Source organism: Eilatimonas milleporae, from assembly GCF_003688555.1.
GTDB lineage: Bacteria > Pseudomonadota > Alphaproteobacteria > Sphingomonadales > Kordiimonadaceae > Eilatimonas > Eilatimonas milleporae.
Map to the genome: position 1 here is coordinate 634387 of NZ_REFR01000009.1, position 57671 is coordinate 692057.

A 57671-nucleotide genomic window follows, 5' to 3' on the forward strand; every position below is an offset into this window, starting at 1 on the left:
CCCATGCTGAAACGGGTGCAGGAAATCATCATGACGGTCTTCTGCCTGATCTTCGCCGTGGTGGCGACCGGGGTGGTCCGGGAAACCTACGCCCTGCAAGAAATGGCGCGGACCCTGCGCGTGCCCGTGTGGCCCATGCAGACGGTCATCCCGCTGGCCTTCTATCTCGCCGCCATCCGCCACGGGCTGTATGCCTGTTTTCTGGACCTGAAACCGCTGCCGGCCTCGCAGCTCATCGGCGAGGAATAGCGGCTTTATGACCTGGCTTGTTTTTATCGCCGTTATCGTCGCGCTGATCCTGCTGCGCCAGCGCCTTGTCGTCATCCTCGGCGTGGCCGCGGCCATGCTGTATCTGCTGTGGGGCGACGGACGGCTGGACTATGTGGTGCTGGACATCTGGGCGGCCGCCGACAAGGAAGTGCTGCTGTCCATTCCGCTGTTCATCCTGGCCGGCAACATCATGGCCAAGGGCTCGATCGCCTCGCGCCTGATCGATGTGGTGCGCATCGGCACCTCCCGTATTCCCGGCGGCCTCGGCATCGCCACGGTGCTGAGCTGCGCGGTCTTTTCCGCCATTTCGGGCTCCTCCACCGTCACGCTGATCGCTGTCGGCGCCATCATGTATCCCGCCCTGCTCAACGCCGGCTACAGCCGGTCCTTCGCTCTGGGCCTGATCTGCGCCGGCGGGACGCTCGGCATCATCATTCCGCCGTCCATTCCGCTGATCCTGTACGGCGTCATCACGGAAACCTCCATCGCCGATCTGTTCATCGCCGGCGTCGGACCGGCGCTGCTGCTGGTACTGATCCTCAGCGTCTACACATTGGGCGTCAACTGGAAGGCCGAAACCAGCCCGGTGGACTGGCCCGCCCTGTGGGATGCGGGCCGGAAAAGCATTTTCGCCGCCTTCATGCCGGTCCTGATTCTGGGCGGGATTTACTCCGGCTATTTCACACCGACGGAATCCGCCGCAGTAGCGGTTTTTTACGCCGCCCTGGTCGAGGTTTTCATCCACCGGGAAATGCGCCTGCGCGACCTTGAGGCCGTGACATATGAGACCGCGAAAACCCTCGGCTCGCTGGTACCGGTCCTGATGCTGGCCCTGTCCATCAACACCTTCATGGCGTTTGAACAGGTCCCGCAGAACATGGTCGAGGCCATGAGCGCCCTGGTTACCAGCAAAACCGGCTTTCTGTTGCTCAGCCTCGGTATCCTGCTGCTGTTCGGCTGTTTCATGGACATCAGTTCCGCCATTCTGATCCTTGGTCCCCTGCTGACGCCGATCGCCGAATCCTACGGTATCGACCCGGTCCATTTCGGCATCATCATGATCGTCAATCTGGAAATCGGCTATCTGACACCGCCGCTCGGGCTCAATCTCATCATCGCCATGGGCGCCTTCCGCGAACCGTTCTGGACCATCGCCAAGGCCGCCCTGCCTTTCATTCTGCTTCTGCTTCTGGGGCTGGTCATCACCACCTTCTGGCCCGATTTGTCCCTGTTTCTATTGAGGTAACGCCATGTCCGCCGACACTGCCCCCGCGACCCCGTCACCCCTCACCGTCCCGCAGGCCGGGCTGGTAGAGGATCTGCGCGCCCTCCTCGGGGAGGACCGCGTTTTCTGCGACGACGACGCCCGCCGGTTTTACACGCAGGATGTCTTCACCAACGGGCCGGCGGCGCTGGCCGTCATCCGCCCGGCGGACACACAGCAACTGTCCGGCGCGCTGAAGCGGATCACCGCCGCCGGCATGGCCGCGGTGCCGCGCGGCGGCGGGATGAGCTATACGTCCGGCTATATCCCGCCGACCGGCGACAGCGTCGTCGTCGACATGTCCGGCATGGACCGCATTGTCGACATTGACGAAACCAACATGACCGTCACGGTGGAAGCCGGCTGCACCTGGAAAGCCCTGCACGAGACCCTGTCTCCGAAAGGGCTGCGCCCTCCCTTCTGGGGAACGCTCAGCGGTATCAAGGCAACCGTCGGCGGCGGCCTGTCACAGAACAGCGTCTTCTGGGGCTGCGGGCAGGCGGGCACGGCTGCTGAAAGCGTGCTGGCGCTGGAAGTGGTCCTGGCGGACGGCACGGTGGTCAAAACCGGGTCGTGGGCGCACGCCTCGGGCAATACCGAAACGCAGCCTTTCTTCCGCCAGTACGGACCGGACCTGACCGGCCTGTTTACCAGCGACGCCGGGGCGCTGGCCTTCAAGACACGGATCGTCCTGCGGCTGGTCCGGGTGGCCCGGGCCAAGGCTTATGCCTCCTTCTCTTTTGAGGACTGGCCGGCCCTGTTCCGCGCCATGCACGATATCGGGCGCGACGGACTGGCCAGCGAATGTTTTGCCTTCGACCCCTTTCTGCAGGGCCAGCGCATGAAACGCGAAAGCCTCGCCAAGGATGTCAAGGCGCTTGCCGGTGTGGTCAAGGGTCAGGGCACCCTGCTCAAGGGCCTGAAGGAGGGCCTGAAGGTGGCGGTCGCCGGCCGGCGCTATATGGACGATGTCCCCTATTCCCTGCATGTGATCTGCGAAGGTCGCTCCGAAGCGGCGGCGGACGCGGACTGCGCTGCGGTCAAGGCCATCTGCACCCGCGAGGGCGGAGCCGAGATTGAAAATTCAATCCCGAAAATTCTGGCCGCCAACCCGTTCGGACCGGTCAACAGCATGGTCGGCCCCGAAGGCGAACGCTGGGTCCCGATCCACGGCCTGTTTTCCCACGGGCGCGCGGATGAAGCCATGGAGCGCCTGAAAGCGCTTGAAACCACCCACGCCGACCTGATCGAACGGCACGATATCGGCATCGGCTATCTGTGTCTGACGGTGTCGACGACCATTTTCCTGATCGAACCTGTTTTCTTCTGGCCCGACGCCCTGAACGACCTGCACCGCGCCAGCCTGGAGCCGGACGCCCTTGCCCGCATCAATGAATTCGACGCCAATCCGGACGCCCGCGCCGCCGTCGAACAGCTGCGCACGGCCATGCTGGACATTTTTCAGGATTGCGGCGCCGCGCATCTGCAAATCGGCAGAACGTACCGCTACGGCAAGACCATGTCCCCGACAACGCGAACCCTGCTGGAGGCGATCAAGACCGCGGTGGATCCGGACGGACGTGTCAATCCCGGCGCCCTCGGCCTACACTAGACGTCAGCTATCATAAGGATAATGGGCCTTCGTCATCACGGCGAAGGCCATGGTTGGGCGGGTTGCCCAGCATCTTGCATGGCCGGGGCCACCCCGGCCTGCCCGATCTTACCAGGCCTTGCCGCCCACCAGGTCGCCGCCGGCCCCCCGGAACAGGTGCAGGTCGACCTTTTCCCAGATATCGGCGTGGTAATAGGGGTCTGCTTCCAGAAGGGCGCGGGCCTCCGCCTTGTCGGCGGTTTTATACACCAGAATGGAGCCGATCGGCGGTTCGCCGTCCTTGCCGAAAATCGGCCCGGCAACGGCAACCTTGTCCAGAATACTTTCGAAATAGTCCAGATGGCCCTGCATATGGTCCAGACGGGCCTGCTGCGCCGCCTCGCCCTGTTTGTCCACGCATACCGCCGCTACAAGCAGGACACGGTTATCCATCCTGATATCGCTCACATCGCCCCCCTAACCGGCTCTGAACTGGCACCAACTCAAATGTTATATTCACATAACATTTAAAAATCGCAAAGCCAAGACCGGCGGCTCACGGGTCGGCATTGCGCCAGGCATGTGCGGACAGGTCCGTCAGATCGACCAGCGTATCCATATCGCGTATCCGCATGACATTGAGCGAAACACTGTCAATCAGGCCGTCGCGCTTCATCGCGCTCAGCGTGCGGATTGCCGTCTCGATCCTCAAACCCAGAAAATCGGCGATATCGGCCCGTGTCATGGCCAGGGTGATTTCGGGACTGTCCCCTGTGCATTTCTGCCGGTCGGCCATATGCAGAAAGAAAAAAGCCATGCGCTGGCGCGCCGTCATGCGGCCCAGAACACAGACCTGATCCAGCATGAACCCCAGGATACCGTGCGTCACCCGTTTCAGCGCCGTATCTATGGCGGGATGGCGGCGCGCCAGATCATTCAGGTCGCTCAGGCGGACCTGCGACAAACGGCAGGGCTCAATGGCGACGGCGCTGACCATATGTTTGCCCGCCATGTCGATCCCCATGAAATCGCCGGGATAGACAAAGGCCAGCACCTGCCGCCGGCCATCGCTGGCCAGACGTTCCAGCATCAGCAGGCCGTCTTCCATGATATAGGCATGACGGCAGGGGTCGCCCTCATGATACAGGGTTTGCGGCGGCACCACGCGCACCGGCTTCGCCAGCGCTCTCAGCGACGCGGTCTCCGTCTCGGTCAGCAGACTGGTCAGCGGCTGCGACCGATACGCCTCCTTCCCCTTCATGTCCACAATCCTATCATTGATCCGGCAACCGATATCGCCCACCAAATATATTAATATTGTTAGAAAATAAGATTAAATTACTGACCCTGAATAGAATAAAATAAAACCCACAACGCAATACAAAAATCCAAAACTGACTAGTCAGTCAAAATATTTTTCCGGGCGTTGCAAACCGTCAATTTTTGCAAGGCGCAATATTAAACAGGGCAAGTGTCTTTATACAACCAACGTTCACATACACTTGATGTATTCTTGCAACATTCTGCCATTTTGTCGCCACTTCACATACCGGAGGATACGAATAAAAGCATTGCAGCAAGTTGTGATAATGATATGTGTTTATGATTTGGGGACAAGAGGTCCACGCATCGCCACACAAACTCAGGCTGACAAAGTCAGGCGTGCGGGACATCGCCATTCACAGGGAAGACCACAGGGGAAAAGTAATGAACATGCAAAGACGCTTACTAACTTCGGCGCTTGCACTGGCAACCGCAGGGGCCGTTTCAGCCGGCGCCAGCGCCCAGGACGGGCAGTCATCGCAGGAATCGAACGTCGATTTCTCGCTGGAAGAGGTTGTCGTGACCGCGCAACGGCGGATTGAAACGGTACAGGACGTGCCGATTGCCGTCTCCGCCTTCTCGGCGAACGATCTCAGCAACAGACAGGTGTTTGACACCAAGGACCTGCTGCAATTCGTGCCCAATGTCTTTGTCGACAACAACACCGGGCTCGGTACCGCCAACACCTTTTTCATCCGCGGCCTCGGCAACACGGAATCCGTTGCCACCTTCGATCCGCCCGTCGGCACCTATGTGGATGATGTTTTCATCGCCCGGCAGAACGCCAATAACTTCGCACTTTTCGATGTGGAACGGGTTGAAGTGCTGCGCGGCCCGCAAGGGACCCTGTTCGGCCGCAACACCACCGGCGGCGCGGTCAATGTGGTGCTGGCCAAACCGCGCGAGGAATTCGGCGGCTTTGCCGAAATCGGCTATGGCCGGTTTGACCGGGTCATGGCGCGCGCCAGCGTGGATGTGCCGATCAATGACCGGATTCTCACCAAGTTTTCCGGGTATTACATGACCGATGACGGTTTTGTCACCAACACCACCACCGGCGAACGCCTGAACGATCAGGAAGCCTTCGGTCTGCGCGCGGCCGCCCAGATCAAGCTGAACGAGACGGCGACCTGGGACATTTCGGTTGATTATTCCGAGGATGACTTCGCCAATATCCTCAACACGGAAGACCCCGAGACCGGGCGTCGGGTCAGCAGTTCCGGCTTTTCCAAAAACGAGCCGAGCCCGCTGTCCGGTCTGCTGACGGGCTTCAAGGGCACGCTGCCCCACGGAAACAGGATCGAAGCCGCCAATGTCACCTCGCGCTTCACCCTCGATCTGGAAGACAGCACGCTGGAAATCATCACCGGCTACCGGGATCTGAACCAGGATTTCGCGATTGACTTCTTCAACGGACCGGCGGAATTCGGCGGTTTCACCATCGCCAATCAGGGCAAGCACAACCAGTTCACCCAGGAAATCAAGCTGGACGGCTCGTTGGCGGACGGCAAGCTCGACTATGTCGCCGGCTTCTTCTATTTCAAGGATGACAACTTCACCGACTTCGGGGACGTGTTCGCCCTCAATCTGCCGACGGGGACAATTCCCCTGGTCCTGGCCGACCGTATCATTGAAAACGATACCGAAGCCCTCGCCCTGTATGCGCAGGTCGACTACAACATCACCGAAGAATTCACCTTCACCGCCGGCATCCGCTATACGGACGAAACCAAGGATTTCAGCATCGATGACAACCGCCCCGGCGGCAATCTGAACGACGTGTCGCTGGAGCAGGAGGGCATTCCCCTCGAACAGGTGGCCAAGAAATGGACGCCCCGCTTCGCCCTGCAATACACGCCGAACGACGACATGATGTTTTTCGCATCCGCCACACGGGGCTTCAAATCCGGCGGCTGGAACGCCCGTGGAACCACACCGGACGAATTGCTGCCCTTCGGCCCCGAAACCGTGTGGTCCTATGAAGGCGGCCTGCGCTCGGAGTGGTTCGACAACCGGCTGCGCTTCAACGCCACCGCCTTCTATACCGATGTCACCGATTTCCAGACACCGGCGGCTTTCCCCCGGGATAACGGGGCGCTTGCCTTCCTGACGCGGAACTTCGCCGATCTGGAAGTCAAGGGGATCGAGCTTGAGTTGACCGCCGTTCCGACGGACGGACTGACCATCTTCACCACCCTCGGCCTGCAGGATGCGGAACAGACGCCGGATGCCGACGCACCGCCGTTTGACGAGTTTGGCGTCCGCTCGGTTCTACAGCAGCAGGCCGACTGTCTGGCGGGCGATCAAAGCGCCTGCGGACAGGGGATCGTCCTGGCCGACGGCAGCATCGCCGACCCGACACGCGCGCCCGATGTCACCCTGGCCGCCGGTTTCACGTATGAGCATCCCATCGGCCCGGACGGCGGCCGGCTGATCACCAATGCCAGCGGCATCTATGTAACGGAACACTGTATTACGACGGACTGTGACGAGGTCAATCTGCCCTTCACCTTCGCCGATGACCGCATTCTGGTAAACGCCGGCGTCGGCTATCAGGCACCGGACGACCGCTGGGGCATTTTCCTCGAATGTAACAACTGCTTCGAGGCGGAATACAACACGGCGGTTCTGGGCTTCCCCTACCTGAACGAGCCGATGCGCTGGATGCTGCGCCTGACCACCCGTTTCGGCGGGGTTTAAGGCCCGAAAACACAGCCTGAAAACACAGCCTGAAACAGGCAAGGCGGAACAAACACGGGAGGCGGGCTTTCAAGCCCGCCTCTTTTCGTATCAGCGCGGTTAATGTTTCGCCCGCCACCCGGACAGCCCCCCGCAGGGAGCGCTGATCAGGACGGCTCCCGCGCCGCGCGGATCAGCAGGTTGGGGATGACGGATTCGTCCCAGTTGTCCGGCCACGCCCGGCCGGCGCGCAGGATCACCAGATCCAGCGACGGCACGATCCACACCCGCTGAAAGCCGAAGCCCACCATCACGATCATATCCTCGGCCGCATAGGGCTCGCTGGCCCAGGACAGGCTGGGCGGGCCGTCCGGGCGCACCGGCGACACCGCCCTGTCCCCCAGCCAGATCTGATAGCCGTAGCCTTTATTGGTCTCCGCCGGGGCGGTCATGGCGTCCACCCAGTCCGCGGGCACGATCTGGCGGCCGTCATAGCGGCCCCGGTCACGGATCAGCATGCCGATTTTCAGGAAGTCCATGGGCCGGGAGAAGATGCAGCAGGACATCATCACCGCGCCGCCGGGCCGGTCCATATACATGCCCGCCCCCTTAAGGCCGAGCGGCTTCCACAGCGTCTCGGACAGGTAGGCGGTATAGCGCGTGCCGGTGGCCAGCGTCAGCAGATGCCCCAGAAGGTTGGTTTCGTCATTGTTGTACTCCCAGCGACTGCCGGGCGGGTCGGCCTGATCCAGAGTGAAGATGGGTGCGATGAAATCCGTGCCGAAAAACTGCACCACGCCCGGATTGTCGCGCGTCACCTCATAGCTGGTGGTCAGTTGCGACAGCCCGCCCGACATCTGCAACAGATTGCCGATGGTGATCCGTCCGCGCGGATCCGCCGCCAGCGCGGGCACATACCGCCCGACCGGATCGTCGACACCGCCGATATGGCCGTCGCGAATCGCCGCCCCGACCAGCAGCCCCAGCACCGTCTTGGACATGGACTGGGGATTGAACCGGCTGTCCCGGCCCGCCCCCTGCCAGTAGCGCTCGAACTCGACGGCGTCGCCGCGCATCACGATCAGGGCCATGCTGTCCCTGTCCGCCGCATAAGCCGCGGCGGCCTCCAGCGGCCCGGCCGGCAGGGTACGGGCGTCAGGCGCCAGCACCGGCGGGTCGCCGCGAAAGTCCCCCGCCACCGGATCGACCGGGTCGAACCAGTCCAGCGGCGCGGTCACCGGACCGTATCCCCCGGCCAGGAAGGAGTTGAGACGCGCATCGAGCACGCTGTCCTCTCCGGTGCCAGTGTTTTCGGTGTCAGGGTTTTCGGTGTCAGGGTTTTCGGTACCGGTATCTTGGGCGCCGATGTCTTCGGCAAGTGCGGTGGTCCCGAACAGGCCGCCCATCATCAACAGTGCCGCGCAACAGGATTTCATGTCGGTTTCCCCTCTGGATATGACACGGCCTGACCCCGGCCGGCCGATGCGGTTTCAAAACCGGTTTTGCATATTCGAACAAAAAGACATAAAGGTATAACAAGAAAGCATAGACAGGCCGTAACCCGACACCCGGATTCTGGAGGTGACCATGCCGGAAAACCAAGCCGTCATTCTGAAGAAGCGCTGCGCGGGCGTGCCAGCCGTCACCGACTTCGACCTGCGCACCGTCCCCACGCCGGACCCGGCGGACGGCGAGATTCTGGTTGAAAACATCTATCTGTCCCTGGACCCCTATCTACGCGGGCGCATCGCCGGGCGGCACATATCGGGGGCCATCGCCGTCGGTGACACCATGCCGGGCGAGACGGTCGCCCGCGTTATCGGCTCGAACAGCGATGCCTGCCCCGTCGGCAGTCTGGTCACCGGGCATGGCGGCTGGCAGCGCTATGCCGCGCTGGCGGCGGACGCCGTCAAACCGGTGAACAGCCACGGTCTTGCCGAAAGCCTGACCCTGGGCGTTCTCGGCATGCCGGGCCTGACCGCCTATGCCGGCATGACCCGGCTGGCGGAGATGAAAAAGGGCGACACGGTTCTGGTCTCGGCCGCCTCGGGGCCCGTGGGCTCGACCGTCGGCCAGGTCGCGCGCCTGAACGGCTGCCGCGTCATCGGCATCGCCGGCGGCGCCGACAAATGCGCCTGGGTCACGGACAAGGCCGGCTTTGACGCCTGCATCGACTACAAGGCGGAAGCCGTGCGGGACCGGCTGGCGGCCCTGGCGCCGGACGGCATCGACATTTATTTCGACAATGTGGGCGGCGACATCCTTCAGGCCGCGATGGAGCATATGGCCGTCGGCGCCCGCGTCGTCCTGTGCGGCCTCATGGCCCAGTACAATGCCGAGGACACGCCGCCCGGCCCCAATCCGGGGCTGATCATCAAGGCCCGTGCGACAGTCCGCGGTCTTGTGGTATATGATCACTGGGATCTGGCCGAAGACGCTGCGGCGGCCATTGCCGGCTGGATCCGCCAGGGACAGTTTGCCTGCCTGGAGGATGTGACGGACGGTCTGGAAAACGCAGCCGACGCCTTCGTCCGTCTGATGAGCGGCGGGAATTTCGGCAAGGCGCTGGTGAAAATCGGCGCGTAAACCGGCACGCGCACCTGCGGCGGCCGGACAACGGGATGGGGAGAAAGCACAATGACACGCCATGTTCATCATGATCTGAAAATCGCGCCGACACGCGGCGAACGCGCCCGTCAGGATTTCGTCTCAAGTCTGAGACTGCATATCCTGAACGATATGGCGGCGCACATGAAACAGCGCTACGAGACCAGGATCGAGCCGCGCGCCGTGGAAAAATCCGGCGCCGCCCCGGCGAGCAGCCAGGCCGTGCATGCCGCCATCCGCGACGATCTCTATTTCAAATTCTACTCAGGGCTCAGGGTCAACGCCCAGGAAATGGTCTGGGATTCCGTACGCAGCGGGGTTGAGCGTGAGCGCGCCCACCTGCACCGGTCGGCCGCCGGGCTCACAGATAGCGGCGATACAGCAAAAGGCAGCCTGACCCTGGACCCGGATCTCACCGTGCCGGAGTATGTGGATGCGCTGGACGTTCACCTGATGCCCGGCAATTATCACGGCGAGGCCGGTCTGGGCGACATGTCCGCCGGCGCCATTTACGACAACGGCCTGTCGGTGTTCTCCATGGGGCTGATGGGGTCCAATCTGGACGATATCGGCCGCTCGGTCGCCGGCTTCATCGCCGCCCGCTATCCCGACTTCAAACCCCGGCGCATCCTCGATATGGGCTGCACCATCGGCCACAACACGCTGCCCTGGGCCAGCACCTATCCGGATGCGGAGGTCACCGGCATCGATGTGGCGGCGCCGGTGCTGCGCTATGCCCATGCCCGCGCCGTCTCGCAAGGGGTGCCGGCCCACTTCGTCCAGGCCGACGCCGGCAGCCTGCCCTTCCCCGACGGCCAGTTCGATGTGGTGTTTTCCTCCATGTTCCTGCACGAACTGCCGAAGAAAACCATCGCCAGATCCATGGCCGAGGCCCACCGCGTTCTCGCACCGGGCGGCCTGATGGTGCACATGGAACTGCCCCCCAATGACGAGATGAGCGCCTATGACGGCTTCTATCTGGACTGGGACTGCTGGTACAATCAGGAACCCTTCTACAAGGGTTTCCGCGACCTGACGCCGCGCGACATCTGCACATCGGCCGGTTTCGCCGCCGACAAGTGCGTCCAGTTCGTCATCCCGTCGCGCGAGGGCTATGGGGAAGAGGTGTTCCAGGCCGCCGCCGCCGGCGGACCGGGCACCGTGGGCGAGGACACCACCGGCCGGCTGGCCGACGGTGTGCAGTGGTTCGCTTTCGGAGCCTGGAAATGAGCGGCGCCCATACAGACGAAGCAAACGGCCCGGCCGAGGCCGGCGGGACGGACGCCACGGTCGCCGCCCTGCAACGCCATGCCAAGGGCAAGCGCCCGCAGCTGTTCGCCGACCCGGCGGTGGATCACCTGCTGGCCATGGTGCTGGAACTGGCCAGCGAGCTTTGGGTCGCGCGGGAACGCGGCGCCGCGCTTGAGGGCGCGCTGGTGCGGGCCGGCGCGCTGGCCGCCGATGCGACCGATACCTTCGAGCTGGATGCCGGGACCCAGCAGGCCCTCGACAGCGAAAGACAGGTCTTCATCCAGCGCCTGCTCAGAACCCTGGAAGGGGATGTGTGAGGCCCTTTAAAAGGGCTTCACATTGCCGAGAAAGGCCGTCACCACCAGCAGGCCGTATATGCTCAACACCCAGCGCCGGGTGCGGTTCATGATCACCAGCACATCGCTTTCCGTCCGGTCGCTCGATCCCTCTTCGATCAGACGGCCGAGCGCGGGCCCCAAGGGCTTGAAGGTCACGTCGATCATGATGGCGACGGCGAAAATCACCCCGAACAGAAACGCCTTGCCGCCCAGCCAGCCGGCCCCCAGCCAGTCGCCGGTGGCCAGCGACACGCCGCCGAACCCCAGATAAAACACCGTCAGTCCGATTTTCAGCCAGAATTCATAAACCCGCAGGCGGGCGGCCAGCGGCGTCTGGTCGTGCAGATGGGCGGTCCACACCAGCCACAGCCACAAGGCCCCGACGCCCCAGGCCAGCGCCAGCCCCCACAGGGGCAGCGCCAGATAGCCCCCCATGGCCACCATGCTCAGCGACACCGGCACCATCAGCGCCCAGGCGGTGCGCGGCGCCATGTCGTTGATGACCAGCAGTTTCAACAGCGTCAGGCGCGTGTCCATCGGATACGCCGGGCGGCGGAAATGCTGGCCCAGAATGAAAACGCCGATATCGCCGCCCAGCCAGACGACAAACAGCAGGACATGGATAAACACCAGAACAGTGTACAGGTCCATGGAACGCCCCCTCCCCTTTGACGGGCCGCCAGCCCTGCATGAGACCGGTCGGCACCCGTTAAATGTCATAGATGTATATCAATTATATGATATACAGGTAAGTCAAGTTGCATCTTTAAACGCGGATGCGTCGGTCATGACGGACAAGGGGGTGGGCATGCGGACCAGCAGGCGAACCATATTGGCGGGACTGGCGGCAGCGGCGGCCGTACCGGGCGGTGCCACTGCGCGCAGCGGACCGGAACCCGGCCCCACATCCGCATCCACATCCGGCGAGCGGCCACTGACCTTCGTGCTGGTTCACGGCACATGGCACGGCGGCTGGGTCTGGCGCGATGTCCGCGCCCTGCTGCGGCAAAGGGGCCACCGGGTGTTCACCCCCACCTGCACCGGCTGCGGCGAGCGCGCGCACCTGATGCGTCCCGACACCGGCCTTGACACCCATATCGACGACATCGCCGCCGTCATCACGTATGAGGAACTGGACGACGTCATTCTGGTCGGGCACTCCTTTTCCGGCATCACCATCACCGGCGTTGCCGACCGGCTGCGCGACCGCATCCGGCGGATCGTCTTTTTCGACGCCCTGGTGCCCCGGCCGGGACGCATGGCCGGTGTCATGCCGGACCCCGACACCGGCGCCTATCCCGACTGGTGGGTCAAGCGCACCGCGAATTTCGTCGACGGCTATCAGATGGATTTCTGGACCGAATACCCGCTGGAAATGCTGCTGCCGGGAACACCGGCCATGCAGCCCCATGCGGACCGCCTGAAACGGCTGATCACCCGCCACCCGGCCCGCCAATGGACCGATGTCCTGCATGTGGAAAACGGCGGCTGGCAGGGCCTGTCGCCCGCCTATATCCACTGTGTCGGGCAGACCTACCGGATGAGTTCGGACCGCATGGTCGGCCCGGCGCGCGGACCGGGATGGACCTACATCCCCCTCGACGCCCCGCGCAACGCAATGATGACGCACCCAGGGGACGTCAGCGACATTCTGGTACAATTGGGGGAGACGGCATGAAATCGCCAAACCGACCATCGAACCGCAAACCGGCCCTGAAACCAACGCTGAAACCAGCGCTGCAACCGGCACCGCATGCGACGCGGCGCGCGGTCCTGAAGGGGCTTGGCCTGCTCGGTGCCGCCGGCCTGCTGCCGGCCCCGGGGCTGATCGCCCGTGCCGCCGGCGAAACCGATGTGATCATTGTCGGCGCCGGTCTGTCGGGCCTGAACGCCGCCCTGCTGCTGGAGGATATGGGCCTGCGCGTCACCGTGCTGGAGGCGCGCGGCCGTGTCGGTGGGCGCATCCTGTCACGGCCCGACCTGCCCGGCGCGCCGGAACTGGGCGGGCAAAGCATCGGCGTCGGCTATGCCCGCATCCTCTCGGCCATGGACGACTATGGCCTGATGCCGCGCGCCGCCGTGCGCGCCCCGCGCGTCGACCCCGTCATCCATCTGCGCGGCAGGACGATCCAGGGCCGCGACATTTGGACGGCGGCCGACGAAAACCCCTTTGCCGGCGACGGGCGCGGCCTGTACCCGTGGGAGCATCTGCGCCGTACGCTCACCCCCCTGAACCCTTTAAGCGATATTGAAAGCTGGATGGACCCGGCCAACGCCGCCCATGATATCAGCCTCGGCGACACGCTGGCCGCGCACGGCCTGTCGCCGCGCCAGATCGCCGTCAGCGCCGGCATCAACCCCACCTATGGCAACGGTCCCTATCAGATATCGGCCCTGCTGCATTTCCAGAACATGACATGGCTGAAACACCAGCTGTCCTTCATGCAGCCGGACAAGCCGCCCACGCTTCAGGTCGACGGCGGCAACAGCCGCATCCCGGCGGCCATGGCCGCCGCCCTCAAGGGCGACATCCGCCTGAACAGCGAGGTGGCCGGCATCGACCGCGACCCCGGCGGCGTCACCCTGGCCCTGCGCGACGGCACCCGCCTGACCGCGCGCGCCGCCCTGTTGACCGTGCCGCTGCCGGCGCTGGCCGCCATGGCCTTCAACCAGCCGCTGGCCGGCGCCCAGGCGGCGGCCTGTCAGGCCGTGCCCTATTCGCCGGTGGTGCAGACCTTTTTCCGGATACCGGACGGCCTAGTGGACGATCCGCGCCTTGCCGCCTTTGCCTGGACCGATACCCTGGCCGGGCGCCTGATGACGGAACGCGGCGCGGACGGCCGCCCGCGCCTGCTGAAATCCTGGGCCGTCGGACAGGCCGCGCGCTATCTGGACCGTCAGCCCCGCGACGCCGTCGCCGGTCATGCCCGCGCCGCCATTGCCGCCATATATCCCGACATCGCCGCCGCGCTGGAGCCGCTGCATGTCTGGTCCTGGCAACGCGACCCCTTTGCCGGCGGCACCTATGCCGCCTGGGGCGCCGGCCAGATGGCCCGCTACGCACCGTCCGTCGCCGCGCCCGCCGGCCGGCTGTTCTTCGCCGGCGAACACACGGCCCGCCTGGACCGGGGTATGGAAGGCGCCATGGAATCCGGCGAACGTGCCGCGCTTGAAATCGCCGACATGCTGGAAGGATAACGGACATGCCTTTGCTCAAAACCTGCATCATGGCCACCGCCCTTGCCGCTACTCTTGCCGCACACGCCGCGACACTCCGGCCCGGCCCGGATGGGACGGTCCAACCCCAAACAGCCCAATCCCAAACGGTGCAGTCCCAAACGATGCAGTCCCAACCGGATGCATCCGACTATCCCGCCCTGCTGCCGGCGGACCGGGATCTCGCCGCCCGCGACATCGTCGCCCGCGCCCACAGGGCCGCCGGCGGCGACACCTGGGTCCGTCCCGCCAGTCTGAAAATGACCGGCACGGCGGTCATGTACCGGGACGGCAGGCCCGTCCCTTATGACCGCTACATCATGCTCCGGGTCTATCCCGCCGCCAAGACCGACGCCCACCGGGCCGACGGCAGGGTACGGATCGAAGGCTGGCGCGACGGCCGGCCGGCCCTGCTGATCGCCTTTGACGGCGGGACCACCTACGGCCTGGACGGGCCGCTGCCGGCCGGCGACGCCGACCGGCGCTGGTCCGCCAATTTCGGCTTCGGCGCCATCCGCAACGCCCTGGACGACGGCTGGACGCAAACCCGCATGCCCGACGATCTGATCGACGGACGCCCCGCCTTCATGGTCGAACTGACGGATCCGTCAGGCGGCAGGACCCTGTTCGGCATCGCCCGCGATGACTATGCCATTCTGTATGTGGGCTTCGACACGCCGCGCGGCTGGCATGAACGGCGCTATTCCCATTTCTTCAGGAAAGACGGCGTCGACTGGGTGCAGCCGGGCCGGGTCCGCCTGTTTTACGACGGCGTCAAACAGAATGAGGTGCTGTGGACCGATTTCGAAGTGAACGCCGCGCTGGACGACAGCCTGTTCACCATCACCGCCCCGCCCGAAAAACCGGTTTTCTAGGGCGCTGTCAGGCGCAGCGTAAGCAATTCACGGCCCGGAAAGCGTTTTTGGGCGGTCCCTGGACCCGCGAAAAGGGTCTAGCCGGGGCCGGGCGTCCCGCCATCCGGCAGCACATCGAACACGCTGAGAATATGGCTCGGTTTTTCACCCTCGGTCCAGATCGGCATGGAAACCACTTCGGTCTGGATATGCCCCTGGTTTGATTCATTCATCCGATTGTGCAAAATCCGCAATGTCGGAACCGCCAGCATATCCCGGTACAGTGCCACCCATTTCGACAGGGGCTGTTTATCGGCGAGGATCCTGCCGGACAGTTCCTGACCCGTGATCAGGGCGCTGCCCGTCCCCCAGACCGTGACCTTGAAGGCGTCTTCATCCACCAGATGCTGGACCAGCCAGACATGACTGATGAATTTCGACATCGGCCGGATCTGGAGGGCGCTTTTCGGCAGGCGGCCGTTGGGCAGGACATGCTGCCGGTAAAAATCGACCGCCGCCTCCGTCTTTTCGCAGGACGCGGCCCCGACAAAGGTAAATTCCCCCGGCTGTTCGCTGTAGTGATAACCGTCAAATAAACGAGACATGGGTCCGCCAACACTTTTACATGTCCGGTCCCGGCTTATCACCACGCAGCGCTGCGCGCCGCGCGGGACCGGTTTCCGGATACCCCGCCCCCTTTCGTCGTGGCCCCATTATGCACCATACGCACTTCAGTGCATCTTTTGGCGTGCCTGACCGGGGCCGGCGATTTGAATTTGCAATGCCCGACCCCAAGGCGCCCGCACCCGGGCGCATCCCCCAAACACCCGGCCCTGTCAAACCATCGCACCGTAAGTCGAAACCATACACGCCATGGATATAGCGGGCCCCGGCAAGGACGTGACCAGGACAAGGTGCGAACGCTACCGCGCCGTGCACGGAACCGCCGCGCGACAAACCTCGCACCATCGGCTTGCGATCCGGGAACACTGTGTGCAATCTGCAAAAAGTCGCAAATTGCACTTTTCCCTTGTTGCAGAACGCAATAAATCTGGCAGACTTATCGTCACAGTGTCTATTTTTCCATCACGGATGGACCGTTTCGGGAATGGCACACCCCTTGCTCTTCCAGATTGCAAAGATTTGGAGAAAATCGATGAGCTTACCGACCCCCGGCGACATTCTGATCATCGAAGACACCGTGTCCCTCGCCCTGCTTTATAAATCCCAACTGGAAAAGCAGACCCACCGCGCGGACATGTGCGAAACCGGCCGGGCCGCGCTGAAAGCCACCGAAAGCAAAACCTATGACCTGATTCTCTTGGATCTGGGGCTGCCCGACATGGACGGTTTCGACATTCTGCGCACCCTGCGGGACCGCGACTATGGCGCCATGGTCATCGTCACCACGGCGGACGGCGCCCTCAGCCGCGTGATCGAGGCCATGCAGCTCGGCGCGGCGGATTATCTGGTCAAACCCTTTTCCGAAGCCCGGCTGCTGACAACCGTCAACAACACGCTGGAACGGCAATCGCTCGCCAAAACCGTCAGCAATATCGAACGCGCCCTGCCCAAACGCGGCTTTCACGGCTTCATCGGCCAGTCCCTGCCCATGCAGGCCCTCTACGCCACCATCGGCAATGTCGCCGCCTCCAAGGCCACGGTTCTGATCACGGGCGAATCCGGCACCGGCAAGGAACTGACGGCCGAGGCCATTCACCGCGCCGGTCGCGGCGAAAACACCCCCTTCGTGGCGCTGAACTGCGGCGCCATCCCGCGCGAACTGTTCGAATCGGAAATGTTCGGCCACAGAAAGGGCAGCTTCACCGGCGCCATCTCCGACTATGACGGCGTCGCCAAACGCGCCCACGGCGGCACCCTGTTCCTGGACGAGGTGTGCGAGATGGAACCGGACCTGCAAACCAAATTGCTGCGCTTTCTCCAGACCGAAACCATCCAGCCCGTCGGCGCCGCCGCCACCGAAAAAGTGGACGTGCGCGTCGTCTGCGCCACCAACCGCAACCCGATGGAGGAAGTGCGCGCCGGCCGCTTCCGCGAGGACCTGTTCTACCGCCTCAACGTCGTGCCCATCGACCTGCCGCCCTTGCGCGCCCGTGGGGATGACGTGCAGGAACTGGCCGACTATTTTCTCGACCGCTACGGCCGCGAGGAAGGCAAGGATTTCACCGGCTTCTCGGACGACGCCCGCTGGCAGCTGAAACGCCGCCCCTGGCCCGGCAATGTCCGCGAACTGCAAAACACCGTCCGCCAGATCGCCGTCCTCGCCGCCGGCGGTACGATCGAGGCCCGTATGCTGCCCGCCCCCATGCACACGCAGGCCCCGCCCGCCGCACAGGCACTTTACGCCCCGCAAGGCCCGGCCACGGACAGGACCCAAACAGGGGCGCAAACAGGGACACAGGCAGACGCTCCCTACACAGACACCGCTGCCGGCACCGGCGCACCGCTCGACGGCGGCTGGTCCGGTGAACTTGAGGCGGTCGTCATGGGCGGCACTCTGGCCGAGGCCGAACGCATGCTGATCGAAACCCGGATCAGGTCCTGCGGCGACAGCATCCCCAGGGCCGCCCGCACACTCGGCGTCAGCCCATCCACCCTCTACCGCAAACGGGAAGCCTGGGAGGACAGACCCGAAGACGAGCAGGCATCGACGTCCTGACGGAAACAAACACCGCCACACCCCAACCGAAATCCCCGAGGAGGGAACAATGCGCGGAATCATCTTCACGGAATTCACAACCTTTGCCGAGGAAGCCTTCGGCATGGTCGCGGTCCAGGACGCGCTGGACCGCTGCGATCTCGCCTCCGGCGGGGGTTATACCGCGGTCGGCAACTACCCCTACGCCGAGCTTGAGGCCATATTGACCGCCCTTCTGGCCGCCCACCCCGACGTCGACGCGGAAAAAGCCCTGTATGATTTCGGCTTTTGGCTCGCCGGCCGTTTCAAGACGCTCTACGCGTCCTTTTTCGCCCCCCACGACAACGCCATGAGCTTCCTGGACAGCATCGACGGCCACATCCATACCGAGGTTCGCAAACTGCACCCCGATGCCGTGCCGCCGCAGGTGCTGCTGGCGCGTGAAACCGACGACCGCTACCATCTGACCTATCAGTCGCACCGCCCGCTCGCGGCGGTGGCTATTGGGCTGACCGCCGGCAGTCTGGCCGCTTTCGGCGGCGACTGGACAATCACGGCCAGCGAAACCACGGAAGGCGGCAGGGCCATGACCCTGATCATGACCCGCGACAAAGCTACGTGATGCCCCCTGCGGCGAAGGCGCATGATGGACAATAACGGCGACACACATGACCGGCAAAGCGCCGACCTGAATGCCGAACTGGCCGCCCTGCGGCGCAAACTGGACCGCGCCGAAACCGCGACACGCGCCGCCGAAAGCCTGCTGGAAGAAAAAAGCAGCGCCCTCTATCAGGCCAACCGCGAACTGCACCAGAACAAGGAACGTCTGGAACGGCTGGTGTTCGAGCGCACCGCCGCCCTCAATGACAAGATCATGGAACTGGAAAGCCTGCGCGACCGCCTCCGGCACGACCGCGACAGCGCCCTGGCCGAAAGCGCCAACAAATCCATGATGTTCGCAAAACTCAGCCACGAAATCCGTACGCCCCTGAACGGTGTCATCGGCACCCTGAACATGCTGGCGGACTCCGAACTCGGCACGACGCAGGAGCAGATTCTCGGCACCGCCCTGAAAAGCTGCGATCTGCTGCGCTATGTCCTGAACGACGCCATCGATCTGGCCAAGCTGGAACAGGGGCTCGTCCCTCTGGAAACCGCGCCCTTCGATCTTTATGCCATGGCGGACGAAATCGCCGACTTCTGGCGGGCGTCCGGCCTGGGGTCCGGGCAGTCCCTCACCGTCCGCACGGACCCGGCCATCGGGCATCTGGTGGTGGGCGACGCCGGACGCCTCCGGCAAATCCTCAACAATCTGGTCTCGAACGCCGTCAAATATGGCGGCGACGGCGGAATCGAACTGGCAAGCCGTGTGATCCGGCAGGATGACGCCGCCATAACGCTCGCCCTGTCCGTCACCGACCACGGCGAAACCATCCCCCCGGGCGAGCGGGAAGAATTGTTTCAGGCCTACCGGCGCGGCACGGTCAAGGGCGATCAGGGGGTCGGCTCCGGCGCCGGTCTCGGCCTTGCCATCTGCCGCGAACTGTCCGACCTCATGCAGGCCCGCATCGGCTGCGCCCCGGCAAATGGCGGCGGCAACCGCTTTACCCTGGAAATCACCCTCGACAAGGGCGATGCCCGCAGGCCGGTCGCGCCCCCGGCCGCCACGGACCGCCCCAAAGGCGGCACCCTGAAACGCCCGGGCACCGGCAAACGCCCGCGCATTCTGGTTGTCGAGGATGTGGCGACCAATCAGCTTGTGATGGAACATTATCTGCGCAAGCTCGGCTGCCGCGTCGATCTCGCCGCCAACGGCCTCGAAGGGGTCGAAGCGGTCCAGGACAGATCCTATGACGTCATCATGATGGATATCGCCATGCCCATCATGGACGGCCTTCAGGCAACAAAGGTGATCAAATCCCTCGGCGGCGAAAAAAGCGCCATTCCCATCATCGGCGTTTCCGCCCATGTCAGTCAGGAAGACCAGCAGCGCATGCACGATGCCGGCATGGTGGACTGCCTGCCCAAACCGATCGACCGCCAGCGGCTGGAACACATCCTCGCCGCCATCATCGAAGCCGGCAACAGCGGGCAGGATCGGTCAGGTGCAGCGGCACCCGAACAGGACCCCGACCAGAACATTGGCCAGAACATTGGCCAGAACATTGGCCAGAACATCGACCAGAACACCAGCCAGACACCCTCCGCACATGACGAACAGACAGCCCACACCCCCTCTCCCGGCCTCATGAAAAGCGGGATCTCTCTGGATGACGACAGCGCCATCGCCGACCTTTTGGCGGCGCATTTCAAGGCGGACATGGCCGCCGCCATGGCACAGGCCCGCGCCGCCCTCGAACAGCGGGACGCGTCCGAACTTTTGTCAGGCCTGCATAAGCTGAAAGGTCTGACCGGCAGCTTCGATCACCCGGCCTATCCGGATGTGGCCGGCCTGCACGATCTGGTCAAGGAACAGGGCCTCGACGTGCCCGATGCCGACATCGCCGGCCTGCTCGACAGATTGTAATCAGCCGGAACCGGCGCATCCACCAGCCTGTTCTCGCCAGAACAATTTGCAGCACCAATTTGGTGCTGCAAATTGGTGCTGCAAATTGCGCAATCGGACATGCCCCTGCTGATTGACTGGTCAGTCAGCGGGGGTCTCCATAGGGCCGATTCCGCACCACCCGTCATGCCGCCGGGGTCTCGGTCTCCTCCAGCGCGGCTTCGATATCCCTCAGCGTACTCTGATATTCGCTCTGCCCCGGCATCAGGGTAACCGCCTGGGCGGCCATACCGGCGGCCCTGGACAGGTCCCCGCCCCGGCGCAGCAGCAGATAGGCCAGATTGTTCAGGGCGATATGGTCGCGCGGCTCTATCTGCAACAGCGCCTCGTAAACGGCCTCGGACAGGTCATCATCCTGCCTGTCCCCGGCATACCCCGCCAGGAGGGCCAGGCGCTCGCGGACCAGGCGTTTCCGAACCGGCATCGTGGCGTCCGCCCCCGTTTCCTGCCTGCCGCGCACCGACATTTCCAGCCAGGTCAGGCCGGACCACCAGGTGACAAGAGCGTGCGGCGCGATGTCCGGATTTTTTTCATACAGGCCAAGCGCCAGGCGCAAAACCGCGACGGTGCTGTCGGGCGCGGCACGCACCGCCTCGGACAACTGATTGTACAGGGCGGTATGATCGCCGAAATAGGCGAACCCCGTCGCCGCCAGCAGATAGGGATAGGGCTCCGCAGGACCGGCCCGCAGCACCGGGCGCAGCAACGACAGCGCCCCGGCGGCGTCCTCATCCGTCATATCGCGCAGCATCATCGTCCGCGCCGTGGTGATCCGCCACAGGGTCGCCTCATCGGGGCTGACATCGCGCAGCAGGTCGACCTGCTCGGCCGTCGGCATCATGCCGGCATCCAGTCCGGCCCGCCACAGGGTCAGATCGCCAGGGTCCTGGCGCAGCAGGTCGCGGATGCACGCGGCGCGATCATCGCCGCTGCAATCGATTGCAGCCGGCGTTCCGGGCCGCAGGGTATCGACGGCCTTTCCCATGCCGAACAGGCCCGCCCGGCGCAGATAGCCCCGCGCCAGTGCCGCCTCCCCGATTGCGCTCAAAAGGGTCGCCCGCAATTGCAGGACCACGCCGCTCTGATCCGCCAGACTGCCCATGGCGCCGATAGCGTCCAGCGTCACGGCCGGACTGAAAGGCTCAGTCCCCAGACTGTCCAGCACCGCCTGCCAGCGCCCGGCCGCATACAGGCCGTGCCGGCGTTCATAGTCGGCCGCGTCAAAGCCCGTGTCACAGGCCCGCGCCGTCACACGCCGCGCCAGACAGGCGATCAGGTGCACCTCCGCCGGCATGGTGCCCAGATGCGCCCGCTCCAAAAAACCGTCCGCCAACGCATCATAGGCACCGGTCTGCCAGTAAAACCGCGCCAGACGTGTCAACAGGGGCCCGCTCAGTGCACGCGACGGCTGATCGAGCAACGCGGCGGCCAGCCGGTCCCGGCCCATCGCCGTCAGCAGCGATGCCGCCGCCGACAGATCATCCAGCGACAATGCCAGGGCGATACGCGCGGTATATCCCGGCGGCACTTCGCCCGCGCGGTCACCGCTTAAAATGCCAACCAGCGGGCCGTAGTCGCCGCGTGCCGGCGGCAACAGACCGGCCACATGGTCAAAGACGGCGCCCCCGTTCGAGACGATCTGCCGCACCAGTGCCCACTGAAAATCGCTGGCCCCGCCCTCCTGCAACAGGCCAAGGGCGTGCGCCACGCCGTCCGCGTCCCCCAGCGCGGTGGAGGCGCCAAGGGCGATCAGGCCCGCCCTTGTCCTGATATCATCAGTTTTGGCGATATCACCGGATGCCTGGACACCGCGATGGGGTCTGGCCGCTTTCAGGGCGGCACTGCGCGCTTCCCGCCAGGACCCGCGCGCGGCAAAGGCCGTTGCCATGTCCAAAGACCGGTCCGCATCCTCCTGAAGGCTCAGCCCGATCTTCGACAGGGACAACCCCTGGGCCAAATGCGCATTCTCCGGCAGGGGCACATGCACCCGCGCCCGCGCCAGCAGCGACAGGGCATCCGGATCACTGCGGCCGCGGCACCGGTTGCTGGAAAAATACAGCGTGATTTCGCTGATCGCCGCACTGTAAAAGCCGTCGCCGGACAGGGCCTCCGCCCGCGCCAGCCAGCCCTGGCACCGCTCTTTCATGAGGGCGCCGTATCCGGCATATCCGCCGGCCAACAGTGCCGCGCACGCGCCCAAAACAGCCAGTTTAATCTTCATGACGCCTCTCCCCATATCGCGTCGACCGCACGGATGAAGGTGAAGGCGGTTTCCCGCCGCACCGCTTCTGGCACGCTCAGCCGCTCGACAATCTGCAATCTGAATTTTCCGCCCCGGTACGCCGCCGGCAGGGCGGCATCGTCCAGGATGAATTCCGTCACCGCCTGCGCGCGGGCATGATCTCTCACCGTCAGGGTGCGCATCCACATACCCGGCGCGATCCGGCTGGCGGGCGGTCCGTCCACACGCCAGCCAAGGGCGCGGTAACATTTGTAACTGTCATGCTGGTCCGCCTGTGCGGCATCCCGGTGATAGATGGCCGTCACCAGAACGTCGCGGTCGTCCGCCAGGCCCGAATACAGGCGCCGCACCGCATAATCGGCGGCCAGGATACGGCGCTCGTCGTCCGGCATCGCCATGGCATGGCCGGTCCAGCCCGCCACATAGGCCGGCATGGCCAGCCCCGTGGTCGGCATGTCGGCGCCGGGTGCGGGGCGCATATGGGACTGCAACCCGGCACTCGTCGAGACAGCCGCCAGCATCAGCGCCGCCGGCACCGCCTGACGCGGGCGGATCGTCAGCCCTTCGGCCAGGCCCGGCGCCAGCAACAGGATCGGTGCGACCCAGACCAGCGGCATGATCGCCCAGCCCAGAAAATCGTGAAACGCCAGCACCACATCGTCCGGCGCGTTGAAATTGAGAACCAGCAGCACGCCCAACCGCAGCAGGTTGACGCAAAAGGCAAAGGGCAGCGCCATGGCGACAATCGCCGCCCGCTGGCCGGCGGGTCCCGGCCGAACCGTCGCCGCCACGGTAAATCCCAGCAGCGCCGGCCAGATCAGCATGGCCCCGCTGCACGCGCTGTTGATCGTCACCGCCACCGGCCCCGAGACCACCTGCGCGCCAAGCCGGTAAATGGGTAGGCCCATGGCCTGCGCCAGACCGGTGAACAGACCGGCCTCCGCCTCCGCCAGCCAGGGACCGAGGGCGGCCTCCATATGGCTGGGCAGGGGGATGGTCAGTCCAAGGCAGATCAGAACGCCGGCAGCACTTTGACCCGAAAGCCGGCAGAAACGCACCAGAAACAGCGTCAGCAGACACACCCCGGCAAAGGCACCGGCCTTGTCATGGCCCAGGCCGATCCCGGCGGCACCGGATGCAACGGCCAGCAGGACCAATGCCTGATATAAACGGCCCCGCTGCCGCTTCTCCGTGGCGGCACCGGCAGTCCCCGCCCCCGGTTGAAACGCAATCAAAAGCGCACTGACAAAGGCCAGGGCATTCACCGCCCAGCGGTCGGTCGTCAGACCGGCGGCCATCAGCGGTGCCAGCAGGCCGGCCCCCGCCAACAGGCCGACGCCCGCCAGCAATCCGGTCAAACGCCCCGTATCTGTCAGCGCGCGCGTCATCATGCCGGCATTTCTGTGGAAAAGCCGCTGTCGCGGCGGCGCCGCCGGCGGGCGACCCATCCGACCAGGAACAGGGGTGCGATCAGGGCCGCGACCGGTCCGGGCAGGGGCACGGCGTTGGAAATCATCTGCTGGGCGTTGGCGACACCGATATCAAGCGCGACGACGATATCGTTATAATCCTCGTCCCCGCCGCCGAACAGGTCCTCGGCCCCCACCACGAGATACGGGCTGTTCGGCGTCGCCAACACGACGAAATGCTCGATCCCGTCCGGGTTCAGCGACATGTCGGTATAATAGGTGGTGGTCCCTCCGGACGCGCCGTTGGCGATCAGGAACAGGTTCATCTGGGTCTGGCCGTCATAGGTGCCCAGTTCGACAAAGTCACCCTCCGCCACCGGCGCACGGGAAGACCGGTAGCTGTTCTGATCCGGATTATAATAGTAAGAGGACGTACTGGCGTCCGGAAAGATGGTCTGTGCATCCCCGGTCAACCCGTTGCTGCTGTCGCCGGTGTAAACTCCGAACGTATTCCTGTAGCCGGCCCCCTCGCCGATGAAATACATCCGCACATCCGACGCCGTCGCCAGATACAGATCGTTCGGGTTCAGCGCAATGGATGACAGGTTTTCAATCGGCTGACTTTCCGTCAGCGTCGTGTTGACCGTGGCCCGAAGGTCCGGCAGGGCGTTGTTGTAGAAATCCGCCGCCTGTTCATCCGACCCGGCAAGCTGCACGTCGCCGATGGGCTCCAGACCGAAGGGCCGGGCATAGGACTGGACGGGGGACACGGTGCCGGCGGATACCGCCGGCGCCAGGGCCGCCATCAGCAAGGCGGAAGACAGGCATGTTAAACGTTTCACCATTAATCTCCTTTCAGGAATTTGACTTGAACAAAGGGCTGCAATGCACCGCCGGCCAGTTGCAGCGTCGGTGTCACCGCGCTGACAACCTGGTTCCAGCTCTCGACCCAGTTGTCGGGCACATAGACGATGTCATCGGGCATCAGGGCCAGGTCGGGAACCTTGCCTTTCAGAATATCCTTGGCGTTGATCAGGATAAGCTGGCCTTCCAGGGCCGAATGGGTGCGGATCACGCGCACCTGCGACAACAGGGCCTTGGATTTGATCGGGCCGCCCACCTGGGTCAGCGCCTTCATCAGCGTCATCGGGTCATTGCCGAACGGCACCGCCCCGGCCCGCAGAACGGCCCCAAGCACATAGGCTTTCTTGTCCGTCTTGCTGGGCACATACAGCGTGTCGCCGGGCCGCAAAAAGATGTTGTGCTCGGCCTGGCCGCCGACCAGCAGCGCCTGCATGTCGACGGCGGCGATCCTGCCGTCCCGCCACAGCCGCGCCCCGCGCAGATGCGCCAGCTCGGACAGGCCGCGCCCCATGCTCATCGCCTGCAACAGATTGGTCGGACCGTCCAGATAGACGACGCCGGGATTGTTGAACTGCCCCAGCAGATACACCGGCCGGCTGCGATAGGCGGAAATCTGCACCACCACCCACGGGTCGCGGAATTGTGCGGAAAAGCCGTCCTTCAGGCGGGCCTGAATCTCGGTGACGGTGGCGCCGGCCACATCCACATGTTCCAGATACGGCACCTGAATGCGCCCGCTGCCGTCCACCGCCACATCCAGACTGTCCAGTCCCGGCTCGCCGAAAATATTGATCTGCAACCGGTCGCCGCTGCCGACCCGGTAATTCGGGTCTTCCGCCTCGGTTTCCTCGGCCGGCACGGAAACGGGCTGGATTTCGATCGGCGCCGGATCGCTACGGTCGCCGTAGGCCCGGATGTCCTTTTCATAAACGGTGTCCGCGCGTTTGAAGGGGCGCGTCGACATATGCTCGCTGCACGCGCCAAGCGGCAGAAACAACAGCAGCAGGGGGGCATAGCGCGCGCGCAGCGGTATCTTGCGGGCGATTTTCCGCAGGATGAACCCCACGGTCAGGGCAATGATGACCATGTCGTAGATTGCGGACCGGCGGTAGATATAATCCAGCTCGGCCTCGAAACGGCGGCTCCAGTCGTCGACCACATGATCGGCGTCCTCATTGTCGAAAATACAGACCTGCGCCAGGCTGGTCAGGCCCGGCCGCACCTGCAAGCGGCGGGCAAATCCGGGGATATCGCGCTCCAGCTCTTCCTGCAGGGTCGGCGCGATGGGGCGCGGCCCCACAAGGGCCATCTCCCCGCGCGCCACATTGATCAATTGCGGCAGTTCGTCCAGCTTCAGGTCGCGCAGGATGCGGCCGATGGGCGTGATCATGGGGTCCGCCCGGTCGACCTGACGCGCCCGCGCCGGATCGCAGTCCGCGCCAACGCACATGGAGCGGATCTTGAACGCGGTAAACGGCCGCCCGTTCAGGCCCGGCCGCCTCTGCCTGTATATAAACGGTCCTTTGGAAGTCAGCTTCACCGCCAGAAACAGAAAAACCAACAGTGGAGACAGCAGCACCAGCGCGCCGCAGGCAAGGATGCGCTGACACAGCGGCCAAAGACCGTGCGCCCGGTGCATGGTCTGCGCCGGCCTGTCCCAGTCATAACGTTCAATGCGGGGATGCCCTCCATGAAAGGGGGCGGTGGATTTGCCGCGGTCCGGCTGGGCCATGAATGTCTGACTTGCCATGTCGTGCCTCTTTAATAATCACGGGCGGTATCGCCGGCCTGACAGTGGCAATCGACATGCCAAATGGGCTGATTTTCTAAATCATTGATTTATTAGATTTTTTTAGGACACAGCGGGATCGGTGCCGTTTTGCGGATTGCGAATGTCGTCGTGTTTTCGCAAGGCTGCAATTTGCACATTGCGAAGCATGGCTCACCGCAGCAAAAGCAAAATTCATATATTTCAATGGGTTATGTCAAAACCCCGCCATGGCACGGCTGTTGCGACATCGGCTGGCATGAAACAGCCATACACATCCCTGATCATTGCCGGCGCGGCACCCGATACCGGCAACCACGGCGTCACCGCCCTCAGCCAGTCCGCCGTGATCGGACTGCAACAGCGTGGCGTCAGTCAGTTCACCATTCTGGACCATGGCCGGGGCCTGCGCCCCGGCGCCCCCGACGGCTGGCAGATGAAGGCGGCCATCGCACGGCTGGCCCTGAAAGGCGGGCGCCGTATCTATACCGCCGATAATATGCGCAACGCCCGGCTGCGTCAGATGTTCAGGCTCAGCGCGCCGATCCTGAACACGCTGGCGGGCGCCGACGCGATGCTCGATGTCAGCGGCGGCGACAGCTTCACGGACCTGTATGGCCCCCGCCGTTTCGAACAGATCATCCTGCCCAAAATGATGGCCCTGGACAGCGGCACGCCGCTGATCCTGATGCCGCAGACCTACGGCCCTTTCCACCACGCCAAAACCAGGGCCCTGGCACAGCGCATCATCCGCCGCGCCACCATGGCCTATGCCCGCGACATCAACAGTTTCGAGCGTCTGAAAACCCTGCTCGGCGCCGACTTCGACCCGGCGAAACACCGCCTCGGCGTCGACCTCGCCTTCGGTCTGCCCTCGGCCAAACCGGCACGCACCATTGAACCCGGCACCGTCGGCATCAATGTCAGCGGCCTGTTGTGGAACGACCCCGACGGGGCAGCGCAACGGTTCGGCCTGACTGCGGATTACCGCGCCGTCCTCATCGCCCTCAGCCGGCATGTGCTGGCGGCGGGCCATCCTCTTCTGCTGGTCCCTCACGTCACGCCGGAAAATGGCGGCGAAAGCGACCTGGTCGCATGCCGCGCGCTGAAAGCGGTTCTGCGGGATATCCTGTCCGGCCGGCACGATAACGCCGTCACGGTCTGCGAAGACGCCCGCGACCCCATCAGCCTGAAAGGCGTGATCGCCGAGACTTGCTGGTTCACCGGCGCCCGCATGCACGCAACCATCGCCGCCCTGTCATCGGCGACGCCGGTCGCCAACATGGCTTACAGCGGCAAGGCACGCGGCGTCTTCGACTGTTACGGCGCGGCGGATCAGGTGTTCGACATGAGAAACCTGTCCACCGGCCACATGACGGAAGCCCTGATCGACGCTTTCGAAGATCGGGACGCCCAGCGCACCGTGCTGGAAACCTGGCGCCCCTTCGCCGAACGCCGCTGGACCGTCCAGATGGACACCATTGCCGAGGCCGCGCGCCCCGACACCCATATCGGGGAGACAGCCGATGCGTGACCGGCGCTGGAAAGAACGGATCGGCTTCATCTTGTCAAACCAGATCCTGGTTGAAGGTTGCGTCTTTGTCCGCAACATCATCATCGCCAGACTGCTCGGCGCGGAAACCCTCGGCGAATTCATTTTCCTGGTCCTGAGCATCCGTTTGTTCGCCATGTCCACGGACCTGGCGGTGGAACGCTATATCCTCCAGGTCGACAAGGGCGATACCGCCTCCGCGCTGGCCGGCGCGCATTTCCTGAACAGCACCCGCAACAGCCTTCTCGCCCTGATGCTGCTGCTGTTCGGGGTGTTCAACATCCAGGGCATCAGCTTCACCTGCTATGCCCTGCTGGCCGCCGGCGCCTTCCTGCGCGGGCTGACGCACCAGGGCTACAGGTTGAAACAGCGCCATTTCAATTTCCGCCCGGCCCTGTATGTCGAAGGCTTCACCACCGCCGCCGGTACGCTGGCGATCTATATCGCCGCGTCCAGCGCCCCGTATCTGGAAGCCATCTGCGCGGTCATGCTGGCACAGGCCGCCCTGCACACCCTGCTGTCCCATACATGCGCGGGCGAACCCTACAGCACCAACGCAACCCTGCCCCGGCTGAAGGATATGGTGTTGTTCGGCTGGCCCCTGATGCTGACCGGCATCTCCATGTTCTGGAGCATGCAGGGTGAACGGCTGATCCTGTCCGCCAGCCTGCCGGCGGCCGAATTCGCCCATTTCTCCATGCTGTTCCAGCTCGCCCTCGTTCCGGTTCTGGTTCTGGGCCGCATCGCCCTGACGGCTGGACTGCCGGCGCTGGCCGCCGTCAGGCAGGCGCCCCTGCACTTCCGCCACCGCGTCGCCCGGATACAGGCCTATATCTATATTCTGGCGGCCACCTTCGCCGCCCTGTTCGGGCTTGGGGCCAATCCGGCGCTGGTGTTCCTGTTCGGCCCCGGCTTCCGCGCCGATATCACGCTGATTTTCCTGGTGGCGCTCACACAGGCGCTGCGCCTGTGCCGCACCCCGCAATCCATCGCCGCGCAGGCGCTGGGTCAGACGGATATCCCGTTCAAGGCCAATCTGGTGCGCGTCGTCGCCGTCTTCGTCGCCGTCGTCAGCTGGCTGGCGGACGGGTCCCTCGTCACCCTGCTGTCCATCGCCTGTGCCGGCGAAGTCTGCGCCTGGATCGCGCAAAGCGCCCTGTTTTCCATGCGCAACCGTGCTTACACGGCGCCGTCCGCCCCTGTGGCACACAGCGCCCCAACCCGGGAGGCCGTTCAATGATCCGCCAGCCGTCATCCCTGCAATCCGTTGTTGAAAATCGCCTGTGCACCGGCTGCGGCGCCTGCGCCGCCATGGCACCGGACATGATCCGCATGCGCGAAACCGACGACGAAAACCGGCGTCCCCACATGATCCGCCCCCTGCCCCGCGCCGTGGAAAAAGGCATACTGGCCGCCTGCCCCGGCAGTGGATCAACCTGTGGCGGGGCCGATAACAGCAGACCCGGCAGCACAGCGCCGGCCAGCCGGCTGGAAGCCGCCTGGGGTCAGGTTCTCGAAGTGTGGGAAGGCCACGCCGCCGATGCCGATATCCGCTTCCGGGGATCGAGCGGCGGCGCCACCACCGCGCTGGCCCTGTTCGCCATGGAACGGCTGGGCTTCCACGGCACCCTGCATGTCAAGGCACGCAGGGACGCCCCCACCCTGAACGAAGCCGCCATCAGCACCGACCGCGCCATGCTGATGGAAGGGACCGGATCGCGCTACGCTCCGGCCAGCGTCTGCGACAAACTGCCTGCGGTCACGGACGCGCCCGCCCCTTGTGTCGTCGTCGGCAAGCCCTGCGATATCGCCGGCACGCGCAGGCTGGCCCGCCTCGATAAAGCCCTGAACACCCGCGTCGGCCTGACGATATCCATTTTCTGCGCCGGCACCCCCAGCCACCGGGGCACACGCAAGCTGTTGAAAAAACTCTCTCCGTGGCGCCCCGGCGTTCTGGAACGCCTGCAATATCGCGGCAATGGCTGGCCCGGCGACATGCGGGCCACATGGCGCCTCAATGACGGCACCGTCAGCGAGCAGGCCACCAGCTATGCCGACGGCTGGAACACCATCCTGCAAAAAACCCGTCAGTGGCGCTGCCACGTCTGCGAGGACCACACCGGCGAACAGGCGGATATTTCCATCGGCGATCCGTGGCAGAACGCACCGACGGACGGCGACCACGGGTCGTCCCTGATCGTCGCCCGGACCGAACGCGGCCGCCGCATCCTGCACGCCGCCCGCATGGCCGGTTATCTGGTCATGGAAAAACGCGACCCCGATGTCCTGTTTGCCGCCCAGCCCAATCTTTTCGCCACCAAGGGCGCGGTCTGGGGCCGCAGCCTGGCCCTGCGTCTCAGCGGTCTGGCCGCACCCGCCATGACACGGGCGGGCCTGCACTGCTGGCTGGCCCTGCCGCTGAAAACCAAGCTGACCTCCATCGTCGGCACCTTCAAACGCATCTGGATGAAACGCCTGTATCGCCGCAAGACCCTCGCCTGGCTGGGCGGGAGCCGCCAATCATGACCACGCCCCGGCAGCAACCGGCGCGGCATACGGGCGCGCGCAGGCTGGCCCAAGGGGTCGGCAAGGCACTGCCGCCCATGCCGGTGACGCTGCTGCTGCTGTCCTTCACCCTGCCGGCCGAGGCCTCCATTTCCCTCGGCTCGCTCAGGCTGTCGGCCTACCGGATCATCCTGATCGTCCTGCTGTTTCCGGCGCTCGGCCGGCTGATGCAGAACCGCCGCGTACCCCCCGCCGCCCCGGACATGCTGATCTGCCTGCACGGCCTGTGGGCGGCGATGGCGCTGATCGTCACCATGGGCCTGGGCGAGGGGATCGAGACCGCCGGCATCTATTTCATCGAAACCTTCGGCGGCTACCTGGTCGCCCGCGCCTATATCACCACGCCGGACCGCTTCGCCGCGGTCGTCCGGCTGATCTTCACCGTCACCGCCGTCCTGCTGGTGTTCGCGGTCATGGAATCCCTGTCCGGCGTGCATATCCTGCGCGAACCGTTCAAGGCGGTTTTCGGCGGGCCGGGGCCGCACAAGATCGAACCCCGCCTCGGCCTGACGCGCGCCTTCACCTCGTTCGAACACCCGATCCTGTTCGGCGTTTTCGCCGCCAGCGCCTTCTCCAGCACCTATTATGTGCTGTGCGGCGGCCTGCTGAACGGCAAAACCGTCAAAAAGGTCATGGTCGTCGTCGGCGCCACCTTTTTCTCCCTGTCCAGCGGACCGTTCGTCGCCCTCGCCTTTCAGATGGGCCTCGTCGGCTGGGACCGCATCACCCGGGGCGTCGCCAACCGCTGGACCATCCTGTTGTCCATGTTCGCGGGCGCCTGGATGGTGCTGACCCTGCTGTCCAACCGCTCGCCGGTTCTGGTCTTCATCTCCTACATGACCTTCAGCGCCGCCAGCGCCTACAACCGCGTCCACATCTGGACATACGGTTCGGCCGAAGTGGCCCGCCATCCCCTGTTCGGCATCGGCCTCAATGACTGGATCCGCGCCCCCTGGATGAGCTCCAGCATGGACAATTACTGGCTCATCACCACCATGCGTTACGGCATTCCCGCCTTCGTCTTTCTGGTGCTGACCGTGGTGCTGATCGCCCGCGCGCAAGGCCGTGCGCGCCGCCGCGACCCCTTCGTGAAAAACTGCGCCAAGGCCTGGCTCGTCACCTTCATGGGCTTCGCGCTCGCCGGTCTGACCGTGCATTTCTGGAACGCGCTGATGGTCCAGTTCTTTTTCCTCATCGGCTGCGGCATGGCCCTGACAAAAGTCCCCGCCACCGCCCGGCCCGGCCAGCGCGGTATCGCACCGAACACCGTCAATGGCGCCCGCGTGCCGATCTCCGCCAACCCCATCCCGCCCGGCATCCGCCCGCAACCGAAAGGACAGCCGTCATGGGCCTGAGGACAGACATGAGAACAGACATGAAAATAGTCACGAGAACGGACACGGAAACCGTCATGAACACAGACACCTCGACAGGCGCGGACCCAGGCACGGACCCAGGCACAAATCCCGTCCTCAGCATCGTCATCGTCAACTGGAACACGGAACGCCTGCTGCGCGACTGCCTGGCCTCCGTCCATGCCAATCCGCCCGCCATGCCGTTCGAGATCATCGTCGTCGACAATGCCTCCGGCGACGGCAGCCGGGCCATGGTGCGGCGGGACTTCCCACAGGTCCGTCTCATCGCCTGCCGCGAAAATCTCGGCTTTGCCGCCGCCAACAATATCGGCTTCGGCGCCGCCGCCGGCCGGTATATCCTGCTGTTGAACTCCGACACGCTGATCCACGGCGACGTCCTGGCGGCCTCGGTCCGCTATCTGGACCGTCACGACGGTGTCGGCGCCATGGGCTGCCGGGTGCTGAACGCGGACGGCACCCTTCAGCACAGCACCAGCCAGTTTCCCGGCTTTTTGAACCTGCTGCTCCAGACCCTGGGGCTGGACCGCGTATCCGGCAGCGCCTTTCTGCAACGCTACCGGATGAAACACTGGCAGCGCGACACCGCGCAGGCTGTCGATACGGTCTCGGGCTGCTATATGCTGGTGCGCCGCGCCTGCATGGCCCAGGTCGGCCTGCTGGACGAACGCTTTTTCTTCTTCGGCGAGGAAACCGACTGGTGCCGCCGCATGGCCGAGGCCGGCTGGGCCGTCCACTTCGCCCCCGTCGGCACCATCACCCATTTCGGCGGCGGCAGCTCCGGCACCCTCAACCACCGCCGCGACCTGATGCTGACCCAGGCCACCGTGCGCCTGCATCTGAAGCATTCCGGCCTCGCGGCGGCGCTGGCGGTTTTCCTGCTGCTGTTCGTCTTCAACGGCAGCCGCATCTTTTTCTGGGCCCTGCGCGGCCTGGCGACGGGCCAGCGCCCGGCCCTGCGGCGCGCCCGCTTTTTCCTCGACATCACCAGCCGTTTCCTGTCCGCATGGCCCCGCCGCCAGGGGAGGATGATATGACCGCCCGGCCACGGGTTCTGGCGGTCGCGCCCTATTGCGACGGCACCGATGTGGGCGAGGCCTGGTGCGCCTATATGTGGGTGCGGGAATTGTCAGCGCATGCCGACATCACCCTGATCACACAGGCCCGGCCCGGCCGCACGCCCCTGAGCGACCAGTTGGCCGGCGTGCGCGTCATCGCCCGTCCCGAGCCCGGCTGGGCCCTGCGGATGGAACGCCTGAACGCCATGGCGAAACTGTCCTATCCCGGCTTTTACCGCTGGGCGAAACGTCAGGCCAGGGACCTGCTGCGCAGCGGGCCGGGCTTCGATATCGGCCACCAGTTTTCCCCGATCGCCCTGCGCTTCCCCTCGCCGCTGGCCGGGCTGGGCCTGCCCTATGTTCTCGGACCGCTCGGCGGCAGCCTGTCGACCCCCGCCGCGTTCCGGGGCGAATGCGAAAGCGCCGCCTGGTACACCCGCCTGCGCGGTCTCGACACCTGGCGGCTGAAATGGGACCCGGTGCTGAAAGCCAGCTACCGGGGGGCCGCCGCGGTTCTCGGCGTCGCCCCCTATGTGCGCGACCTGATCGGCGGGGACAGCCTCACCCGCTTCACGGTGATGAGCGAACTGGGCGTCACGCAATTACAACCGGCCCGCCGGGACGGCAAACCCGCCGGCCAGGGCCTGCGGCTGCTGCATGTGGGCCGGGGGGTGCGCACCAAGGGCCTGCGCGACTGCGTGCGCGCCCTGGCACGCCTGCGCGACATACCGGGCCTGCATCTGGACGTCGCCGGCAAGGGCGAGGAAATGCCCATCTGTCAGGCTTTGGCGCGGGCGCTGAACGTGGATCACATGATCACCTTCCACGGCCAGATCAGCCGCGCCGACGTCAACCGGCTGTACAGGCAGGCCGACATCTTCTGCTTCCCCAGCTTCCGCGAGCCCAGCGGCAGCGTGATTTTCGAGGCCCTCGGCTTCGGTCTGCCCGTCATCGCGGCCGACCGGGGCGGTCCCGGCCACGTCATCGACGACAGCTGCGGCGTGAAAATTCCGGTGACGGACCCCGACACCTATGCCGCCGACATCGCCGCCGCCGTGCGGACGCTGGCCGGTGACGCGGGCCGGCGCCGCCGCATGGCCGACGGCGCCATCCGCAAAATGGCCGCCGTCGGCCTGTGGCCGGCGAAAATCGCCGCCCTTCTCGACCTCTACAGCGACATTGCAGCCCAAAACCCCGAAAGGGACACGACACACAAAGGGGACATGGGTCCCAAAGGAAAGGAGACACACACATCATGGCCGCACACACCAGAAACACCAAAATCCTTGCCGTCGCATCCGGTGGTGGACACTGGATCCAGCTTCTGCGCCTGAGACCCGCTTTCGCCGGATGCCGCGTCACCTACGCCACCGTCAATCCGGGCTCGCGGGCGGATGTGCCCGGCTGCGCCTTTCACACCGTGCCGGACGGCAACCGCGACACCAAGGCCGCCCTGATCTTCATGGCGCTGCGCATCCTCATCCTGGTGCTGCTGGTCCGGCCCCATGTGGTCGTCTCCACCGGCGCCGCGCCCGGCTATTTCGCCTGCCGCTTCGCCAAGCTGGTCGGCGCCAAAAGCCTGTTCATCGACAGCGTCGCCAACGCCGAGGACATGTCCCTGTCGGCGAAACTGGCCACCTCCCACGCCAGCCGCGTCTATTCCCAGTGGCCGCGCGTGGCCGACAAATTCGGCGTCGAATGCCACGGCAGCGTGCTGTAAGCCCGCCCCTCAAGACCAACCCCTAAGCCGGCGGAAGAACCGGCTCCAAGGCCGGCTCCGGGACAGACACGGGAGCCGGCCAAATACCGGCCCCAGAACCGGCGCAAGAACCGGCGCAAGAACCGGCCCCAGAACCGGCCCCAGAACCGGACTGAAAACCGGCTGACCCAACGGCCGAAAAACCGGCCAAAATACTGGCATACCCATTGCTCCTTTCAGGGTGAACCGCATCACTCTGGAAGGAGTTTTCTTATGATCTTCGCCACCGTCGGCACCCAGCTTCCCTTCGACAGGCTGATACAGGCGCTTGATAAATGGTCTTTGAATCAAGGCGTTAAGGGCAATTTCTGCCAGATCGGCCCGGCCGGAACGGCGCCATTGCATATGGCACACACCCCGACGCTGACGCCTGTGCAGTTTGCAAAACGCATCGCGGAATGCAAAGCCATCGTTTCGCATGCCGGGATGGGCACCATCCTCACCGCCCTTCAGGCCGGCAAGCCCATCATCATCCTGCCGCGCCTGGCGCGCTACGGCGAACACCGCAACGATCATCAGCTCGCCACCGCCGCCAATCTGCAAGGCCGCGCCGGCATTCATGTCGCCGGGGACGAGGACACCCTCGCCGCCATGCTGGACGACATCGGCGCCCTCACCGCCGGCGGGTCCCTGTCCGACGCGGCCGAGCCCCGCCTGATCGACGCCATCCGCGATTTCATCGCCCAACCCGCCATCGCCCAACCCAGCATCGTCCAGCCCACCATCGCCCAACCCGGCCCGACCCAAAACCGGATCACCAAAAGGGAGACGCCGAATGTCTGACCACAGCCCCCGCGCCGTCTGCACCGTGATCGTCCCGGCCTTTAACGAAAGCGCCGTCATCGCCGACACCCTGACCGCCCTGACGGCGGACGCCCGCCCCGGCGAATTCGACGTCATCGTCGCCTGCAACGGCTGCACCGACGACACCGCCGCCCGTGCCGCCGCCGCCGCCCCGGACGCCCGCATCCTCGACATCGCCGCCGCCTCCAAGACCACGGCGCTGAATGCGGCCATCGCCGCCGCCCGCCGCCATCCCCTGGTGTTTCTGGATGCCGACATCCGCACCAGCGCCGGCGCGGTGCGCGGCCTTGTCCACGCGCTGATCTGGTCGGGCCGGGCGCTCGCCTGCGGCAACGCCCGCTTCGACACCGCCCGCAGCAGCTGGGCCGTGCGCGCCTTTTACCGCGCCTGGATGCAGAACCCCTATTTCGACGACCGGAAAATGGGCGGCTTCTTCGCCCTCAGCCGCGCCGGGGCCGAGCGTATCGCCCCGCTGCCCGCCACCACCAATGACGACGAATATATCCGCCGCCGCCTTTCCGGCGAGACCATCGTCGCGGACGAGGCCCCGTACCGCATCGCCGCGCCGCGCACGCTCGCCAACCTGATCCGCGTGCGCAGCCGCGTCTATCGCGGCAACCGCGACCTGGAACGCGGCGGCGGCGACACCGCCTTCGGCGCCAAACGCCGCCACGGCAACAGCCGCCGCTTCGCCGCGCGCCTCCTGGCCCGGCCCGGTCTGTGGCCGGGCGCGGCGATCTTCGCCCTGACGGCGGTGGCGGCTCATCTGCGCAATCTGACGGCTCGCGGCACCCCTGTCTGGGACCGCGATCACAGCAACCGCCAGAACGCATGATTGAGACCCCGGCCATCACAGGATTTCAGGCATGACCACCGGACACCATACCGATCAGACACCCCCGCAGGACGGCATAGGCCATCCCGGCATGTGGCAGGTCCGCGACTTCGTCGAGGAGGCCGAGACCGAGGGTGCGCCCGTCAATCCGGTCAAAATGGTCCTGCGGGTTTTCCGGGGCCTGTGGCTCATCACCATCGCGCTGGGCGCGGTCGCCGGCTGCCTCCTGGCCGTCGCCGCCTTCAACGCCGTCAAACCCAAATTCGAAAGCCAGGGCCTCGTCCGCGTCGTCGCCAAGGAACCCAAAATTCTCTACGCCGACAATGACGACAGCCGCCTGCGCCTCTATGACGCCTTCGTCTCGGCCGAGGCCACCTATATCCAGAGCCGCCCGGTGCTCGAACGCGGCTTCGACTATCTGGTCGACGACATGGAACAGCAGACCGGCAGCCGCCCCGACCTGTCCTTCAAGGATTACGCGCAAAGCCTGGCGGTCAAGAAACAGAAAGGGCTGATCGCCATCACCGCCGCCAGCACCGATCCGGCCATGGCCCAGCGCGCCGTCAACGCCCTGTTGAAAAGCTATACCGACCTGCACACCCAGCAGTCCGGCACCCGCCAGACCATGCGCGCCCGCGAACTGGAGGTCCGCGTCCAGGAACTGTCGGCCAAGCTTTTCGCCCTGAATGAGGAACTGCTTCAGGTCGGCGAGGAATACGACGCCACCTCCCTGTCGAAGGCCCACCTGACCAAGGTCACCCAGCTTGAGGAACTGGACCTGCGCATCGCCGAACTGACCAACAGCCTGATGGAGATGGAAGCCTCGAACGGCGCCCTCGACGCCGACACCGGCGACATGGAAATCAAGCGCGCCACCCTGCTCGACCGCGCCATGGCCGACATGGTGTTCGAACGGGCCAAGCGCGCCGCCGAACTGGAAAAGCTGCTGCTGCGCTATCAGCCCGGCCATGACAAGGTGGCGACGCTCGCCGCCTCCCTTCAGGTGATCGACGATGCCATTGAAAGCCGCCGCCGTCTCATCGCCACCCTCGGCAAGACCGGCGCCATCACCGGCACCGACGGCGCCGCCAAATCCCAGTCCATGGCTGAGCTGGAGGCCCTGAAGCGCAAGCTGTCCACCCGCCGCCGCGACCTGTCGGGGGACGCCCGCGACCTCAACAGCAAGCTGATCCAGCTCAAGCGGATCAATGAGGAAAAGTCCCAGGTCTCGGGCATGCTGGCGGAAACCCGCCGCATCCTCGACCAGGTGCGTCTGGAAAGCCGCAACAGCCTGCCCGGCACCATCGAAATCCTCTCGCGCGGCAGCCTGCCCGACCGCCCGGCCAGCGACAAGCGGATGCAGTTCGCCCTGCTCGGCCTGATGGCGGGCGGCGGACTGGTCGTGGCGGCGGTGTTCCTGTGGCGCCAGGTGACCGGCCGCATCCGCTTCAGCGATGATATCGAGGGCCTGTTGCCGCCGCGCACGCACACTTTCGTCCTGCCCCGGCAGGCCGGCGACGACGACTTCGCCCGCTATCTCGGCGACCTGCAGCTCAGCGATCACTGGCGCGGGCACGGGCCCACCGTCATCAGCTTCGTGCGCTTCAGCGACGACTGTGCCCTGCCGCTCCTGCCCGTGGCCGAACTGGCCGCCCGTCAGGGCCTGAAAACCCTCGTCGTCTGCGGCGCCGAAGACGGCGCCGGCAGCGCCCCCGGCTTTATCGAGAGCATTCGCGGCGACGCCACCGTCGCCCCGATGCGGGCCGGCGGCGTCGACTATATGCCCTTCGGCACCGCCGGCACCGGTGCCGGCTACACGGTCGACACCGCGCGCCGCTGGCTCGACGCATGGGGTCCGCGCTACGATCTGGTGCTGATCTATGCCGGCATGGCCGAACGCCACATCTCGGCCCGCATCCTGACGAAACTGTCCCATCTCACCGTGACCGCCGTGACGCCGGGCGACGAGACCCGCGCCGTCCAGCGCACGATATCCCAGGCCCTGGCCGTCGCGCCGCTGTTCGTCGGCGCGGTCAAGGGCGATCCCGGCCTGCGTCAGGCCGATCCCGCCACCCACCCGCAAGAAGGAGACATCCATGACCAAGCCGCGTAAACTGCTCATCCTCGATGACGACCATCATTATTCCGGCATGCTGGCCCTGAAACTGCGCCACCATTTCCCGGAACTGCGCGTCAGCTCCAGCAATCACAGCCGCATCCGGCCGGGCTATGACATCTATGTCCTCGACAATGATTTCAGCGGCGACAAGATCGGCGCCAGACTGGCCGAAGAAGCCCGCGCCACCGCCCCCGACAGCCTTGTCGTCGTCCTGTCCGGCACGCTGGAATTCGGCCTCTTGAAACGGCTGGTCAACTGCCATGCCGCCGGCGTCTTCGACAAAAGCGATCCGTCCGAAATCGGCCGCATGAAAAGCCTGATCGAGGGCTTTCTGGTGGCCGGTCCCGCCCCGGCCTCGGAAAAACCCGCCGCCTCCATCGGCGCGACGGTCTCCGGCATCGCCGGCCTGATCTCCGAATGGAACAAACGCCTGGCGTTTGAGAAAGGACGCTAAACCATGTTCAGCACCGGCAAACACCTGCTGATCGTCGAGGACGCGGCCAGCATCGCCCTGTTCCTCAAGGTCAATCTGCGCCATCAGGGCTTTTTCGTCGACATCGCCGCCACCGCCGGCGAGGCCGCCGCCATGATGGATCAGGCGGGCGCCATCCGCACCCCGCCCTATGATCTGGTCCTGGTGGACCTGGGCCTGCCCGACCGTGACGGCACCGACCTGATCGCCGACATCACGGGCGAGACCGGCGTGCCCCCCGTCATCGCCATGAGCGCCGACACGGATGCCGAGGTCTCCGCCCGCGCCGTCGCCGCCGGCGCCGTCCTGTTCATTGAAAAACCGGTCAACATGGTCCGTTTGACGGCGGCCATTTCCGAAACACTCGAAGACCGCCATTATCTGAAGGACCATGTCACGGGGGCGAAACTGGCCGAGGAACACGCCGCCCTTGCCACTGCCTACAGGCAGCATCTGATGGGTCTCGCCTCCGATCTCGGCATGGCCATGCCGGTGCCCCAGCTGCGCTCCCTCCTCCATCAGCTCAAGGGCAGCGCCACCCTTTACGGCATGACCGCCCTGTCGCTGGCGGCCGGCGCCTTCAGCCGCCAGCTGGCCGAGGGCGGGCCGCAGACCGCCCGCCGCGTCCGCCGCGACCTGCGCGACGCCATTCTCGACGCCGCCGAGCCGGGCTGCTGATGTGCAGCCCGCAACCGTCTTTGCGGGCTGCAACGCATTTTCGCGGACCGCAAAGGCGGATCCGCACGCTTCATTTTAAATAATTCATATATTTCAATATTTTAAGGAAAAGGCCCGCCGGGCCTTTTCTTGCACCGTCCCCTCCGACCGCGACCCGTTGGAAAGGACGGACCCATGTTTGCAAAGACCCTGCGCCCCGCGCCGACCCTGAAATTCAGTGAGCTGAAATGCATTGTCCTGGCGTTCATCGCCCTGCACACCCTCATGCCCGCGTCGGCGCGCGCGTCGGATTATTTTTTCCGGCCCGTGGAATATGCCGCCATCGGCACCTGGGTGCCGGACCTGAAATTCGTGCTGTTCAACCCCAGCCGGGCGCCAATCCTCCTGCGCCTGTCGGCAGCCCGCGCAGGGAGCGAGGCCGGCGTGCTGCCCGCCGGCGGCCGCAGTGACACCCATGTCGCGCTGAAGGCCCTGCCGGCGCAGATTTTCCTCATGCCCGGACAGCGCAAGACCGTGTCGCTGGACTACCGGCCCAGATACGCCGGCGATTACGGCGAAACCGGTTTCGTCCTCACGGTCGAACAGCAGCCGGTTCTCTACACCGGCGACGGCGTCTCGCACGACCAGCCCGCCATGACCGTGCGCAACTACACCGCCGACATCACCGTGCGCACCACCCCCGACCAGCCCCTGATGATGGCTGAAAACATCAAATAACCGCGTGCGAACAGGAAGAAAGCCGCCCCGGACAGCCGATGCCTCGGACCTGTCCCGCCATCCGGCACAGGCTGCCTTGGGCCAGAGACAGAAGTCAGAGACAGAAGTCAGAGACAGAAGTCAGAGACAGAGGGGTCTGACACAGGGGACCCAACGCCGCGTCCAACCGCCGCCGCCGTATGCCCCGCCGGCTGCATGCTGCCGGACACAAAGCATCGAACGCCGCCCCAACCCCCCGCCGCCGGACGCCCGATACGGAATGGCCGACATCCGATACCGCCTGCCGCCTGCCGCCGCTGCCGAATACCGGATACCCGCCCCACCGGCCCACATCTCTTTGGGAAAACTGGTGACAGTATACGGATTTTTAGAATGGCGCCGAGTGACAATCTCTCTTCATATTCAATGCCTTAAAGAAAATCATCCGGACCGGAAAAACTATATACTGTCCCTAATATTTCTTATGGAAATATCACGGACGGCCCCCCGGCCCCATGCCCCCGCGCCAGTGCAGGGGCGATAGCGGTCGGCCCACGTCGGAGGCCGCGCACCCGGTACGGTCCGTCGTGCCCCGCTCTGACGTCCCGCCCTCCCGGCTGGGCGGGCCTGTCTTAAGACCGCAACATGCGGCTGTTAAAGGCGGTTGGACATGTTGCTTTCGGGGCGGTGCAAGGGCCTTGAGACGGGCAGATGCAGCATATTTCAGGCGGGCCGGAACGGGCGCGGGGCGTTTCCTGTGCCTGGTGGTGTCCCTGTGCGCAACCGTATGCGCTGCTGTCTGCGCCAGCGGTGGCCCGGTCCATGCGTTGACCGCCGCCGCCATGGGCACCGCCGGCCGCACGGACCGGCCGCCGGACATCCGCCATATCGCCCTCGACGCCCAGGACCTGGCCGCCGCCCTTCAACGTGTCTCCCTCGCCTTCGATGTGAACATTCTCTACACCGCCGATCTGGTGGCCGGGCGGACGACGGCGGGGTTCGCCGGATATTACGACGCCGCCGGGGCGCTGCACCGCCTGGCCGCCGGGCAGGGGCTGGATGTGGTCCGGGTGCGCGGCGGCACGCTGGCCCTGGTGCGCGCGCCCGCCGCAAAACACCCCCCCGATCCGCCACCGGCTACCGCCGCGAGACAACCGACCGGCGGGGCGGCGGGCACGGCGTCCGGCACGACGCCCTCCGTCTCCGAGATCATCGTCACCGGCACCCGGCGGGCGGCGCGCACCCGCTTCGGCTCGCTGTCGCCCATCGATGTGCTGTCCGCCGGCGACATCGGCCTGACCGCGTCGGAGGAAATCTCCGACTCCCTCGCCCGGCTGCTGCCCGCCTTCACCGCCCAGCGCTTTCCCCTCAATGACGGGCTGATCTTCGTCCGCCCCACCACCCTGCGCGGTCTGTCGCCGGACCAGACGCTGGTGCTGGTCAACGGCAAGCGCCGTCACCGCTCGGCCTTTCTGGGTCTGCGCGGCGGCCAGTCGGTGGACATCACCCAGGTCTCGCCCTTTTCCATTGAACGGATTGAAGTGTTGCGGGACGGGGCGTCGGCGCAGTACGGCTCGGACGCCATCGCCGGCGTCATCAACATCCTCCTCGACGACGAACCCGGACACAGCGCCTTCGGCCAGTTCTCCGAATATTACGAGGGCGACGGCGACAACTACCGCGCCGGCTTCCAGGCCGGCTTCGGCTTCGCGGAACGCGGCTTCCTCGTCACCACCTTCGAATATTTCGACGCCGCCCGCACATCCCGCACCCGACAGCGCCCCGACGCCCTCGCCTTCCAGGCCGCGAACCCCGACCTCGACGTCCCCAACCCGGTGCAGAACTGGGGACAGCCCGAGCGGGACGGCATCCGCTTCGCCCTCAACAGCCAGTATGCCCTCGCCGACACAACCGACGCCTATCTCTTCGGCACCTACGGCGAAAGCGACGGCGTCTCGGACTTCAACTGGCGCAACCCCGACACCACCAGCGCCTTCAATCCCAGCGACGCCTTCCCCGGCTTCGACCTGCGCACCCTCTACCCCGCCGGCTTCACACCCCAGTTCGGGCAGGAAGACCGCGACATCTCGCTCACCGGCGGCGCCCGTGGCGCCCTCGGCGACGGCGCCTTCACCTGGGACGCCAGCCTCGGCTACGGCAGCAACCGCATCGAATATGTCATGACCGACACCATCAACGCCTCCCTCGGGCCCGACAGTCCCACAGCCTTCCGCCCCGGCACGCTGGAACAGCGCGAGTTCAACATCAATCTCGACTTCGTCCACACCCTCGACATCGGCAATGACGCCGGGCCCGTCAACATCGCCTTCGGCGGCGAACGCCGCGAGGAAACCTATGAGATCGAGGCCGGCGACCCCGCCTCCTTCGCCATCGGCCCCGGCGCCGTCGACGGCCTGCCCTCCGGCTCCAACGGCTTCCCCGGATACAGCGACGCCCAGGCCGGCACGTTCGATCAGGAAAGCTATGCCGCCTATGTCGATGTGGAAGTCCCCCTCACCAGCCGCTGGACCCTCGGCCTCGCCGGCCGCTATGAGGACTTCTCCGAATTCGGCGACACCCTGAACGGCAAGCTCTCCACCCGCTTCGAGATCACCCCGACCCTCGCCCTGCGCGCCACCGCGTCGACCGGCTTCCGCGCGCCCACACCGGGCCAGCTGTTCAGCGAACGCACCTCCCAGGGGCTCGACACCGTCACCCTCAACATCTTCACACGCGGGCGCTTCTCGCCCCAGGGTGCCGTCGCCGACATCATCTCCCGCCGCGCCGATGCCGACATCAACCCCCTGACGGCCGAGGAGTCCGAGAATTACAGCCTCGGCCTCGCCTACAGCAACAACGCCGGCTTCAGCGCCTCCATCGATGTCTATCAGGTCAATGTGGACGACCGCTTCGGCACCTCCCAGACCTTCACCCTCACCGACGCCGAGCGGGCCGAGCTTGTCGCCCTCGGCGTCCCCGGCGGCGAAGGCATCACCAGCGTCAACTTCTTCCAGAACGACTTCGACACCCGCACGCGCGGCGTCGACATTGTCGCCGCCTACACCACCCAGGCCGGGCCCGGTACCCTCTCCCTCACCGCCGCCTATAACTATAACGAAACCGAAGTCACAGACGGCAGTTTCGTCGATGCCCGGCCCGACCGCGTCACCTTTGAGGAGGGGCTGCCCCGCCACAATGCGGTGGCGTCCGCCGGCTACCGCATTGGCGCCGTCAGCCTGTTCGCCCGCGCCGCCTTTGTCGGCAAATGGACCGACCTGTCCGACACCGAAGCCGGCGGCCCGTTCCAGACCTTCGGTTCGGAAATCCTGATCGACGCGGCCCTGACCTACCGGATCGACGAGCGTGTTCATGTCCGTCTCGGCGGGGAAAACATTTTCGACGCCTACCCGGACGAGGCCACTTTTCAGGCCAATCGCGGCCTGATCTATTCCCGCAACGCCCCTTACGACACCGACGGCGGCCTTTACTATCTGCGCCTGGGCGTGGATTTCTGAACCGCGCCACACCGCCCCCGATACCCGGCACGCCCCAAAAACCGGCGGACACACCGGCGGGCCGGCCGCCCCTTCGTGAAACATTTGTGAAATCACGCTGCACCCGCGCAGAAGCCCGTCCCGGATCGTCACACGGGATGTGGGGCGGCCTTTGGACCCGCTCTCCGGTCACAGGGCCGGCCGGCCCCACGCATTTTTGGAATTGTCCATATTTTCGGGGGAAACTCATGCCATTCGGAAAAACCATCGCCGCGGGACTGCTGTTGTCCAGCGCCTCGCTTCTGGCTCTTGCACCCGCATCCGCCCAGGGTGCCGCCGCCGACAGCGGTGCCGGGGCGGACGACATGGTCGAACAGATCATCGTCACCGGCACCCGGCGGGCGGAACGCACCGCCTTCAGTTCGCTGGCGCCCATCGACATCATCACCAGCGACGCCGTCGACCGCACCGCGTCCGAGGACCTTCTCGACACGCTGGCGCAGATCGTGCCGTCCTTCAACGTGCAGCGCCTGCCGCTGGCCGACGGGCTGGTTTTCGTGCGTCCGGCCACCCTGCGCGGCCTGTCACCGGACCAGACGCTGGTGCTGGTCAACGGCAAGCGCCGCCACCGCGCCGCCCTGCTCGGCAGCAACGGGGCCCAGTCCGCCGACCTGGCGCAGATCCCCTCCTTCGCCATTGAACGGATTGAGGTATTGCGGGACGGGGCGTCGGCGCAGTACGGCTCGGACGCCATCGCCGGCGTCATCAACATCCTCCTCGACGACGAACCCGGACACAGCGCCTTCGGCCAGTTCTCCGAATATTACGAGGGCGACGGCGACAACTACCGCGCCGGCTTCCAGGCCGGCTTCGGCTTCGCGGAACGCGGCTTCCTCGTCACCACCTTCGAATATTTCGACGCCGCCCGCACATCCCGCACCCGACAGCGCCCCGACGCCCTCGCCTTCCAGGCCGCGAACCCCGACCTCGACGTCCCCAACCCGGTGCAGAACTGGGGACAGCCCGAGCGGGACGGCATCCGCTTCGCCCTCAACAGCCAGTATGCCCTCGCCGACACAACCGACGCCTATCTCTTCGGCACCTACGGCGAAAGCGACGGCGTCTCGGACTTCAACTGGCGCAACCCCGACACCACCAGCGCCTTCAATCCCAGCGACGCCTTCCCCGGCTTCGACCTGCGCACCCTCTACCCCGCCGGCTTCACACCCCAGTTCGGGCAGGAAGACCGCGACATCTCGCTCACCGGCGGCGCCCGTGGCGCCCTCGGCGACGGCGCCTTCACCTGGGACGCCAGCCTCGGCTACGGCAGCAACCGCATCGAATATGTCATGACCGACACCATCAACGCCTCCCTCGGGCCCGACAGTCCCACAGCCTTCCGCCCCGGCACGCTGGAACAGCGCGAGTTCAACATCAATCTCGACTTCGTCCACACCCTCGACATCGGCAATGACGCCGGGCCCGTCAACATCGCCTTCGGCGGCGAACGCCGCGAGGAAACCTATGAGATCGAGGCCGGCGACCCCGCCTCCTTCGCCATCGGCCCCGGCGCCGTCGACGGCCTGCCCTCCGGCTCCAACGGCTTCCCCGGATACAGCGACGCCCAGGCCGGCACGTTCGATCAGGAAAGCTATGCCGCCTATGTCGATGTGGAAGTCCCCCTCACCAGCCGCTGGACCCTCGGCCTCGCCGGCCGCTATGAGGACTTCTCCGAATTCGGCGACACCCTGAACGGCAAGCTCTCCACCCGCTTCGAGATCACCCCGACCCTCGCCCTGCGCGCCACCGCGTCGACCGGCTTCCGCGCGCCCACACCGGGCCAGCTGTTCAGCGAACGCACCTCCCAGGGGCTCGACACCGTCACCCTCAACATCTTCACACGCGGGCGCTTCTCGCCCCAGGGTGCCGTCGCCGACATCATCTCCCGCCGCGCCGATGCCGACATCAACCCCCTGACGGCCGAGGAGTCCGAGAATTACAGCCTCGGCCTCGCCTACAGCAACAACGCCGGCTTCAGCGCCTCCATCGATGTCTATCAGGTCAATGTGGACGACCGCTTCGGCACCTCCCAGACCTTCACCCTCACCGACGCCGAGCGGGCCGAGCTTGTCGCCCTCGGCGTCCCCGGCGGCGAAGGCATCACCAGCGTCAACTTCTTCCAGAACGACTTCGACACCCGCACGCGCGGCGTCGACATTGTCGCCGCCTACACCACCCAGGCCGGGCCCGGTACCCTCTCCCTCACCGCCGCCTATAACTATAACGAAACCGAAGTCACAGACGGCCGGCTCGAGGACAACGAGACCCTGCGCGTCCGCTTCGAGGACCTGCTGCCCAAACACACCGGCAACGCCGCCGCCAACTATGCCGTCGGCGATCTCGAATTCCTCGGCCGCCTGCGCTATTTCGGGCCGTGGACGGATTTCTCCTTCAATGCGGCCGGCGAGATCTTCCAGGAGTTCGGCGGCGAGGTCTTCGTCGACCTGGCGGTGACATGGAACATCCGCGAGGAAGTCTCGCTCAGGGTCGGGGCGGAAAATGTCTTCGACACCTTCCCGGACGAGGCGGAATTCCAGTCCAATCGCGGCCTGATCTATTCCCGCAACGCCCCCTATGACACCGACGGCGGTCTCTACTATCTTCGTCTGGGCGTGGACTTCTGAACCGCGCCGGACCGCACAGCCGAAACCGGACCGGACGGCGGACATCACCGCCGTCCGGTCCCCGCATACCCCAGGACGCAGCCATGCCCGATCTGTCCAGACGCCGCTTCATCACCGCCGCCACCGCGACCGCCGTGACCGGCACCGCCATACCGGCCGCCGCCCTGACAAACGCCGCCGCACCGCCGGCAGCACCCCTGCCCGCCTCGACCCTGCCCACCCCGACCCTGTCCGCCCCGGCCCTGCCGGCACCGGAAACCCTGCGTCCCGACGACGAGGACGGCTGGCGCGCTGTCGCCGCCCACTATGATGTGACGGACGATGTGATCAATCTGGAAAACGGCAACTGGGGCATCATGGCCCGCCCGGTGCTGGAGGCGTATCTGAACCACACGCGGATGATCAACCGCGACAACAGCTATTACACCCGCCGCCGATACTGGCCCGCCTATGTCGCGGTATTGGACGCGGTCGCGGCCCGCCTGGGCGCCGCCCGCGAGGAGGTCGCGCTGACACGCGGCGCCACCGAGGCCCTGCAGAACATCATCGGCGGCTTCAACCGCCTGTCGCCCGGCGACGCGGTCATGTATGCCGATCTGGACTATGGCTCGATCCGTGAGGCCATGCGCGCCACCGCCGCGCGGGCCGGCTGCGGGGCCGTGGCGCTGAACGTGCCCGAACCCGCCACCCATGACGGCCTGATCGCTTTTTACCGCGACGCGCTCGACCGCCACCCCGAGACAAGGCTGCTGCTGCTCACCCATGTCAGCCACCGCACCGGCCTGGTCATCCCCGTGCGCGCCATCGCCCGCGAGGCCAGGGCGCGCGGTGTCAGCACCGTGGTCGACGCCGCCCATTCCTGGGGGCAGATCGATTTCCGCGTGGACGATCTGGACGCCGATTTCATCGGCTTCAACCTGCACAAATGGATGGGCGCGCCCATCGGCGTCGGCGCCCTCTATATCCGCCGGGACCGGCTGGGCGACATCAGCCCCAATCTTTCCGCCACCGACGGCGAGAAAGATCACATTTATGGTCGCGTCCATTCGGGCACCAGCAATTTCGCCGCCTTTCTCACCGTACCGGACGCATTCGCCTTTCACGACGCCGTCGGCGCGGCGGCCAAGGCCGCGCGCCTGCGCTATCTGCGCGGCATCTGGACCGGGCTGCTCAGCGGCACGCCCGGCCTGGACATTCTGACGCCCGAGGACCCGCGCCTGCATGCCGGCATCACATCCTTCCGGCTGACCGGCGTCACCGGTGTCGACGACAACCGCCGGCTGGCCAAACGCCTGCTCGACGAACACGGTGTGTTCACCGTTCACCGCGACGGCGTCGCCGCCGGCGCCTGCATCCGCGTCACCCCCGGCCTGTACAACAGCGCCGACCATATGCGCCGCGCCGCGGCGGGAATCCGGGCCCTTGTCACGGCACGGTCATAGAAGGGCGGGCACACTGCCGGGAACGCAGCGCCCAGGCCCGCACCGGGGCGGCGCGGTTCGCGCATGCCATGGGTCCGGACCCTTGCCTGAAAGGATGCCTTTGCCGGAACAACCGCCCGTATCGGACAAAACGCACACCGTCGGCACGCCGCCGCCGTCCGGGTCCGCCGTGCCGCGCTGTCCGGTGACGCCCCGCGCCCCGGCAAAACCGTCAGCAACACCGTCGGCCACACCGTCCGACAACCCCCGCCTGTCCCGGCTGTTCGCCGACCATGGCCGGCAGTTGACCGCCTTTGCCCGCTCCAAGGGCGCCACCCCCGACGACGCGGCCGAGATCGTCCAAGACGCCTTTCTCCGGTTGAAAAAATACGGATTGCAAAAAAAAGTTGAAAATGACCTCGCATTTCTGCGCACCATCATCGTCAACCTTATCAGGGACCGATACAGAAAGAGACAAAACGCCCCGTTCACAGGGGATTATGAAGACGCCGTGCAAAACGCGCCAAGCGTGCGCCCGGACCAGGAAACGGCCCTTGCGGCCAAACAGGACCTCCGGCGGACCCTGCGCGATATCGCCGATCTGCCGGACATCACCCGCGGGGTTTTCGTCCGCTACCGGCTGCACGGCCACACCTATGACCGGATCGCCCGCGACATGGGTCTGACCATCGCGCTGGTGCGGCGGCATCTCAGGGACGCCGTCGTCAGCCTGACACGGAAACGCGGGCAGGGATAACGGGGAAAGCGTAAGGAAACGGTGACACGGCATTCGGACATAAACACCGCCCTCCTGGATGAGGCGGCCGACTGGGCCCTCCGGATCGAGGAAGACCCCGCCCTGCGCGTCAGCGAGGGGTTCGAGCGCTGGCTCCACCGCTCGCCGGATCACATCGCCGCCTTTACCAGCGTGTCCGGCCTGTGGGACGACACCGCGCCGCATCGCATACCGCGCCTGAACCGCTGGGCCCTCGCCCTGCGCGTGGCGCTGGAAGACCACCTGCCCGCGCGAGCGCCCCGCCGGCCACGCGCCGGCGGCACGGCCCCCGCCCCCTCGGGCCTGTCCACCGGGCGCCTGTCCATACCCATCCCCGCCATCCGGGCCGTGGCCCTGACAGCCTGCGTGGTGGTGTGTGTCGCCGCCGCCCTCCTGCTCGCGGGGCCCGGCGGGGTCGACCGCGCCGGCTACGGCACCGCCATCGGCGAAATCCGCCAGGTCGCCCTCAGGGACGCCACCGTCATGCATCTGGATTCCGCCACCCGGGTACAAACCGCCTTTTCCGACCGTGCCCGCCGTGTCGATCTGGCCGGCGGCCGGGTCTTCGTCGACGTGACACGCATGGCGGACCGCCCCTTCACCGTCCATGTCGGCGACACCGGCTTCACCGCCCTTGGCACCGCCTATTCCGTCCACCGGGACACGGCGCGGATCCGGCTGGAGGTTTACGAAGGACGGGTCCGGATCGTCCGGCCGGGCCGCGACCCCGTCACCATCACCGCCGGTGACGGCGCCCATGTCGCGCGCCCCAACACCGATCCAGACACCAACCAGAACACCGACACCGGCCCAAATACCGACCCAAACACCCACACAGCCACGGGCCTGGAAATCTTCGCCCTCGGCGGCCCGGCCGCCCCGGACGGGCCCGCGTGGACGCGGAACCGCGCGGTTTTCAGCGCCACGCCGCTGCGCGACGCCGTGCGCGAAATCAACCGCTATACGACGCGGAAAGTCATCGTCGCCGACACCGCGCTCGCGGATCACAGGATCAGCGGCGTCTTCACCCTGACCGACACGGACGCGTTCATCCGCACCGCCGCGCTGATCACCGGCGCCGCCGTGCGCGAAACAGACACCGCCGTCCACCTGTCGGCGGCCGTCGCGCCCCCGGCCGGCATCAGGGACTAGGGGTCAGGGCACACGGCCCCGTCCCCATGCTTCCGGGCTCGCCGCATACCTCCCCCCGAATACGCCACGCCATCGCAACACTGCACCAAAACCGGTCTCAACAATCCGGGGACGGTATACCGGTTTTAACGGGTCATAAAATCGGGGACAGTATATGGTTTTCCGACAACCGCCTATTCTCCATAACACATTGTAAAAAAATGAGTTTGTCGAAAATGTTCCGACCAAAAAAACTATATACTGTCCCTATATTTTATATACGGGAATCATGGTGTGCAAAGCCGGCAGGCAAGCCACCCGCGATAAAGCCCGAAAGCAGCTGTCAGGAAGACGGCAAGGCCGCCATGTTCGCCCGGACCCAGTCGGCGAATGCCGCCTCCGTCATGTCGCCGCCGGCCAGCGCAAGCACGGCCTGTATCGCCGCGACCGGCGATGCCGTCAGGCCGTAACCATTGATGCCTAGGAAGATACCGACGGACAGAAACGCCGCCCGCTTGTTGCCGTCCACAAAGGGATGGTTTTTCGCCAGCCCGTAGGCATAGGCGGCCGCCAGGGCGGCCAGGTCCGCATCCGGGTCATAGCCCGCCAGGTTCACGGGGCGCATCAGGGCTGATTCCAACAGCCCCATATCGCGCAGGCCCCGGCCGCCGCCATGGTCGGCCAGGCTTTCTTCATGCAGAATCAACAGCGCCCGCGCATCGATCCAGCGATACCCGGCCATTATTTGGCCAGCACCTTGAACGTATCCCGGTATGTCTTCATGAAATCCCGCCCGGTATCAAGCTGGTCCTGAATGGTGGGATCGTACGGCGTCAACAGGATGCCGTCGGGTGTTTCAACCGCATACACCCGGTCACCCTTTTCCAGCTTCAACCGGGCCAGCAGATCCTTGGGAAAAATCGCCCCGGTAGACGTGCCGATCGATGTCAGTTTCAGAACATGCATGCCCTGCCCTTTCCTGCCGTTATTATAATGAACATTATAATAACAAAGACGCAACGCTCGTCAAACCTGGCACTCGACACAGGCCTTGCCCGAATATGGTGAGGGCAAAATCGCTATCGGATATGCGGAGACGACAGTGTGGTTTTGACACGGCCTAAAGTCGATTAACTAATATGTAGGCTCAAGCGAGTATTGGCAGCGTCATTATCCTCTCCCACATCCCTTTTCCGTCACCCCCTTGGCGTCCCGAATGCTCACTCGACTTGTGGGGGCGAACACATGTCCAAGTTTTTGGGACGTCAGTGAGAATGACAAATCTACCAATAAGTGTGTTTTTTCAAAATATTGTCGGAAAGGATATATTTTCGAGAGATATGAGCGATGCAAGGCACACTTGGGGAAGAACGGTCGATAAATGCAAAAGGGTCGGATGAGGAAATTTCAGCACTTCGTTTTTCGACTGACGTAATCCCAAAGGGAAAACGGGTAGAAGCGTGGCGAAAAGCAATTCACCCACTTTTCGATTTCAAGTCTTCGAGCGGTTACACGGAAAATGAATTCGAGGCATCGCTACACTCATATCATTTCGGAGCAATCATACTCTGCCACGCATTCATGTATGGTGGCCGTTATCAAAGATCCGTAGAACGGGTTCGGATGGACGATCTTAATCACTATGTGATCCATCAGCCACTTACCGGATCCACTACATTCGGGGTCGAAGGAAACTGGAGACGCTTGAGGAAGCATGACATAGCAGTTCTCGACATGACCGCGCAGGCCGATTTTCGCATTAGAAACCAGAAATCCCTCAACTTTATCGTACCGCGTCCTGCACTTCCTATGCCTAACGCGTGCCGCACTAGCCTGCACGGTTTAGTGGTGCCAAGGGAAAAGGCCATTGGCACGCTTCTTAGCGATATCATGATCGCAGCCGCGCGCGCAGCATCAAAACTAAAGACCAATGAGGCAATGCCGATCGGCAACGCTTTGGCAAGGATTGTAGCGTCAACCGTGAACCCATGCTCTGACAGCAATCAGACTCTCCCATTTTGCCCGCAACGAGAAATTGCCAACCGGATTCGCGACTATATCGAGGATAATCTGTATGATGAATTGCTCAAACCAGCGACCCTTGTAAAAGAACTCGGCATTTCCAGGAGCAAGCTTTATCGGCAGTTCGAGTCTTTTGGAGGCGTGCATCGCTACATAACCAAGCGTCGTCTGCAGCGCTCTCTGGCGGCCATATGCGACCCCTTTCAGATTAAACGGCGTATTGCAGACATCGCCTATGAACAGGGTTTCACAGATGCGGCCTACTTTAGCCGACTGTTTCGCCAAACTTATGGAATGTCGCCACGAAGCTTTCAGGAGGCTATCCGTCGGGGAGAAAATATTGCTCTCCCGTCTATGTTATCCGCAGGCGAAACCGCGCCACTCGTTGAATGGCTTAACACTCTCTCTACGCGATAAACGCCCACCATTTCCCGCTTAAGGACTATTTTCCCGGTTTTTGGGACGCGCGTCCAGTGACCTTTCCGGCAGCAACAAATAGCCTCATTTCACAAGACTCGTTCAAATGAAAAGCAGTCATAGAGGGTCCTTCAACGGCCCGAATTCCACACCGTCCAGTAAAAAGGCCGGTCCAATAGAGGCGAATGATCAAATGGAGACAGATATGACCATGTACACCCTCACCTGTAAAAACAATTCTGAAATCGAAGGCAGCTTTGCCATTTTCCAGAAAGCACCGCCGATTACCATGCCAGGCGATGTCTTCAGCTTGGCTTGGTTCGCGCGTCCTACAACGCCCGGCTCCACTGTAACTTTCAGTTGGAGTCTGGATTACAGCTTTGTATGGGCCGAAACGGGAGTTGTGGTGCCAGGAATCAATTTTTCTGCGACACAGATTATGCCTGCGGACCCCAACGAAAATAATTATGTGGAGCTGACGGTCGATTCCTATCAGGCCACCAGCTTCGCGAATGAGAGCGGCTCTGGTTCCGTCGGCTCACTGACGATCCGGCAACTCGCGAATGTCGTGCCAAACAGAACTGCGGTCGGGGTCGGCTTTTCCGGGTCACCTGCTTATGTCGTCCAAGCCGCGCCTAACATGACTGCCGTCTTCACCCCTTATCCGAACTATTGGGTCCTTTTCGGCAACTACACATCCGGCGACGTCATGGATGTTGAAGACATTACCGGCGCTGTGGAAGTGACCTATGGGGGCGCCCTAACGTCTCGCACAGCGACGATGGGTCTTGACAACAGAATCATAGTCACCTGACAGCGCTGAAGCTGACGACGAGAGAACACTCTCGACCCCAACAAACCTCGCAAACACCCGAAGGACAATAGCTATGAAAATTAGCAAAAAAAATGTCACCCCAGACTACAAAGTCGCCGTTGAAGCCGATGCAACTCAATTTGAACAAGTACAGATGTCGGGAACGACAACAGCAACAGGACTTCCCTCAGCACAGGCAGTCTTGAATGACGTGCCGCTACTGCCCTGCAAAATATACACCGATACAAGTGGTGCAATGCTTCATACTTTTATGAGTCTTGATAGCACCGAAAATACCAGAGACGGGGCCGCATTTGATTTACCAGTGGCAGGAGTAAGCGGATTCGGGACCATACTGCAAGCAATCGTAAATAAGAGTAGAGACAATATTTCGCTAATTTTCACTGCGAATGGAGCGCTTAGCGCCTCAATGTTGGCGAGCTTTCAAAAGACCTCTAGAAACACATACAATGTTACAACATTGGTTTTTGACACCAGTGAGCTTACATCAGTTTCTAGGGAATTCGATGGCGAAATAGTTTTTGACAGCGATAAGCTTAAATATTACGCGAAATTTGAGCAGTCTTTCTATGTCAACTCGCTTGGCATAGTGGATTTGACCGAGACAAGCTTCACCAGCACATTTGCCGAGTCTGATCAGGCTCCTCCAATTGGGATAACCAACCCGTTCGCACTGGCAGACATCCTGGGTCAATATTACCGAGAGGCAATTCAGTGGCTTTTGCTGAACAATTCCAGTCAAATGGGTGCTGTAGGTAATCTCTCTTATACTGAGCATGTCCTTTTCGCAGGGTTCATTGCCGCATACGTCGTGTTCTTGAGCCTGATTATCGTAGGCCTCATAAGAGCGCCGGCACTGGCGACTAATATAAATAATGTAACTCCATCGATGATAGTTGCTCAGAACTTCCCAACGATAGCGGGTAGCATTGGGGTGATCACTTTATTGGCTCTTGGTGTGCTCTTGGTAAGGATATCAAATATCGCTCTCGAATAATGTCTCACTGATAACGGTCACCGCGGATATCTGACCTCTGACAGTATGATAGCCAACAGTTAGATCAGTTGCCGGTATCCGCGGCTTTTGCCGATGTCAGACGCGCAAACTGGCGCCCCGGGGCACCCATATGGAGCAATTTCATTTTCGACGGCATGAAGCGCGCGCCGGAGCAACACGACACCCGCAGTTCCCCCAAGCTCAAGGTTCGACCATCCATCGCAACCGCCCGAGCTCTTCGTTTCACGCGGCTTCTTTGTCTGTATGTGTTTAGTGGGTCCACGGCAGGAGTTCACCGATGCGCTTAAAGGCATCGCTCCGACAGCGATGGGGTTCCATATTCTGAGCCATCTACAAGTCTCCACTCACCCCATAAGGAACGAAAGCGGGCACCCGCGATCAGGTGCTTCTGGACTCCGCGCTGAACAGGCCGAAAAACCTGTTCCACTATTGTGACTCCGAACCGGACCTAACGGCGCTGGCAGCGGCCTATGCCTACGGGATATGCCGCAACCACCCCTTTGTCGACGGCAACAAGCGCACAGCCCTGATCGCCTGCCAGCTGTTCCTGCGCCTCAACGGCGCCGCACTGGACGCATCGGCCAGCGAAAAATATCAGACGACGATGGCCTTGGCCGCCGGCGACATTGCGGAAGACGCCCTGGCCGCGTGGATCAGGACATATCTGGCCCCGCACCCATGACCGATGCGTAAAGGGACTCGGGCATACACAGGCCCCTCGCCGACCGTCACAGCGCGCATAACAGGACAACCCGCCGGGATATGGTCACGGCAAAGGCGTCATGGGATATGCGGGGACGGTATATGCTTTTAGGATAACCTCGTAACTTTCGTAACACGCTGTAAAATAAAAGATTCGCTCGAAATTCCTGTCCTGAAAAAACTATATACTGTCCCTATATTTCACAGGGCAGCCTTCTCCATCCGGGACAGGATATCAAACGGACGTTTTAAAGGTCCCGCGTCAGAAATTGCATCTATACGGACATATAAGGCCGCACATCGATATCGTCTTCACGCTGGCGCATGGCGTAGGCGTCATAGCGTGCCTGCATTTTCAAAAGCGTGTCCATCTTGACGCCAAAGGCCTTCTCGATCCGCAAGGCCATCTCGGGCGAGAGAGACGCGTTCTCATTCAGCAGATTGGACAGCGCGGGCCGTCCGATGTTCAAAACCTCGGCGGCGGCGGTCACGGACAAATCATCCGGCAGGACCGAGCGTTTGATAAACCCACCCGGATGCAGGGGCTTCATACCTATTTTCATCGCCATCGCCCAGGCTCCTGTGCGTCAGTGGTAATCTTCATAATCCACATCATACAACTCGTGTTCCGTCGCATCGTACTTGAAGGTGATGCGGCAGTTGGCGGTGACATGAAAGCTGTAGGTCCCGGCCCGGCCGCCGCTCAACTGATGCGGTTTGTATTTCCGGAGCGTCATCACCTCATCAATGTCGTCAATCTCGATGAGATACGCCATGATATCAGTGATCTTGCCGATATCCTGCTGCCATAAACATATAAACCGGCATCAGGCGCCTTGCCATGGGCGCACAGATGGACGCGTTCGTCAGCACTTCTAATGGGAGGGTGGCCCTGCCTCAACTTCATCAATCGCCTTGTTGATTTGCTTCAGGACCGCTTTCGTTAGTTTTGAGCGTCCGCCCAGGACCCAACCGATGTCTAGCCAGGCCTTCATGCCAAAGTTTTCAATCTCCTGGCGTTTCAGTTTGCCATAGATGGCCCGCATCCTTCTCTTGATCGGGTCTTCGAACGCATCTGCACCAGCTAGAACCTTTGACGGCCATGGGCAAAGCTCTGCATCATCGGCAGCAGACCCGTAAAGCGGAATGATCGGAGAGTGGTTGGGTTTGTCTGGGTTCAAAAGCCGCTGCTCCTTATGATGAATTGCGTTGTTATCCATGGGCAACCCGAAATGGGCCCTTAAAAACCGCTGGCAGTTTCTCCGGCCCAGCATGAAATCATGATGGCGATACGCCTCGGAAAAGAACCCCAGAAACGCTCCTAAACCCGATGTGGCAATGGCTTTGTTCGAGACGGTATCGCCTCTTTTGGGGGCGATCATCCAGCGGCTGTAAACTGTCGGATCCTGCATGAGCCCGATTTCGTCAGGCCGGAATTTCGCATGACCTCGTAACGAGTGATAGGTGGCCAGTGCAATTTTTGCTTGGTTTTCCCAGGCTTCGCCAATCTCCCCTTTCGGTTCATCGGTTGACTGGCCAGCCGTCGGCTCATTTAACGGGTCAATCAGCACAATGGCCCGATTGGCTTCCAAGCCGGATCGCGGGTTGCGACCGTTCGTCCCGGCAAGCGCTTGCCGGGCATATTCGAACGGTTCATTGTTCAGTGTACCGCCATCGACGGCCAAAAACCGATATGGATCATCCATACCATCGCGCGGGCTTGGCTTGCCGTAAACATAGCTGCCCATGCTTTTGTCCAGCCAGGTCACGAAACGATAGCAATAGTCGATCGGTTGTTTGCTCAGGTCACGCGCTTCCAGCGCAAACGGGAAAGCACCGGTTGCCAGTGCGCTCGCTCGAAACCGCTCACGCTCGTCCCCTGAACGAAGTATTTGGTCGGTGTCCACCTCTAACGTTCTGAAATTCGGCGCTGGATCGGCATACTCAGGAACATCTGAGCCGGGCGTCGGAACACTGAATTCCATGAAATCCTGATGCAAGCGCATTGCATGATCAATACCGGCATCGCCGGGAAACGTGAGGGAATATGGCATACCGCGCAGATTCGTGACCGTCATGGCCAGCTTCAGATGCGGCTCGAGCCAGGACCGAAGCGCTGCACTTGCCATGGGAAGTCCGTGAGTTCCGGCGGGTGATAGCGACCTAGGATATTCCACCAGAAAACCGGAAAAATCGTCAAGTAGCCGGCAATTCAAAAGAGACTTCAGAGGCTTGTCGGCCTGAATATCCGACATTTCAAGCAAGGGGCCGATATCGAGTGTTTTGACCCAGGTGCGGTAGAAAGGGTTGCTTTGAACACTAGGATTTCTATCGGAAATCCGTGTCTGCGTACCAACCTG

The 57671-nt window shown here is 63.8% G+C and carries 49 protein-coding genes (2 of these 49 only partly in view); 35 read left to right on the plus strand and 14 right to left on the minus strand.

The features are described from left to right. The 3 genes in view from BXY39_RS03600 to BXY39_RS03610 are tightly spaced (at most 7 nt apart) and all read left to right on the plus strand, a layout consistent with a single transcriptional unit that may run on beyond the window. Window positions 1-249: the 3' portion of a TRAP transporter small permease gene (locus tag BXY39_RS03600; protein WP_121937439.1), read on the plus strand. It extends 264 nt beyond the left edge of the window; 249 of the gene's 513 nt are visible here — the last part of the coding sequence; its start codon lies beyond the left edge, outside the window; its stop codon occupies window positions 247-249. Window positions 250-256: 7 nt separating this feature from the next. Then, window positions 257-1516, plus strand: a complete 1260-nt coding sequence (locus tag BXY39_RS03605; protein WP_121937440.1) for a TRAP transporter large permease — start codon at window positions 257-259, stop codon at window positions 1514-1516. A gap of 4 nt (window positions 1517-1520) precedes the next feature. Beyond that, the gene (locus BXY39_RS03610) at window positions 1521-3146 is read left to right on the plus strand and encodes an FAD-binding oxidoreductase (protein ID WP_121937441.1); all 1626 of its coding nucleotides are present in this window, start codon (window positions 1521-1523) and stop codon (window positions 3144-3146) included. Window positions 3147-3254: 108 nt separating this feature from the next. On the opposite strand, the gene BXY39_RS03615 is transcribed toward BXY39_RS03610, so the two are convergent. Both BXY39_RS03615 and BXY39_RS03620 read right to left on the minus strand, forming a co-directional pair. Continuing rightward, window positions 3255-3593 (minus strand): YciI family protein, encoded by a 339-nt coding sequence (locus BXY39_RS03615; protein ID WP_147453456.1) that lies wholly within the window; start codon window positions 3591-3593, stop codon window positions 3255-3257. A gap of 88 nt (window positions 3594-3681) precedes the next feature. After that, window positions 3682-4386 carry a Crp/Fnr family transcriptional regulator gene (locus BXY39_RS03620; protein WP_121937443.1) on the minus strand — a complete coding sequence of 235 codons (705 nt, stop codon included), beginning with the start codon at window positions 4384-4386 and terminating at the stop codon, window positions 3682-3684. A 446-nt stretch (window positions 4387-4832) separates the two neighbouring features. Between BXY39_RS03620 and BXY39_RS03625 the strand changes: the two genes are divergently transcribed. Further along, window positions 4833-7148: a TonB-dependent receptor gene (locus tag BXY39_RS03625; RefSeq protein WP_211332064.1), complete on the plus strand. Its 2316-nt coding sequence runs from the start codon at window positions 4833-4835 to the stop codon at window positions 7146-7148. 146 nt (window positions 7149-7294) lie between these two features. Here the strand turns inward: BXY39_RS03625 and BXY39_RS03630 are convergent, their stop codons facing one another. Beyond that, entirely contained in the window at window positions 7295-8563 is a 1269-nt protein-coding gene (locus tag BXY39_RS03630) for a serine hydrolase domain-containing protein (protein ID WP_121937444.1), read from the minus strand. 151 nt (window positions 8564-8714) lie between these two features. On the opposite strand from BXY39_RS03630, the gene BXY39_RS03635 reads away from it, so the two are divergent. Genes BXY39_RS03635 through BXY39_RS03645 form a run of 3 tightly spaced genes read left to right on the plus strand, consistent with a single transcriptional unit; the run spans window position 8715 to window position 11302 of the window. Then, window positions 8715-9713 (plus strand): NADP-dependent oxidoreductase, encoded by a 999-nt coding sequence (locus BXY39_RS03635; protein WP_121937445.1) that lies wholly within the window; start codon window positions 8715-8717, stop codon window positions 9711-9713. Between the two features lie 51 nt (window positions 9714-9764). Further along, on the plus strand, window positions 9765-10964 hold the full coding sequence (locus BXY39_RS03640) for a class I SAM-dependent methyltransferase (protein WP_121937446.1): 1200 nt from the start codon (window positions 9765-9767) through the stop codon (window positions 10962-10964). Then, on the plus strand, window positions 10961-11302 hold the full coding sequence (locus BXY39_RS03645; RefSeq protein WP_121937447.1) for a hypothetical protein: 342 nt from the start codon (window positions 10961-10963) through the stop codon (window positions 11300-11302). Before BXY39_RS03640 ends, BXY39_RS03645 begins: the two co-directional genes overlap by 4 nt. A gap of 6 nt (window positions 11303-11308) precedes the next feature. Here BXY39_RS03645 and BXY39_RS03650 read toward each other — a convergent pair whose 3' ends face one another. Then, window positions 11309-11974: a hypothetical protein gene (locus BXY39_RS03650; RefSeq protein WP_121937448.1), complete on the minus strand. Its 666-nt coding sequence runs from the start codon at window positions 11972-11974 to the stop codon at window positions 11309-11311. A gap of 136 nt (window positions 11975-12110) precedes the next feature. Between BXY39_RS03650 and BXY39_RS03655 the strand changes: the two genes are divergently transcribed. Genes BXY39_RS03655 through BXY39_RS03665 form a run of 3 tightly spaced genes read left to right on the plus strand, consistent with a single transcriptional unit; the run spans window position 12111 to window position 15414 of the window. Continuing rightward, the gene (locus BXY39_RS03655; protein ID WP_211332066.1) at window positions 12111-13001 is read left to right on the plus strand and encodes an alpha/beta fold hydrolase; all 891 of its coding nucleotides are present in this window, start codon (window positions 12111-12113) and stop codon (window positions 12999-13001) included. Further along, window positions 12998-14521, plus strand: a complete 1524-nt coding sequence (locus tag BXY39_RS03660) for a flavin monoamine oxidase family protein (protein WP_170163596.1) — start codon at window positions 12998-13000, stop codon at window positions 14519-14521. The genes BXY39_RS03655 and BXY39_RS03660 overlap by 4 nt, the downstream gene beginning before the upstream one ends. Window positions 14522-14526: 5 nt before the next feature. Continuing rightward, on the plus strand, window positions 14527-15414 hold the full coding sequence (locus BXY39_RS03665; RefSeq protein ID WP_121937451.1) for a hypothetical protein: 888 nt from the start codon (window positions 14527-14529) through the stop codon (window positions 15412-15414). Between the two features lie 77 nt (window positions 15415-15491). Here the strand turns inward: BXY39_RS03665 and BXY39_RS03670 are convergent, their stop codons facing one another. Beyond that, window positions 15492-15998 carry a hypothetical protein gene (locus BXY39_RS03670; protein ID WP_121937452.1) on the minus strand — a complete coding sequence of 169 codons (507 nt, stop codon included), beginning with the start codon at window positions 15996-15998 and terminating at the stop codon, window positions 15492-15494. Window positions 15999-16549: 551 nt separating this feature from the next. Here BXY39_RS03670 and BXY39_RS03675 point away from each other — a divergent pair. The 3 genes from BXY39_RS03675 to BXY39_RS03685 are packed head-to-tail and all read left to right on the plus strand — an operon-like array spanning window position 16550 to window position 20579. Next, window positions 16550-18073 carry a sigma-54-dependent transcriptional regulator gene (locus BXY39_RS03675; RefSeq protein ID WP_121937453.1) on the plus strand — a complete coding sequence of 508 codons (1524 nt, stop codon included), beginning with the start codon at window positions 16550-16552 and terminating at the stop codon, window positions 18071-18073. A 49-nt stretch (window positions 18074-18122) separates the two neighbouring features. Further along, the gene (locus BXY39_RS03680) at window positions 18123-18674 is read left to right on the plus strand and encodes a heme NO-binding domain-containing protein (protein WP_121937454.1); all 552 of its coding nucleotides are present in this window, start codon (window positions 18123-18125) and stop codon (window positions 18672-18674) included. A 21-nt stretch (window positions 18675-18695) separates the two neighbouring features. Next, window positions 18696-20579, plus strand: coding sequence for a response regulator (locus tag BXY39_RS03685; protein WP_121937455.1), 1884 nt, complete (start codon window positions 18696-18698; stop codon window positions 20577-20579). Between the two features lie 163 nt (window positions 20580-20742). Here BXY39_RS03685 and BXY39_RS03690 read toward each other — a convergent pair whose 3' ends face one another. Genes BXY39_RS03690 through BXY39_RS03705 form a run of 4 tightly spaced genes read right to left on the minus strand, consistent with a single transcriptional unit; the run spans window position 20743 to window position 26883 of the window. Then, complete coding sequence (locus tag BXY39_RS03690) at window positions 20743-22839, minus strand: hypothetical protein (protein ID WP_121937456.1); 2097 nt, start codon at window positions 22837-22839, stop codon at window positions 20743-20745. Next, entirely contained in the window at window positions 22836-24251 is a 1416-nt protein-coding gene (locus BXY39_RS03695; protein ID WP_170163597.1) for an exosortase-associated EpsI family protein, read from the minus strand. The genes BXY39_RS03690 and BXY39_RS03695 overlap by 4 nt, the downstream gene beginning before the upstream one ends. Continuing rightward, window positions 24248-25111 (minus strand): DUF4114 domain-containing protein, encoded by an 864-nt coding sequence (locus BXY39_RS03700; protein ID WP_170163598.1) that lies wholly within the window; start codon window positions 25109-25111, stop codon window positions 24248-24250. Before BXY39_RS03700 ends, BXY39_RS03695 begins: the two co-directional genes overlap by 4 nt. A gap of 2 nt (window positions 25112-25113) precedes the next feature. Next, window positions 25114-26883, minus strand: coding sequence for a sugar transferase (locus BXY39_RS03705; RefSeq protein WP_121937459.1), 1770 nt, complete (start codon window positions 26881-26883; stop codon window positions 25114-25116). A 277-nt stretch (window positions 26884-27160) separates the two neighbouring features. Between BXY39_RS03705 and BXY39_RS03710 the strand changes: the two genes are divergently transcribed. The 18 genes from BXY39_RS03710 (at window position 27161) to BXY39_RS03795 (ending at window position 50338) form a co-directional block, all read left to right on the plus strand. Next, on the plus strand, window positions 27161-28435 hold the full coding sequence (locus BXY39_RS03710) for a polysaccharide pyruvyl transferase family protein (protein ID WP_170163599.1): 1275 nt from the start codon (window positions 27161-27163) through the stop codon (window positions 28433-28435). After that, window positions 28428-29693, plus strand: coding sequence for an oligosaccharide flippase family protein (locus tag BXY39_RS03715; protein ID WP_121937461.1), 1266 nt, complete (start codon window positions 28428-28430; stop codon window positions 29691-29693). The genes BXY39_RS03710 and BXY39_RS03715 overlap by 8 nt, the downstream gene beginning before the upstream one ends. Next, window positions 29690-30979: a Coenzyme F420 hydrogenase/dehydrogenase, beta subunit C-terminal domain gene (locus BXY39_RS03720; RefSeq protein ID WP_121937462.1), complete on the plus strand. Its 1290-nt coding sequence runs from the start codon at window positions 29690-29692 to the stop codon at window positions 30977-30979. Before BXY39_RS03715 ends, BXY39_RS03720 begins: the two co-directional genes overlap by 4 nt. Then, window positions 30976-32373 (plus strand): O-antigen ligase family protein, encoded by a 1398-nt coding sequence (locus BXY39_RS03725; protein WP_121937463.1) that lies wholly within the window; start codon window positions 30976-30978, stop codon window positions 32371-32373. The genes BXY39_RS03720 and BXY39_RS03725 overlap by 4 nt, the downstream gene beginning before the upstream one ends. A 20-nt stretch (window positions 32374-32393) precedes the next feature. Further along, a complete protein-coding gene (locus tag BXY39_RS03730; protein WP_211332068.1) occupies window positions 32394-33428 on the plus strand; it encodes a glycosyltransferase family 2 protein in 1035 nt (344 codons plus the stop codon). After that, window positions 33425-34783, plus strand: coding sequence for a glycosyltransferase family 4 protein (locus BXY39_RS03735; RefSeq protein ID WP_170163600.1), 1359 nt, complete (start codon window positions 33425-33427; stop codon window positions 34781-34783). Before BXY39_RS03730 ends, BXY39_RS03735 begins: the two co-directional genes overlap by 4 nt. Then, window positions 34705-35169: a glycosyltransferase family protein gene (locus BXY39_RS03740; protein ID WP_121937465.1), complete on the plus strand. Its 465-nt coding sequence runs from the start codon at window positions 34705-34707 to the stop codon at window positions 35167-35169. The genes BXY39_RS03735 and BXY39_RS03740 overlap by 79 nt, the downstream gene beginning before the upstream one ends. Before the next feature lie 252 nt (window positions 35170-35421). Continuing rightward, window positions 35422-35991, plus strand: coding sequence for a glycosyltransferase (locus BXY39_RS03745; RefSeq protein WP_121937466.1), 570 nt, complete (start codon window positions 35422-35424; stop codon window positions 35989-35991). Continuing rightward, window positions 35984-36847: a glycosyltransferase gene (locus tag BXY39_RS03750; RefSeq protein ID WP_121937467.1), complete on the plus strand. Its 864-nt coding sequence runs from the start codon at window positions 35984-35986 to the stop codon at window positions 36845-36847. The genes BXY39_RS03745 and BXY39_RS03750 overlap by 8 nt, the downstream gene beginning before the upstream one ends. 31 nt (window positions 36848-36878) lie before the next feature. Next, entirely contained in the window at window positions 36879-38960 is a 2082-nt protein-coding gene (locus tag BXY39_RS03755) for a GumC family protein (RefSeq protein ID WP_121937468.1), read from the plus strand. Beyond that, a complete protein-coding gene (locus BXY39_RS03760) occupies window positions 38944-39420 on the plus strand; it encodes a hypothetical protein (protein ID WP_121937469.1) in 477 nt (158 codons plus the stop codon). The genes BXY39_RS03755 and BXY39_RS03760 overlap by 17 nt, the downstream gene beginning before the upstream one ends. Window positions 39421-39423: 3 nt before the next feature. Next, a complete protein-coding gene (locus tag BXY39_RS03765) occupies window positions 39424-40116 on the plus strand; it encodes a response regulator (protein WP_121937470.1) in 693 nt (230 codons plus the stop codon). 174 nt (window positions 40117-40290) lie between these two features. After that, entirely contained in the window at window positions 40291-40833 is a 543-nt protein-coding gene (locus BXY39_RS03770; protein WP_121937471.1) for a hypothetical protein, read from the plus strand. A 677-nt stretch (window positions 40834-41510) separates the two neighbouring features. After that, window positions 41511-44327 carry a TonB-dependent receptor gene (locus BXY39_RS03775; protein WP_211332069.1) on the plus strand — a complete coding sequence of 939 codons (2817 nt, stop codon included), beginning with the start codon at window positions 41511-41513 and terminating at the stop codon, window positions 44325-44327. Window positions 44328-44554: 227 nt separating this feature from the next. Beyond that, on the plus strand, window positions 44555-46990 hold the full coding sequence (locus BXY39_RS03780) for a TonB-dependent receptor plug domain-containing protein (RefSeq protein WP_121937472.1): 2436 nt from the start codon (window positions 44555-44557) through the stop codon (window positions 46988-46990). 83 nt (window positions 46991-47073) lie between these two features. Next, complete coding sequence (locus BXY39_RS03785) at window positions 47074-48432, plus strand: aminotransferase class V-fold PLP-dependent enzyme (protein ID WP_211332072.1); 1359 nt, start codon at window positions 47074-47076, stop codon at window positions 48430-48432. A 100-nt stretch (window positions 48433-48532) separates the two neighbouring features. Continuing rightward, on the plus strand, window positions 48533-49168 hold the full coding sequence (locus BXY39_RS03790) for an RNA polymerase sigma factor (protein WP_170163601.1): 636 nt from the start codon (window positions 48533-48535) through the stop codon (window positions 49166-49168). A 21-nt stretch (window positions 49169-49189) separates the two neighbouring features. Beyond that, window positions 49190-50338, plus strand: a complete 1149-nt coding sequence (locus tag BXY39_RS03795) for a FecR family protein (RefSeq protein WP_121937474.1) — start codon at window positions 49190-49192, stop codon at window positions 50336-50338. Window positions 50339-50660: 322 nt separating this feature from the next. Here the strand turns inward: BXY39_RS03795 and BXY39_RS03800 are convergent, their stop codons facing one another. Both BXY39_RS03800 and BXY39_RS03805 read right to left on the minus strand, forming a co-directional pair. Then, window positions 50661-51059 (minus strand): type II toxin-antitoxin system death-on-curing family toxin, encoded by a 399-nt coding sequence (locus tag BXY39_RS03800; protein ID WP_121937475.1) that lies wholly within the window; start codon window positions 51057-51059, stop codon window positions 50661-50663. Next, on the minus strand, window positions 51059-51283 hold the full coding sequence (locus BXY39_RS03805) for an AbrB/MazE/SpoVT family DNA-binding domain-containing protein (RefSeq protein ID WP_121937476.1): 225 nt from the start codon (window positions 51281-51283) through the stop codon (window positions 51059-51061). Before BXY39_RS03805 ends, BXY39_RS03800 begins: the two co-directional genes overlap by 1 nt. Window positions 51284-51664: 381 nt before the next feature. Here BXY39_RS03805 and BXY39_RS03810 point away from each other — a divergent pair, with 381 nt between their 5' ends. The 4 genes from BXY39_RS03810 (at window position 51665) to BXY39_RS03825 (ending at window position 55291) form a co-directional block, all read left to right on the plus strand. Then, entirely contained in the window at window positions 51665-52756 is a 1092-nt protein-coding gene (locus BXY39_RS03810) for a helix-turn-helix domain-containing protein (protein ID WP_121937477.1), read from the plus strand. Between the two features lie 205 nt (window positions 52757-52961). After that, complete coding sequence (locus tag BXY39_RS03815) at window positions 52962-53570, plus strand: protein rhiA (protein ID WP_121937478.1); 609 nt, start codon at window positions 52962-52964, stop codon at window positions 53568-53570. A 73-nt stretch (window positions 53571-53643) separates the two neighbouring features. After that, a complete protein-coding gene (locus tag BXY39_RS03820; protein WP_121937479.1) occupies window positions 53644-54588 on the plus strand; it encodes a hypothetical protein in 945 nt (314 codons plus the stop codon). Window positions 54589-54991: 403 nt separating this feature from the next. After that, the gene (locus tag BXY39_RS03825; protein WP_121937480.1) at window positions 54992-55291 is read left to right on the plus strand and encodes a type II toxin-antitoxin system death-on-curing family toxin; all 300 of its coding nucleotides are present in this window, start codon (window positions 54992-54994) and stop codon (window positions 55289-55291) included. Window positions 55292-55586: 295 nt separating this feature from the next. On the opposite strand, the gene BXY39_RS03830 is transcribed toward BXY39_RS03825, so the two are convergent. From BXY39_RS03830 to BXY39_RS03840, 3 genes are all read right to left on the minus strand, one after another. Continuing rightward, the gene (locus BXY39_RS03830; protein WP_121937481.1) at window positions 55587-55880 is read right to left on the minus strand and encodes a HigA family addiction module antitoxin; all 294 of its coding nucleotides are present in this window, start codon (window positions 55878-55880) and stop codon (window positions 55587-55589) included. An 18-nt stretch (window positions 55881-55898) separates the two neighbouring features. Beyond that, the gene (locus BXY39_RS03835; protein ID WP_121937482.1) at window positions 55899-56087 is read right to left on the minus strand and encodes a type II toxin-antitoxin system RelE/ParE family toxin; all 189 of its coding nucleotides are present in this window, start codon (window positions 56085-56087) and stop codon (window positions 55899-55901) included. A gap of 99 nt (window positions 56088-56186) precedes the next feature. Next, a protein-coding gene (locus tag BXY39_RS03840) for a patatin-like phospholipase family protein (RefSeq protein WP_170163602.1) crosses the window boundary here: on the minus strand, window positions 56187-57671 show its 3' portion. Its footprint extends 327 nt past the window's final position; 1485 of the gene's 1812 nt are visible here — the last part of the coding sequence; its start codon lies beyond the right edge, outside the window; it ends in the stop codon at window positions 56187-56189.

Bases quoted from the DNA above. Each gene is read 5' to 3' on its own strand.
- BXY39_RS03830 (WP_121937481.1), bottom strand. From the start codon at position 55,880: ATGGCGATGAAAATAGGTATGAAGCCCCTGCATCCGGGTGGGTTTATC.
- BXY39_RS03605 (WP_121937440.1), top strand. From the start codon at position 257: ATGACCTGGCTTGTTTTTATCGCCGTTATCGTCGCGCTGATCCTGCTG.
- BXY39_RS03610 (WP_121937441.1), top strand. From the start codon at position 1,521: ATGTCCGCCGACACTGCCCCCGCGACCCCGTCACCCCTCACCGTCCCG.
- BXY39_RS03760 (WP_121937469.1), top strand. From the start codon at position 38,944: ATGACCAAGCCGCGTAAACTGCTCATCCTCGATGACGACCATCATTAT.
- BXY39_RS03620 (WP_121937443.1), bottom strand. From the start codon at position 4,386: ATGAAGGGGAAGGAGGCGTATCGGTCGCAGCCGCTGACCAGTCTGCTG.
- BXY39_RS03695 (WP_170163597.1), bottom strand. From the start codon at position 24,251: ATGATGACGCGCGCGCTGACAGATACGGGGCGTTTGACCGGATTGCTG.
- BXY39_RS03780 (WP_121937472.1), top strand. From the start codon at position 44,555: ATGCCATTCGGAAAAACCATCGCCGCGGGACTGCTGTTGTCCAGCGCC.
- BXY39_RS03785 (WP_211332072.1), top strand. From the start codon at position 47,074: ATGCCCGATCTGTCCAGACGCCGCTTCATCACCGCCGCCACCGCGACC.
- BXY39_RS03800 (WP_121937475.1), bottom strand. From the start codon at position 51,059: ATGGCCGGGTATCGCTGGATCGATGCGCGGGCGCTGTTGATTCTGCAT.
- BXY39_RS03720 (WP_121937462.1), top strand. From the start codon at position 29,690: ATGATCCGCCAGCCGTCATCCCTGCAATCCGTTGTTGAAAATCGCCTG.
- BXY39_RS03820 (WP_121937479.1), top strand. From the start codon at position 53,644: ATGAAAATTAGCAAAAAAAATGTCACCCCAGACTACAAAGTCGCCGTT.
- BXY39_RS03705 (WP_121937459.1), bottom strand. From the start codon at position 26,883: ATGGCAAGTCAGACATTCATGGCCCAGCCGGACCGCGGCAAATCCACC.
- BXY39_RS03680 (WP_121937454.1), top strand. From the start codon at position 18,123: ATGCGCGGAATCATCTTCACGGAATTCACAACCTTTGCCGAGGAAGCC.
- BXY39_RS03675 (WP_121937453.1), top strand. From the start codon at position 16,550: ATGAGCTTACCGACCCCCGGCGACATTCTGATCATCGAAGACACCGTG.
- BXY39_RS03745 (WP_121937466.1), top strand. From the start codon at position 35,422: ATGATCTTCGCCACCGTCGGCACCCAGCTTCCCTTCGACAGGCTGATA.
- BXY39_RS03805 (WP_121937476.1), bottom strand. From the start codon at position 51,283: ATGCATGTTCTGAAACTGACATCGATCGGCACGTCTACCGGGGCGATT.
- BXY39_RS03725 (WP_121937463.1), top strand. From the start codon at position 30,976: ATGACCACGCCCCGGCAGCAACCGGCGCGGCATACGGGCGCGCGCAGG.
- BXY39_RS03765 (WP_121937470.1), top strand. From the start codon at position 39,424: ATGTTCAGCACCGGCAAACACCTGCTGATCGTCGAGGACGCGGCCAGC.
- BXY39_RS03835 (WP_121937482.1), bottom strand. From the start codon at position 56,087: ATGGCGTATCTCATCGAGATTGACGACATTGATGAGGTGATGACGCTC.
- BXY39_RS03645 (WP_121937447.1), top strand. From the start codon at position 10,961: ATGAGCGGCGCCCATACAGACGAAGCAAACGGCCCGGCCGAGGCCGGC.
- BXY39_RS03690 (WP_121937456.1), bottom strand. From the start codon at position 22,839: ATGAAGATTAAACTGGCTGTTTTGGGCGCGTGCGCGGCACTGTTGGCC.
- BXY39_RS03740 (WP_121937465.1), top strand. From the start codon at position 34,705: ATGGCCGCACACACCAGAAACACCAAAATCCTTGCCGTCGCATCCGGT.
- BXY39_RS03755 (WP_121937468.1), top strand. From the start codon at position 36,879: ATGACCACCGGACACCATACCGATCAGACACCCCCGCAGGACGGCATA.
- BXY39_RS03770 (WP_121937471.1), top strand. From the start codon at position 40,291: ATGTTTGCAAAGACCCTGCGCCCCGCGCCGACCCTGAAATTCAGTGAG.
- BXY39_RS03715 (WP_121937461.1), top strand. From the start codon at position 28,428: ATGCGTGACCGGCGCTGGAAAGAACGGATCGGCTTCATCTTGTCAAAC.
- BXY39_RS03655 (WP_211332066.1), top strand. From the start codon at position 12,111: ATGACGGACAAGGGGGTGGGCATGCGGACCAGCAGGCGAACCATATTG.
- BXY39_RS03735 (WP_170163600.1), top strand. From the start codon at position 33,425: ATGACCGCCCGGCCACGGGTTCTGGCGGTCGCGCCCTATTGCGACGGC.
- BXY39_RS03730 (WP_211332068.1), top strand. From the start codon at position 32,394: ATGAAAATAGTCACGAGAACGGACACGGAAACCGTCATGAACACAGAC.
- BXY39_RS03650 (WP_121937448.1), bottom strand. From the start codon at position 11,974: ATGGACCTGTACACTGTTCTGGTGTTTATCCATGTCCTGCTGTTTGTC.
- BXY39_RS03670 (WP_121937452.1), bottom strand. From the start codon at position 15,998: ATGTCTCGTTTATTTGACGGTTATCACTACAGCGAACAGCCGGGGGAA.
- BXY39_RS03750 (WP_121937467.1), top strand. From the start codon at position 35,984: ATGTCTGACCACAGCCCCCGCGCCGTCTGCACCGTGATCGTCCCGGCC.
- BXY39_RS03665 (WP_121937451.1), top strand. From the start codon at position 14,527: ATGCCTTTGCTCAAAACCTGCATCATGGCCACCGCCCTTGCCGCTACT.
- BXY39_RS03630 (WP_121937444.1), bottom strand. From the start codon at position 8,563: ATGAAATCCTGTTGCGCGGCACTGTTGATGATGGGCGGCCTGTTCGGG.
- BXY39_RS03640 (WP_121937446.1), top strand. From the start codon at position 9,765: ATGACACGCCATGTTCATCATGATCTGAAAATCGCGCCGACACGCGGC.
- BXY39_RS03810 (WP_121937477.1), top strand. From the start codon at position 51,665: ATGCAAGGCACACTTGGGGAAGAACGGTCGATAAATGCAAAAGGGTCG.
- BXY39_RS03635 (WP_121937445.1), top strand. From the start codon at position 8,715: ATGCCGGAAAACCAAGCCGTCATTCTGAAGAAGCGCTGCGCGGGCGTG.
- BXY39_RS03660 (WP_170163596.1), top strand. From the start codon at position 12,998: ATGAAATCGCCAAACCGACCATCGAACCGCAAACCGGCCCTGAAACCA.
- BXY39_RS03710 (WP_170163599.1), top strand. From the start codon at position 27,161: ATGAAACAGCCATACACATCCCTGATCATTGCCGGCGCGGCACCCGAT.
- BXY39_RS03625 (WP_211332064.1), top strand. From the start codon at position 4,833: ATGAACATGCAAAGACGCTTACTAACTTCGGCGCTTGCACTGGCAACC.
- BXY39_RS03685 (WP_121937455.1), top strand. From the start codon at position 18,696: ATGATGGACAATAACGGCGACACACATGACCGGCAAAGCGCCGACCTG.
- BXY39_RS03815 (WP_121937478.1), top strand. From the start codon at position 52,962: ATGACCATGTACACCCTCACCTGTAAAAACAATTCTGAAATCGAAGGC.